Annotated in this window: 57 protein-coding genes (2 of these 57 running past the window's edge); 15 read left to right on the plus strand and 42 right to left on the minus strand. The window is 75.3% G+C overall.

Going from position 1 to position 56,455, the window contains the following annotated elements; translation table 11 throughout:
• From LY71_RS01550 to LY71_RS01595, 10 genes are all read right to left on the minus strand, one after another.
• Positions 1-392: the 5' end (the start) of a DEAD/DEAH box helicase gene (locus LY71_RS01550; protein ID WP_106275210.1), read on the minus strand. Its footprint begins 1,096 nt before the window's first position; 392 of the gene's 1,488 nt are visible here — the first part of the coding sequence; its start codon is at positions 390-392; the stop codon falls past the left edge of the window.
• Between the two features lie 243 nt (positions 393-635).
• The gene (locus tag LY71_RS01555; protein ID WP_106275211.1) at positions 636-1,712 is read right to left on the minus strand and encodes an adenosine deaminase; all 1,077 of its coding nucleotides are present in this window, start codon (positions 1,710-1,712) and stop codon (positions 636-638) included.
• A gap of 9 nt (positions 1,713-1,721) precedes the next feature.
• Positions 1,722-2,528 carry an ABC transporter permease gene (locus LY71_RS01560; RefSeq protein ID WP_245887592.1) on the minus strand — a complete coding sequence of 269 codons (807 nt, stop codon included), beginning with the start codon at positions 2,526-2,528 and terminating at the stop codon, positions 1,722-1,724.
• Entirely contained in the window at positions 2,525-3,433 is a 909-nt protein-coding gene (locus tag LY71_RS01565) for an ABC transporter ATP-binding protein (RefSeq protein WP_106275212.1), read from the minus strand. The genes LY71_RS01560 and LY71_RS01565 overlap by 4 nt, the downstream gene beginning before the upstream one ends.
• A 51-nt stretch (positions 3,434-3,484) precedes the next feature.
• Complete coding sequence (locus tag LY71_RS01570) at positions 3,485-4,765, minus strand: thymidine phosphorylase (RefSeq protein ID WP_106275213.1); 1,281 nt, start codon at positions 4,763-4,765, stop codon at positions 3,485-3,487.
• Complete coding sequence (locus LY71_RS01575) at positions 4,762-5,190, minus strand: cytidine deaminase (RefSeq protein WP_281261575.1); 429 nt, start codon at positions 5,188-5,190, stop codon at positions 4,762-4,764. The genes LY71_RS01570 and LY71_RS01575 overlap by 4 nt, the downstream gene beginning before the upstream one ends.
• Positions 5,190-6,476 carry an ABC transporter permease gene (locus LY71_RS01580; RefSeq protein ID WP_106275214.1) on the minus strand — a complete coding sequence of 429 codons (1,287 nt, stop codon included), beginning with the start codon at positions 6,474-6,476 and terminating at the stop codon, positions 5,190-5,192. Before LY71_RS01580 ends, LY71_RS01575 begins: the two co-directional genes overlap by 1 nt.
• Positions 6,473-7,714, minus strand: a complete 1,242-nt coding sequence (locus tag LY71_RS01585; protein ID WP_106275215.1) for an ABC transporter permease — start codon at positions 7,712-7,714, stop codon at positions 6,473-6,475. The genes LY71_RS01580 and LY71_RS01585 overlap by 4 nt, the downstream gene beginning before the upstream one ends.
• A complete protein-coding gene (locus tag LY71_RS01590) occupies positions 7,711-9,318 on the minus strand; it encodes an ABC transporter ATP-binding protein (protein ID WP_106275216.1) in 1,608 nt (535 codons plus the stop codon). Before LY71_RS01590 ends, LY71_RS01585 begins: the two co-directional genes overlap by 4 nt.
• Positions 9,319-9,579: 261 nt before the next feature.
• Entirely contained in the window at positions 9,580-10,638 is a 1,059-nt protein-coding gene (locus tag LY71_RS01595; RefSeq protein WP_245887593.1) for a BMP family lipoprotein, read from the minus strand.
• 262 nt (positions 10,639-10,900) lie between these two features.
• On the opposite strand from LY71_RS01595, the gene LY71_RS01600 reads away from it, so the two are divergent.
• Positions 10,901-12,196, plus strand: coding sequence for a D-alanyl-D-alanine carboxypeptidase family protein (locus LY71_RS01600; RefSeq protein ID WP_245887594.1), 1,296 nt, complete (start codon positions 10,901-10,903; stop codon positions 12,194-12,196).
• Here the strand turns inward: LY71_RS01600 and LY71_RS01605 are convergent.
• The 4 genes from LY71_RS01605 to hisC form a co-directional block, all read right to left on the minus strand.
• Positions 12,093-12,917, minus strand: a complete 825-nt coding sequence (locus tag LY71_RS01605; protein WP_245887595.1) for a YihY/virulence factor BrkB family protein — start codon at positions 12,915-12,917, stop codon at positions 12,093-12,095. The two genes, LY71_RS01600 and LY71_RS01605, sit on opposite strands and share 104 nt — an antisense overlap.
• A 182-nt stretch (positions 12,918-13,099) precedes the next feature.
• Complete coding sequence (locus LY71_RS01610; RefSeq protein ID WP_106275219.1) at positions 13,100-13,672, minus strand: 2'-5' RNA ligase family protein; 573 nt, start codon at positions 13,670-13,672, stop codon at positions 13,100-13,102.
• Positions 13,669-14,682 (minus strand): tryptophan--tRNA ligase, encoded by a 1,014-nt coding sequence (trpS, locus tag LY71_RS01615; RefSeq protein ID WP_106275220.1) that lies wholly within the window; start codon positions 14,680-14,682, stop codon positions 13,669-13,671. The genes LY71_RS01610 and trpS overlap by 4 nt, the downstream gene beginning before the upstream one ends.
• Positions 14,683-14,720: 38 nt before the next feature.
• Positions 14,721-15,878, minus strand: coding sequence for a histidinol-phosphate transaminase (gene hisC / locus LY71_RS01620; protein ID WP_245887596.1), 1,158 nt, complete (start codon positions 15,876-15,878; stop codon positions 14,721-14,723).
• Positions 15,879-15,920: 42 nt separating this feature from the next.
• Here hisC and galE point away from each other — a divergent pair, with 42 nt between their 5' ends.
• Positions 15,921-16,877, plus strand: a complete 957-nt coding sequence (gene galE, locus LY71_RS01625; protein WP_106275222.1) for a UDP-glucose 4-epimerase GalE — start codon at positions 15,921-15,923, stop codon at positions 16,875-16,877.
• A gap of 63 nt (positions 16,878-16,940) precedes the next feature.
• On the opposite strand, the gene LY71_RS01630 is transcribed toward galE, so the two are convergent.
• Complete coding sequence (locus LY71_RS01630) at positions 16,941-18,257, minus strand: hemolysin family protein (RefSeq protein WP_106275223.1); 1,317 nt, start codon at positions 18,255-18,257, stop codon at positions 16,941-16,943.
• A gap of 201 nt (positions 18,258-18,458) precedes the next feature.
• On the opposite strand from LY71_RS01630, the gene LY71_RS23905 reads away from it, so the two are divergent.
• Positions 18,459-19,580, plus strand: a complete 1,122-nt coding sequence (locus LY71_RS23905) for a CAP domain-containing protein (protein ID WP_106275224.1) — start codon at positions 18,459-18,461, stop codon at positions 19,578-19,580.
• Positions 19,581-19,595: 15 nt separating this feature from the next.
• Here the strand turns inward: LY71_RS23905 and LY71_RS23910 are convergent, their stop codons facing one another.
• The 6 genes from LY71_RS23910 to LY71_RS01660 form a co-directional block, all read right to left on the minus strand.
• On the minus strand, positions 19,596-20,105 hold the full coding sequence (locus LY71_RS23910; RefSeq protein ID WP_245887597.1) for an endonuclease domain-containing protein: 510 nt from the start codon (positions 20,103-20,105) through the stop codon (positions 19,596-19,598).
• On the minus strand, positions 20,106-20,480 hold the full coding sequence (locus LY71_RS23915; protein WP_245887598.1) for a hypothetical protein: 375 nt from the start codon (positions 20,478-20,480) through the stop codon (positions 20,106-20,108).
• A 193-nt stretch (positions 20,481-20,673) separates the two neighbouring features.
• Positions 20,674-21,888, minus strand: a complete 1,215-nt coding sequence (locus LY71_RS01645) for an NADP-dependent isocitrate dehydrogenase (RefSeq protein WP_106275225.1) — start codon at positions 21,886-21,888, stop codon at positions 20,674-20,676.
• A gap of 62 nt (positions 21,889-21,950) precedes the next feature.
• Positions 21,951-22,904: a malate dehydrogenase gene (gene mdh, locus LY71_RS01650; RefSeq protein WP_106275226.1), complete on the minus strand. Its 954-nt coding sequence runs from the start codon at positions 22,902-22,904 to the stop codon at positions 21,951-21,953.
• Between the two features lie 60 nt (positions 22,905-22,964).
• Positions 22,965-23,258: a DUF3017 domain-containing protein gene (locus tag LY71_RS01655; RefSeq protein WP_106275227.1), complete on the minus strand. Its 294-nt coding sequence runs from the start codon at positions 23,256-23,258 to the stop codon at positions 22,965-22,967.
• Entirely contained in the window at positions 23,255-24,124 is an 870-nt protein-coding gene (locus tag LY71_RS01660) for a bifunctional methylenetetrahydrofolate dehydrogenase/methenyltetrahydrofolate cyclohydrolase (RefSeq protein ID WP_106275228.1), read from the minus strand. Before LY71_RS01660 ends, LY71_RS01655 begins: the two co-directional genes overlap by 4 nt.
• 93 nt (positions 24,125-24,217) lie before the next feature.
• On the opposite strand from LY71_RS01660, the gene LY71_RS01665 reads away from it, so the two are divergent.
• Positions 24,218-24,832: a hypothetical protein gene (locus tag LY71_RS01665; RefSeq protein ID WP_106275229.1), complete on the plus strand. Its 615-nt coding sequence runs from the start codon at positions 24,218-24,220 to the stop codon at positions 24,830-24,832.
• A 12-nt stretch (positions 24,833-24,844) separates the two neighbouring features.
• Here LY71_RS01665 and LY71_RS01670 read toward each other — a convergent pair whose 3' ends face one another.
• The 9 genes from LY71_RS01670 to LY71_RS01710 form a co-directional block, all read right to left on the minus strand.
• Positions 24,845-25,480: a pentapeptide repeat-containing protein gene (locus tag LY71_RS01670; protein WP_106275230.1), complete on the minus strand. Its 636-nt coding sequence runs from the start codon at positions 25,478-25,480 to the stop codon at positions 24,845-24,847.
• A 75-nt stretch (positions 25,481-25,555) separates the two neighbouring features.
• Positions 25,556-27,109 (minus strand): bifunctional phosphoribosylaminoimidazolecarboxamide formyltransferase/IMP cyclohydrolase, encoded by a 1,554-nt coding sequence (gene purH, locus LY71_RS01675; protein WP_106275231.1) that lies wholly within the window; start codon positions 27,107-27,109, stop codon positions 25,556-25,558.
• Positions 27,106-27,714 (minus strand): phosphoribosylglycinamide formyltransferase, encoded by a 609-nt coding sequence (gene purN / locus LY71_RS01680; protein ID WP_106275232.1) that lies wholly within the window; start codon positions 27,712-27,714, stop codon positions 27,106-27,108. Before purN ends, purH begins: the two co-directional genes overlap by 4 nt.
• Before the next feature lie 31 nt (positions 27,715-27,745).
• Positions 27,746-28,942 (minus strand): cell division protein PerM, encoded by a 1,197-nt coding sequence (locus LY71_RS01685; RefSeq protein WP_106275233.1) that lies wholly within the window; start codon positions 28,940-28,942, stop codon positions 27,746-27,748.
• A gap of 87 nt (positions 28,943-29,029) precedes the next feature.
• Positions 29,030-30,247, minus strand: a complete 1,218-nt coding sequence (locus LY71_RS01690) for a hypothetical protein (RefSeq protein ID WP_146146039.1) — start codon at positions 30,245-30,247, stop codon at positions 29,030-29,032.
• A 222-nt stretch (positions 30,248-30,469) separates the two neighbouring features.
• Positions 30,470-31,348, minus strand: a complete 879-nt coding sequence (gene sucD / locus LY71_RS01695; RefSeq protein ID WP_106275235.1) for a succinate--CoA ligase subunit alpha — start codon at positions 31,346-31,348, stop codon at positions 30,470-30,472.
• Positions 31,349-31,437: 89 nt separating this feature from the next.
• On the minus strand, positions 31,438-32,598 hold the full coding sequence (gene sucC, locus LY71_RS01700; RefSeq protein ID WP_106275236.1) for an ADP-forming succinate--CoA ligase subunit beta: 1,161 nt from the start codon (positions 32,596-32,598) through the stop codon (positions 31,438-31,440).
• A 63-nt stretch (positions 32,599-32,661) separates the two neighbouring features.
• Complete coding sequence (locus tag LY71_RS01705; protein WP_106275237.1) at positions 32,662-33,054, minus strand: cobalamin B12-binding domain-containing protein; 393 nt, start codon at positions 33,052-33,054, stop codon at positions 32,662-32,664.
• Positions 33,051-34,133: a hypothetical protein gene (locus tag LY71_RS01710; protein WP_106275238.1), complete on the minus strand. Its 1,083-nt coding sequence runs from the start codon at positions 34,131-34,133 to the stop codon at positions 33,051-33,053. The genes LY71_RS01705 and LY71_RS01710 overlap by 4 nt, the downstream gene beginning before the upstream one ends.
• Positions 34,134-34,325: 192 nt before the next feature.
• Between LY71_RS01710 and LY71_RS01715 the strand changes: the two genes are divergently transcribed.
• Both LY71_RS01715 and LY71_RS01720 read left to right on the plus strand, forming a co-directional pair.
• Positions 34,326-35,222 carry an alpha/beta fold hydrolase gene (locus tag LY71_RS01715; RefSeq protein ID WP_106275472.1) on the plus strand — a complete coding sequence of 299 codons (897 nt, stop codon included), beginning with the start codon at positions 34,326-34,328 and terminating at the stop codon, positions 35,220-35,222.
• Between the two features lie 191 nt (positions 35,223-35,413).
• Positions 35,414-36,196: a M23 family metallopeptidase gene (locus tag LY71_RS01720; RefSeq protein ID WP_245887599.1), complete on the plus strand. Its 783-nt coding sequence runs from the start codon at positions 35,414-35,416 to the stop codon at positions 36,194-36,196.
• Positions 36,197-36,308: 112 nt separating this feature from the next.
• Here the strand turns inward: LY71_RS01720 and LY71_RS01725 are convergent, their stop codons facing one another.
• Both LY71_RS01725 and pcrA read right to left on the minus strand, forming a co-directional pair.
• On the minus strand, positions 36,309-36,602 hold the full coding sequence (locus LY71_RS01725) for a DUF1330 domain-containing protein (protein ID WP_106275240.1): 294 nt from the start codon (positions 36,600-36,602) through the stop codon (positions 36,309-36,311).
• Between the two features lie 198 nt (positions 36,603-36,800).
• Positions 36,801-39,095 (minus strand): DNA helicase PcrA, encoded by a 2,295-nt coding sequence (gene pcrA, locus LY71_RS01730; protein WP_106275241.1) that lies wholly within the window; start codon positions 39,093-39,095, stop codon positions 36,801-36,803.
• Between the two features lie 249 nt (positions 39,096-39,344).
• Here pcrA and LY71_RS01735 point away from each other — a divergent pair, with 249 nt between their 5' ends.
• Complete coding sequence (locus tag LY71_RS01735; RefSeq protein ID WP_106275242.1) at positions 39,345-39,620, plus strand: chorismate mutase; 276 nt, start codon at positions 39,345-39,347, stop codon at positions 39,618-39,620.
• A 47-nt stretch (positions 39,621-39,667) separates the two neighbouring features.
• Here the strand turns inward: LY71_RS01735 and LY71_RS01740 are convergent, their stop codons facing one another.
• Complete coding sequence (locus tag LY71_RS01740) at positions 39,668-39,883, minus strand: Cif family virulence factor (RefSeq protein WP_106275243.1); 216 nt, start codon at positions 39,881-39,883, stop codon at positions 39,668-39,670.
• A gap of 155 nt (positions 39,884-40,038) precedes the next feature.
• Here LY71_RS01740 and LY71_RS01745 point away from each other — a divergent pair, with 155 nt between their 5' ends.
• The 3 genes from LY71_RS01745 to LY71_RS01755 are packed head-to-tail and all read left to right on the plus strand — an operon-like array spanning position 40,039 to position 42,245.
• Positions 40,039-40,611 (plus strand): carboxymuconolactone decarboxylase family protein, encoded by a 573-nt coding sequence (locus tag LY71_RS01745; protein WP_106275244.1) that lies wholly within the window; start codon positions 40,039-40,041, stop codon positions 40,609-40,611.
• Positions 40,608-41,480, plus strand: a complete 873-nt coding sequence (locus LY71_RS01750; protein WP_106275245.1) for an RNA polymerase sigma-70 factor — start codon at positions 40,608-40,610, stop codon at positions 41,478-41,480. Before LY71_RS01745 ends, LY71_RS01750 begins: the two co-directional genes overlap by 4 nt.
• Positions 41,481-41,510: 30 nt before the next feature.
• Entirely contained in the window at positions 41,511-42,245 is a 735-nt protein-coding gene (locus tag LY71_RS01755) for a PIG-L deacetylase family protein (protein ID WP_106275246.1), read from the plus strand.
• A 135-nt stretch (positions 42,246-42,380) separates the two neighbouring features.
• Here the strand turns inward: LY71_RS01755 and LY71_RS01760 are convergent, their stop codons facing one another.
• Positions 42,381-43,037: a response regulator gene (locus tag LY71_RS01760; RefSeq protein ID WP_106275247.1), complete on the minus strand. Its 657-nt coding sequence runs from the start codon at positions 43,035-43,037 to the stop codon at positions 42,381-42,383.
• Entirely contained in the window at positions 43,034-44,254 is a 1,221-nt protein-coding gene (locus tag LY71_RS01765; RefSeq protein WP_245887600.1) for an ATP-binding protein, read from the minus strand. The genes LY71_RS01760 and LY71_RS01765 overlap by 4 nt, the downstream gene beginning before the upstream one ends.
• 125 nt (positions 44,255-44,379) lie before the next feature.
• Here LY71_RS01765 and LY71_RS01770 point away from each other — a divergent pair, with 125 nt between their 5' ends.
• A complete protein-coding gene (locus LY71_RS01770; protein ID WP_106275248.1) occupies positions 44,380-45,255 on the plus strand; it encodes a PspC domain-containing protein in 876 nt (291 codons plus the stop codon).
• The gene (locus LY71_RS01775) at positions 45,248-45,550 is read left to right on the plus strand and encodes a hypothetical protein (protein WP_106275249.1); all 303 of its coding nucleotides are present in this window, start codon (positions 45,248-45,250) and stop codon (positions 45,548-45,550) included. The genes LY71_RS01770 and LY71_RS01775 overlap by 8 nt, the downstream gene beginning before the upstream one ends.
• A gap of 72 nt (positions 45,551-45,622) precedes the next feature.
• Here LY71_RS01775 and guaA read toward each other — a convergent pair whose 3' ends face one another.
• Genes guaA through guaB form a run of 3 tightly spaced genes read right to left on the minus strand, consistent with a single transcriptional unit; the run spans position 45,623 to position 49,901 of the window.
• Entirely contained in the window at positions 45,623-47,185 is a 1,563-nt protein-coding gene (gene guaA, locus LY71_RS01780) for a glutamine-hydrolyzing GMP synthase (RefSeq protein ID WP_106275474.1), read from the minus strand.
• A 23-nt stretch (positions 47,186-47,208) separates the two neighbouring features.
• A complete protein-coding gene (locus LY71_RS01785; protein ID WP_106275250.1) occupies positions 47,209-48,366 on the minus strand; it encodes a GuaB3 family IMP dehydrogenase-related protein in 1,158 nt (385 codons plus the stop codon).
• A gap of 2 nt (positions 48,367-48,368) precedes the next feature.
• Positions 48,369-49,901 carry an IMP dehydrogenase gene (guaB, locus tag LY71_RS01790; RefSeq protein WP_106275475.1) on the minus strand — a complete coding sequence of 511 codons (1,533 nt, stop codon included), beginning with the start codon at positions 49,899-49,901 and terminating at the stop codon, positions 48,369-48,371.
• Between the two features lie 207 nt (positions 49,902-50,108).
• Between guaB and LY71_RS01795 the strand changes: the two genes are divergently transcribed.
• The gene (locus LY71_RS01795; RefSeq protein WP_106275476.1) at positions 50,109-50,504 is read left to right on the plus strand and encodes a DUF5319 family protein; all 396 of its coding nucleotides are present in this window, start codon (positions 50,109-50,111) and stop codon (positions 50,502-50,504) included.
• A 208-nt stretch (positions 50,505-50,712) separates the two neighbouring features.
• Here LY71_RS01795 and LY71_RS01800 read toward each other — a convergent pair whose 3' ends face one another.
• A complete protein-coding gene (locus LY71_RS01800) occupies positions 50,713-51,444 on the minus strand; it encodes a response regulator transcription factor (RefSeq protein WP_106275251.1) in 732 nt (243 codons plus the stop codon).
• A 240-nt stretch (positions 51,445-51,684) separates the two neighbouring features.
• Between LY71_RS01800 and LY71_RS01805 the strand changes: the two genes are divergently transcribed.
• Entirely contained in the window at positions 51,685-51,984 is a 300-nt protein-coding gene (locus tag LY71_RS01805; RefSeq protein WP_091108626.1) for a WhiB family transcriptional regulator, read from the plus strand.
• 171 nt (positions 51,985-52,155) lie between these two features.
• Here LY71_RS01805 and groL read toward each other — a convergent pair whose 3' ends face one another.
• Both groL and groES read right to left on the minus strand, forming a co-directional pair.
• On the minus strand, positions 52,156-53,796 hold the full coding sequence (groL, locus tag LY71_RS01810) for a chaperonin GroEL (protein ID WP_106275252.1): 1,641 nt from the start codon (positions 53,794-53,796) through the stop codon (positions 52,156-52,158).
• Between the two features lie 152 nt (positions 53,797-53,948).
• Positions 53,949-54,257, minus strand: coding sequence for a co-chaperone GroES (gene groES / locus LY71_RS01815; RefSeq protein WP_089402145.1), 309 nt, complete (start codon positions 54,255-54,257; stop codon positions 53,949-53,951).
• 181 nt (positions 54,258-54,438) lie between these two features.
• Here groES and LY71_RS01820 point away from each other — a divergent pair, with 181 nt between their 5' ends.
• Positions 54,439-55,656 (plus strand): class I SAM-dependent methyltransferase, encoded by a 1,218-nt coding sequence (locus tag LY71_RS01820; protein WP_106275253.1) that lies wholly within the window; start codon positions 54,439-54,441, stop codon positions 55,654-55,656.
• On the opposite strand, the gene tsaD is transcribed toward LY71_RS01820, so the two are convergent.
• Positions 55,646-56,455: the 3' portion of a tRNA (adenosine(37)-N6)-threonylcarbamoyltransferase complex transferase subunit TsaD gene (tsaD, locus tag LY71_RS01825; protein ID WP_106275254.1), read on the minus strand. Its footprint extends 225 nt past the window's final position; only the last 810 of its 1,035 coding nucleotides appear in the window; its start codon lies beyond the right edge, outside the window; the stop codon is at positions 55,646-55,648. The two genes, LY71_RS01820 and tsaD, sit on opposite strands and share 11 nt — an antisense overlap.

Here is a 56,455-nt window from a genome sequence, read left to right on the forward strand (position 1 = left end):
TGGACGCCGGTGGCCTGCCCGAGCGGCGCCAGGTTGTCGCTGACCTGCTGGGCGAGCTCCCGGGTGGGCACCAGGACGAGCGCCCGCGGGGTGCGGGGGCCGCGGCGGGCGGTGCCGCCCATGCGGGCGAGCATCGGCAGGCCGAAGGCGAGGGTCTTGCCCGACCCCGTCGCCGCCTTGCCCAGCACGTCGCGTCCGGCGAGGGCGTCGGGCAGGACGGTGGCCTGGATGGCGAACGGCGAGTGGATGCCGCGCCGCTCCAGCGCGGTCACCAGCGGCTGGGGCAGTCCCAGCCGGGCGAAGGTGGGGCCGGCGGGTCGGGGGGCGTTCTCGAGGTCGTGCTGAGGGTCGATCCGGGTGTCGACGGCGTCGACGGGGTCGAACGAGGACATGCGGGTGTGGGACTCCGATACAGCTCGGGCGCGTCCCGTGGTGGTGCGCGGGCGCCACCCCGAAGGCAGGGTCGGCGTCCTCACTGGCGATCGCGGGCGTCGTGGACGCGGCGGATCTGCACGGATGCGCTCATGCCCGGACGGACCGTCCGGGAGGATGTCCGGCGAGTGCCGGCACACCCAAGGTAGCAGCGGTGATCAGCCGGGGATTCCGGCGAGCACGGTGGCCGTGGTCACCGCAGGTCAGGCGCGCAGTGCCGCGAACCCCGGCCGGACGACGTCGGTGAGCAGCCGCGCCCGCTCGGCGTCGTCGGTGAAGGCCGCGGCCAGCGCCCGCTCGGTCACCGTCTGCACGTCGTCCCAGCCCCAGCCGTGGGCCGCCGCGACGTCGGCGAGCTCGCTGGTGACCGAGACCCCGCTCATCAGCCGGTTGTCGGTGTTCACGGTGACCGCGAAGCCGAGCCGGTGCAGCCGGCCCACGGGGTGCCGGTCGATCGAGGGGTAGGCGCCGGTCTGCACGTTCGACGACGGCGCGACCTCCAGCGGCACCTGCTCCTCGAGCACCCGCCGCGCCAGCGGCCCGAGCGGGCCCTCCCCCGGGGCCTCGTCGGCGATGCGCACGCCGTGGCCGAGACGCTCGGCGCGGGCGCCGTCCAGGGCGGCGCGGATGCTGTCGACGCCGGCCGCCTCACCGGCGTGGACGGTGCGGTGCGCCCCGGCGCGGTCGAGCAGCGCGACGGCCTCCGGGTGCCGGTCGGGCGGGAAGCCGATCTCCGGGCCGGCCAGGTCGAAGCCGACGACGCCGGCGTCGCGGTACCGGACGACGAGGCCGGCGACCTCCTCCCACCGGTCGGCCTGCCGCATCGCGCACAGCAGCGCGCCCACGGTGATCGGCGTGCCCGCGGCCGCGGCCGCGGAGCTGCCCTGTGCGAAGCCGTCGAGGATGGCCTCGACGGCCTCCTCGATCGGCGTGCCGCCCGCGGTGAGCAGCTCCGGGGCCATCCGGACCTCGGCGTACACCACGCCGTCGGCGGCCAGGTCGAGCGCGCACTCGCGGGCCACCCGGCGGACGGCCTCGGGGCGCTGCATCACGCCGACGGTGTGCGCGAAGGTCTCCAGGTAGCGCACCAGCGACCCCGAGTCGGCGGCCTGCCGGAACCAGCGGCCCAGCTCGCCGGCGTCGCCCGTGGGCAGGTCGCGGTAGCCGGTCTCCTCGGCCAGTTCGAGCACCGTCTGCGGCCGCAGCCCGCCGTCGAGGTGGTCGTGCAGCAGGACCTTGGGGGCGCGGCGGATCGAGTCGGCGTCGAGCGGTGCGGGCACCCCGAGACGCTATCTGGTGTCGCGGTCCTGCCAGCGGAAGGTCAGGACGCAGAGCACCAGCCCGAGGACGCACCAGGCGCCCAGCACCAGGGCCACCCGGCCGAGCTCCCAGGAGCCCGCGGGCTCCTGGGCGGCGAGCGCGTCGGGCAGGAACACCGAGCGCAGCCCCTGGGCCAGCCATTTCACCGGGAAGACGGCGGCGACGTCCTGCAGCCAGCCGGGCACCTGGTCGAAGGGCAGGAAGACGCCGGAGACGAACTCCAGCACCAGCGCGATGGGGGTGACCGTGGCCGAGGCCGACCGGCCGGTGCGGCACAGCGTCGAGACGGCGATCCCCAGCAGCGTGCAGGCCGCGGCGCCGAGCACGGACACCCAGGCGAAGGTGAGCCAGTCGGCGGCGGAGGGCAGGTCGATGCCGTACACGAGCACGCCGACGCCGAGCAGCAGCGCGATCGTGGCCACCGCGACGGCGAGCACCTGCACGACCTTGCCGGCGAAGTAGGCGCTGGCCGGCATCGGTGTCCCGGCCAGGCTCTTGAGGGTGCCGTCGGAGCGCTCCCCGGCGATGTGGATCGCCATGTTCTGCAGGCTGGCGCCCACGATGCCGGCGGTGACCACCCCGGCCATGAAGTACTGCGGGAAGTCGACGCCGGCGCCGAGGTCGTAGTCGAGCACCGCGCCCAGCGCGAGCAGCAGGATCACCGGGAAGGCGAGGGTGAACACCACCGACTCGCGCTGCCGGAAGAACTCCCTGAGCTCGACCCGCGCCCGGGTGCCGTAGACGCGGGCCAGCGAGGGCAGGGCGGGGGCGGTCACTGACCCGATCCCCCGATCATCTTCAGGTAGACGTCCTCCAGCGTGGGCCGGCTGACCGCCAGGTCGGGCACCTCGCCGGGGAAGCGGGCGGCCAGGTCGCGGACGAACGCGGTCGGGGTCGTCGTCTCGGCGGTCCGCCGGACGCCGTCCTCGGTCCAGCTGACCACGGCCGGCGCCGAGCCGCGCCCGCCCAGCGCCGTGGGGACGGCGACCTCGGCCAGCTGCCCGCGGGCGAGGACGCCGACCCGGTCGGCCAGCGTCTCGGCCTCGTCGAGGTAGTGGGTGGTGAGCAGCATCGTGGTGCCCAGGTCGCGCAGCGAGCGGATCAGCGCCCAGAACTGCCGCCGGGCCTCGGGGTCGAAGCCGGTCGTCGGCTCGTCGAGGAACAGCAGCCGGGGCCGGCCGACGATGCCCAGCGCGACGTCGAGCCGGCGACGCTGGCCGCCCGACAGCGTGCGTCCGCGCGCGCCGGCCTTCTCGGTGAGGCCCACCAGCTCGAGCACCTCTCCGGGGTCGCGCGGGTCGGCGTAGTAGGAGGCCCGGGCCTCGAGCAGCTCGCGCACCGACAGCTGGCTGTCCCCCGCGCCGGACTGCAGCACGATGCCGAGCTCGGCCTTCCACCGGCGCCCGCCCCGGGCCGGGTCGACGCCGAGCACCCGCACCTCGCCGCCGTCGCGCCGGCGGTAGCCCTCGAGCACCTCGACGGTGGTGGTCTTGCCGGCGCCGTTGGGCCCGAGCAGGGCGAAGATCTCGCCGCGGCGGATGTCGAGGTCGAGCCCGTCGACGGCGGTCCGGTCGCCGTAGCGCTTGACCAGGCCGCGCACGGAGATCGCGGCGTCCGGGTCGAGCGGGGCACCGGGCCGCGGTCGGCCGTCGGCCGCCACGGCCGCAGACGTTCGGGTCACGAGGACACAGTGTCCCCTCCGCACCCGGCGGTGGGAGGCGGGAGGGTCCCCTCAGGCGTCCGTGACGCGCTCCAGCACCAGGGGCAGCGGCTCGTCCGCGGTGCCGACGCCGACCGCGCCCTCCAGCGCCTCCAGCGCCCGCGGGATGCGGCCGGCGTCGTCGGTCTGCAGCTCCAGCAGAGGCTGGCCCTCGGTGACCCGCTCCCCCACGGTCGCCGTCCAGGTGATGCCGGCCGCGGCCGACACCGGGTCCTCCTTGCGCGCCCGCCCGGCACCGAGCCGCCAGGTGGCCACCCCGAGGGCGTAGGCGTCCAGGCGGGTCAGCGTGCCGGTGGCCGGGGCGGTCACCACGTGCCGCTCGGCCGGCTGCGGCAGCGGCGCGTCCGGGTCGCCGCCCTGCGCGGTGACCATCCGCCGCCACACGTCCATCGCCCGGCCGTCGCGCAGTGCGTCCGCCGGGTCGACGTCGTCGCGCCCGACGCCGGCGAGCATCTCCCGGGCCAGCGCGAGGGTCAGCTCCACCAGGTCGGCCGGGCCGCCCCCGGCCAGCACCTCCACCGACTCGGCCACCTCGACGGCGTTGCCGGCGGCGCGGCCCAGCGGCCGGTCCATCGCCGTCACCAGGGCCACCGTGCGGACCCCGGCCGCCTCACCGAGGCCGACCATCGTGCGGGCCAGCTCGCGGGAGGACGCCGGGTCCTTCATGAAGGCGCCCGACCCCGTCTTGACGTCGAGCACCAGCGCGTCGGCGCCCTCGGCGATCTTCTTGCTCATGATCGAGCTGGCGATCAGCGGGATCGACTCGACGGTGCCGGTGACGTCGCGCAGCGCGTAGAGCTTCTTGTCCGCCGGCGCCAGGTCGTGCCCGGCCGCGCAGATCACCGCGCCCACCTCGCGCAGCTGCGCCAGGTAGGCCTCCTCGTGCACGTCGGCCCGCCAGCCGGGGATCGACTCGAGCTTGTCCAGCGTGCCGCCGGTGTGGCCCAGCCCGCGGCCCGACAGCTGCGGCACCGCCACCCCGCACGCGGCCACCAGCGGTGCCAGCGGCAGCGTCGTCTTGTCGCCCACCCCGCCGGTGGAGTGCTTGTCGGCGGTCGGCCGGCCCAGCGAGGAGAGGTCCTTGCGCTCGCCGGAGTCGATCATCGCCTGGGTCCAGGCAGCGAGCTCCCCGGGCGCCATGCCGCGGAAGAACACCGCCATGAGCAGCGCGCTGACCTGCTCGTCGGGCACCACCCCGCGGGTGTGGGCGTCGATCAGCCAGCGGATCTGCTCGGCGCTGAGCTGCCCGCCGTCGCGCTTGGTGCGGATGACGTCGATCGCGTCGAAGGTCACCGGCCGGCCCTCCCCAGGTCGTCGGGGCCGAACGCGTCGGGCAGCACCTCGCGCATCGGCACGATGCCCAGCGACACGGTCTCGATGAGCGTGTCCGGGCCGCCGTGCTCCCAGAGCAGCTGCCGGCACCGCCCGCAGGGCATCAGCGGCCGGCCCGCGCCGTCGACGCAGGCCACCGCGACCAGCCGGCCGCCGCCGGTGCGGGCGAGGTCGCTGACCATCCCGCACTCGGCGCACAGCCCCAGCCCGTACGAGGCGTTCTCGACGTTGCAGCCGGTGACCACCCGGCCGTCGTCGACCAGGCCGGCCACGCCCACCGCGAAGCCGGAGTACGGCGCGTAGGCGTGCGTCATCGCCTCCCGGGCGGCGCCGCGCAGCGCCGCCCAGTCCACGTCGTCCACCCGCCCCACCACCCCGTCCGCCACTAGTGCTCTCCTCGTCGGTAGACCAGTCCGTCGGCCTTGGGCATGCGCAGGCGCTGGGAGGCCAGCGACAGCACCAGCAGGGTGGTCAGGTGCGGCGTGAACGACACCAGGCCCGGCGGCAGCTCGTCGACGGTCAGGAAGCCGACCAGCGCCGCGACCGCCACCACCGCGGCGATGCCCGCCGGCAGCAGCCTGCCGCGCCGCGCCTGGAGCACCGCGACGGCGGCGAGCAGGAGCGCGACGAGCAGGAACAGCGCGACGACGGCCGAGCGGCTGCGCAGCTGGAGGGCGTCGGTGAACCCGAACAGCGCCGCGCCCGCGGCCAGCCCGCCGGGCCGCCAGTTGCCGAAGATCAGCGCGGCCAGGCCGATGAAGCCGCGGCCGTTGACCTGCCCCTCGCGGTAGATGCCGGCGATGAAGACGAGGAACACCCCGCCCAGCCCGGCGAGGGCACCCGAGGTCACCACCGCGATGTACTTCAGCCGGTACACCGGGACGCCGAGCGAGTCGGCCGCGGCCGGGTTCTCGCCGCAGGAGCGCAGCCGCAGCCCGAACGCCGTCCGCCACAGCAGCAGGTAGGACGCCGGCACGAGCAGCACCGCGATGAGGGTGAGCAGGCCGACGCCGCTGGTCAGCCCGCGCAGCACGCCGGCGAGGTCGCTGACCAGGAACCAGTGCCGGTTCTCCAGCGAGCCGAGCAGGTCGGGGCCGGAGGACAGCACCGGGACGGAGAACGTGGGCGGGTCCCCCTTCACGGGCGGGGACTGGGTGACGCCGCCGCCGGCCGGGTTGTCGCTGTAGAGCAGCTCGGACAGGAAGCGCACGAGGCCGCCGGCGAGGATGTTGATCGCCACGCCGGACACCACGTGGTCGACGCCGAAGGTCACCGTGGCCACCGCGTGCAGCAGCCCGCCGATCGCGCCGAAGAGCAGCCCGCCGACGACGGCGGCGCCCCAGCCCCACTGGTAGCCGGCGAACCCGGCGCCCCAGGTGCCCAGGACCATCATCCCGTCGAGGCCGATGTTGACCACGCCCGCGCGCTCGGCGAACAGGCCGCCGAGGGCGGCCAGGCCGATCGGCACGGCGAGCAGCAGCGCCGCGGCGATGGTCGAGGAGCTGGTGAGCGCGTCCTGGCCGCTGACCACGCGCACGACCGAGACCAGCAGCAGGACGCCCAGCAGCAGCCAGGTCAGCCTCCGGGCGCGGCCGCCGCCGGTGAGCAGGTCGGTCAGCGGGCCGCGGCTCGGTCGGGTCCCGCTGCCTGGGGGTGTGGCGACGGTGCTCATGCCCCGGTCTCCTGCCGCTCGTCGGTGCGCTGTCCGGCACCGGTGGTCCGGCTGACGCCGGCGCCGGTGCCCTCGCCCCCACCCGCTCCGGGTCCGCCGGTGCTCTGCCCGGGCCCGGTGCTGCCGTCGCCGGCGACCGCGGCCGCGGGGCCGGAGCCGCGCTCGGCGGAGCGGCGGGCCACCCGGCGGGCGACCTCGTTGGCGACGACGACGGCGAGCACGATCGTGCCCTGGATGATCGTGACGACCGAGGCCGGGAAGTCCTGGATCTGCAGCGGCACCAGTGACCGGTCGAGGAAGGCGAACAGCAGCGCGCCGAGCGCGATGCCGACCGGCTTGTTGCGGCCGAGCAGGGCCACGGCGATGCCGAGGAAGCCCAGCCCGGAGGTGAAGTCGGTGGTGTAGGCGTGCGTCGAGCCGAGCAGGTCGGGCATGCCGATCAGCCCGGCCACCGCGCCCGAGAGCAGCATCGTCTTGACCACCATGGCGCGGGAGTCGACGCCGCTGGCGCTGGCCGCCGAGGGCGAGAGGCCGGCCGCGCGCAGGTCGAAGCCGAAGCGGGTGCGGTTGAGCAGCACCGCGATCACCACGCCGACCACGACCGCCACGAGCAGGAAGCCGTAGAGCTGCCGCGGCGGGTTAGCCAGCCCCAGCACCCCGAAGACGCCGTTGAGGCTCGGCATCCAGCCCGACTCGGGGATCTCCGCGGTGCTGATGATCGACGCGCCCTCCGGGCTCCCCCGCAGCGGGCCGGTGAGCAGGTAGGACGCGATGCCCAGCGCGATGACGTTGAGCATGATCGAGCTGATGACCTCGCTGACGCCGCGGGTCACCTTCAGGACGGCGACGATGCCCGCCCAGATCGCCGCGACCGCCATCGCCACCACCACGATGAGCAGCACGTGCAGCGGACCCGGTAGCGCGACGGCGGCGCCGACGCCGGCGGCCAGGACGGTCGCCAGCCGGTACTGGCCCTCGACGCCGATGTTGAACAGCCCCATGCGGAAGGCGATCGCCACCGCGAGGCCGGCGAGGAACAGCGGGACCGCCCGGTTGAGCACCACCACGATCGCGGTGACCTGCTGGCTCGGGGTGTCGCCGAAGTCGACCATCACCGCGAACACCCGCAGCGGGTCGACCTGCAGCGCCGCCATCACCGCGGAGGAGATGACGACGGCGACGACGACGGCGAGGACGGGGGCGAACAGGGCCAGGCCGACCCGGCGGAGGACGCTCACGCCGCACCCGCCGCGGTCTGCGCGCCGGTCATATGGCCGCCGAGCTCCTCGGGGGTGACCGCCGAGGGGTCGAGGGTGGCCACCAGCCGGCCGCGCAGCATGACGTGCAGCGTGTCCGACAGGCCGATCAGCTCGTCGAGGTCGGCGGAGATCAGCAGGATGCCCATCCCCTCGGCCCGGGCCTCCTCCAGCAGCCGCCAGATGGCGCCCTGGGCGCCGACGTCGACCCCGCGGGTGGGGTGGGCGGCCAGCAGCAGCCGCGGCCGGGCGCTCATCTCCCGCCCGACGATCAGCTTCTGCTGGTTGCCGCCGGAGAGCGCGACGGCCAGCGTGTCCGGGCCGGGCGCGCGGACGTCGTAGTCGTGCATGATCCGCTCGGTGTCGGCGCGGGCGGCGCGGCGGTCGATGAAGGGGCCCCTCACCGCGGGCGGTCGGGTCTGGTGGCCCAGGATCCGGTTCTCCCAGAGCGGCGCGTCCAGCAGCATGCCCTGCCGGTGCCGGTCCTCGGGGATGAAGCCCAGGCCGGCCTCGCGGCGGGCCCGGGTGCTCCACGCGGTGATGTCGTCGTCGCCGAGCAGCACGGTGCCGGCCGCCAGCGGGCGCAGCCCCATGACGGCGTCGACGAGCTCGGCCTGGCCGTTGCCCTCGACGCCGGCGATGCCGACCACCTCGCCCTCGCGGACGGTCAGGCTCACCGCGTCGACCGGCGGGCGGCCGGTGGGCGCGGCCACGGTGACCTCGCGCAGCTGCAGCACCGGCGTCTCGCGGACCGTGGAGGTGCGGATCTCCGGCGAGGGCAGCTCGGTGCCGACCATCATCTCGGCGAGCTGGCGGGCGGTCGTCGTCCCCGGGTCGGCGGTGCCGACGGTGGTGCCGCGGCGGATGACGGTGATCGCGTCGGCGACCTTCCGCACCTCGTCGAGCTTGTGCGAGATGAAGATGACGGTGAGGCCCTCGCGCTTGAGCTCGGCGAGGTTGCCGAACAGCTCGTCGACCTCCTGGGGCACGAGGACGGCGGTGGGCTCGTCGAGGATCAGCGTGCGCGCGTCGCGGTAGAGCACCTTGGCGATCTCGACCCGCTGCCGGTCGCCGACGCCGAGGTCCTCCACCAGGTCGTCGGGACGCAGGTCCAGGCCGTAGCGCTCGGAGATCTCGGTGATGCGCCGGCGGGCGGTGGCCCGGTCCAGCCGGCCGCCCCGGGTGGGCTCGCTGCCCAGGACGACGTTCTCCAGGACGGTGAAGTTGTCGGCCAGCATGAAGTGCTGGTGCACCATGCCGATCCCGGCGGCGATCGCGTCGGCCGGGCTGCGGAAGGACACCTCCCGGCCGTCGAGCAGGATCTGCCCCTCGTCGGGCCGGTGCTCGCCGTAGAGCGTCTTCATCAGCGTGGACTTGCCGGCGCCGTTCTCGCCCACGATGGCGTGCACCTCACCGCGGCGGACGCGCAGCTCGATGTCGCGGTTGGCGACCACGCCGGGGAACCGCTTGGTGATGCCGCGCAGCTCGACGGCCAGGGGAGCCGGCCCGCCGTCGCCGCTGCCCGCCCCGGTCCCGCCCGTGCTGAGGCCGGCCGGCGTCCCGGCCGGGGTGCCTGCTGTGGCCATGGTGGGCCCTTCCTGCGTCACGTGCGGCCCGCGGGTGTGCGGGCTCGCGTCCACTCTGCTGCACCGGGGGCGTGGGATCGACCACGCCCCGGCGTGCACGGGCGCCGGAGCGTCGCCGACCGGCACCGGCTGGGCATTCTCCCCGGCGCGGGGAGCGCCGGGACCTCCCCCCTCACGACGACGGCGGGCCCGGGGGGCGTGTGCTCCCCGGGCCCGCCGTGTGGTGACCGCGCGATCGGCCGGCCGGGTGGCCGGCGGGCGTCACGGGGTGGTCGGGACCTCGATCTCGCCGTCGACGATCTGCTGGCGGTAGTCGTCGATCTGGTCCTGGATGTCGTCGATCTGCCCGCCCGAGTTGGACAGGCCGACGCCCTCGGCCTCCAGGTCGTAGACGATGTCCGAGCCGCCCTCGACGCTGCCGTCGACGTAGGAGTCGATGAAGGCCGAGACCGCGTTGTCGACCCGCTTGAGCATCGAGGTCATGATCACGGCCTGCAGCGCCGGGTCGTCGACGGTCTGGAACTGGTCGGAGTCGACGCCGATGGCGCGCCCGCCGGCCGCCGCGGCGGCCTGGAAGACGCCGAGCCCCGAGCCGCCCGCCGCGTGGTAGACGATGTCGGCGCCGGCCTCGTACATGCCCTGGGCGACCAGCAGGCCGCGGTCGGGGGCGTTGAAGCCGGAGAAGTCACCGGCCGGCGAGATGTACTGCCGGTCGATGGTGATCTGCGGGTTGACCGCCTGGGCGCCGGCCACGTACCCGGCCTCGAACTTCTGGATCAGCGGGCTCTCCACACCGCCGACGAAGCCGATGTGGGCGGTCTCGGACTTCAGCGCGGCCGCGACGCCGGCGAGGAAGGAGCCCTGCTCCTCGGCGAAGAGCAGACCGGTGAGGTTGTCGGCGCCGACGTCCTCCGCCGAGGAGTCGATGATCGCGAACTGCGTGTCGGGGTACTGCTCGACGACGTCGCCGATGACCTCGCCGTAGGCGAAACCGACCGCGATGATCGGGTTGTAGCCCTCGTCGGCCAGCTGGGTCAGCAGGTCGGCGCGGTTGGAGGCGTCGGCGTTGGGGCTGAGGTCCTGGAACTCCCCGCCGTGCTCCTCGACGGCGGCCTCGAGCCCGGCGACGGCCGCGTCGTTGAACGAGCGGTCGCCGCGGCCGCCGGTGTCGAAGGCCAGGCCGATGCGCGGTTCCTCGCTGCCGCCCTCCGAGCCGCCACCGCCGCTGCCGCTGCCGGCCTCGTCACTGGCACAGGCGGCCAGGGCGGTGCTGGCGGCCAGCACCAGCGCCGCGACCTTCATCTTCCGCGCTCGGCGCAAGACGGTCTCCTCTCTGCGGGGAGCTCCCCCGGTCGGTGGAGGGCTCCCGTCGGGTCCGATGGCGCCGCGTCCGGGAACGGTCCGGCTCGCACCGGACGCGCGAGGCGGCGCCTCGGGCACGCTAACCGCGGGTGGCGCCACCGCCCTCATCCCGGCGGCGGACCGAGACGCGATCGTTGCGAACGCACCCCCGGTCGTGGTCCCCGCCACGGGGCGTCCCCGTGGCGGCCGGCCGGGCGTCGCCGCGACTAGCGTCCGGCGCGTGCGGCGAGGACAGGGGACGCGGCTGGCACTGCTGCTCGCCGTGCTGCTGGTGCTGCTGCTCGGGTCGCCCGCACTGGCCGCGCCGGGGACGGCGGCACCGCGCCCGACCGTGGACCCCGCCGCCCCGACGCCCACCGCGCCGCCGCCGGAGGGCCCGCCCCAGGGCTCGGGGCCCGGCGGCGTCACCGTCGGCGGAGGGCAGCTGGACACACGGGGCACGGTGGTCGTCGACGGCGCTCCCCCGCTGCCCGACGGGCTGGCCGCGGCCGGCTGGCTGGTCGCCGACGCCGGCACCGGGGACGTCCTCGCCACCCGCGACCCGCACGGCCGGTTCTACCCGGCCAGCACGCTCAAGACGCTCACCCTGCTCACCCTCGTGCACCGCCTGGACCCCGACACCGTCGTGGCGGGCACCGCCGAGGACGAGGCGGTGGAGGGCAGCCGGGTCGGCATGGTCGCCGGCGGCCGCTACCCGGTGTCGCTGCTGTTCGAGGCGATGGTGCTGCAGTCGGGCAACGACGCGGCCAACGCGCTGGCCCGGGCCTACGGCGGGGCCGAGGCCACGGTGCAGGCGATGAACGCCACCGCGCTGGAGCTGGGGGCGTTCGACACCGTGGCCGGGACGCCGTCCGGGCTCGACGTCGCCGGCCAGTCCTCCTCGCCCTACGACCTGGCGCTGGTCTTCCGCGAGCTCGTCGCCGACCCGGTCACCGCCGCGGTCCTCACCACGCCGTTCGCGCAGGTGCCCGGTGTGGAGGGCCGCTCGCCGGGCTTCCAGATCCAGAACGAGAACCCGCTGGCCGGCTACCCCGGCGGGCTGGGCGGCAAGACGGGGTTCACCGACGCCGCCCGGCACACCTTCGTCACCGCGGCCGAGCGCGACGGCCGCCGGCTGGTGGTCAGCGTGATGGGCACCGAGAACCGGCCGCTGCGCGCCGCCGACCAGGCCGCGCTGCTGCTCGACTGGGGCTTTGCCGTCCCCCCGTCGCTCGGCGGCGTCGGCACGCTGGTGCGCTCGGCGGCCGACGTCCCGGTACCGGCGGCGGAGGACGGGGCCGTCCCGGCGCCGTCCGCGGCGGCCCCGGCAGGGGTGGCCGCCGGCGCACCGCCGGCGGCGGACGACGACGGCCCGCGCGGGCTCTGGGCTGCCGTCCTGGGGGCGGCGGCGGTCGCGGTCGTCGCCGCGACGCTCACCGGAGTACGGCGGGCGGTGCGGCGACCGGCACCGGCTCGGGCCGGACGGCGGGGACCGCCGGCTCCAGGGCCGGCAGGGTCGCCGTCCAGGCGGCGGTGAAGAACGCGAAGCGGACCACCAGGTTGATCCAGACCAGCGTGCCGACCGCCCCGCCGAAGGCCGACGAGGTGACGTTGCCCGAGATCAGCGACAGGTAGAGGCTGCCGAGCAGCTTCATCACCTCGAAGCCGGCGGCCCCGAACAGCGCGCCGGGCAGCAGCAGCCGCAGCGGGTGCGAGGTCGAGGGCACCACCCGCAGCAGCCACAGGAAGACCACGACGTCGCCGGCGAAGGCCAGCGCGAGCCCCAGCGCGCCGGTGAGGACGGCGAGGCCGGGGGCGCCCTGGACGCCGAGCTGCCCGAGCACCCACGAGGCGGCCCGCGTGGCGAACCCGGTCAGCCCGATGCTGGTCAGGCCGGCGGCGCCCAGGGCGACCAGCGCGACGACGTCGGCGAGGTTGTCCCGCCAGAACTCCGGCTCGTCGGCCTCGCCCTTCCAGATCCGCTCCATGCCGATGCGCAGCTTGTCCATGGCGCGGAGGCCCGCGTAGAGGAAGCCGGCCGCCCCGAGCAGCGTGGTGATCCCGGCCGCGCCCACCGCCGAGCGCAGCTCGCTGACGATCTGCCGGCCGGTGGCCCCGGGGAACGCCTCCCGGACGGCGGTGAACAGCTCCCGCTGCAGCAGCGCGTCGCCGGAGAGCACCAGCGCGATCACCGAGGCGACCAGCAGCAGCACCGGGAACAGCCCGAGGAACACGAAGTAGGTGACGCCGGCGGCCATCAGGTCGCCCTGCGTGCGGGTGTAGCGGCCCCCGGCGCGGGCGAGGTGGTCCAGCCACGGCCACCGGCGGCGCCTGCCCTCGACGACGGCGGTGAACCGGTCCCCCAGGCCGGCGACCCGCTCCCACGGCCGCCGCAGCGCGTTCCCCCGGGGTGCCGGATCGGGCCGCGGCCGGTCGTCGCTCAGCGGAACGGCGGGCCGGTGAGGGGGTACTCGCGGGCGACGGCCCAGGCGCCGGCCGGGGTCTGCTCGAACTCGGTGAACGAGGTGACCGAGAACTCGGCGGACAGGTCCGACAGGCCGGTGTAGGCCAGCTCGAGCATGTCCCGCGGGACGTCGTGGGCGACGGTGACGTGCGGGTGGTACGGGAAGGACAGCGCGCGGGTCAGCGGGCCGGAGCGGACGTCGGAGGCGAGCATCTCGCAGTTGCCGATGCCCTTGGCGACGGCGATGAAGACGACGTCGGAGACGGGGGTGAACGTGCCGGTGCCCGACAGGTGCATCTCGAAGGGCGGGTGGCCGGCGGCGACGCGGGCGAGGTGCTCGGTGATCGCCGGCCGGTCGGCGGAGGGCACCTCGGTGGGCGGCAGCAGGGTGACGTGCGGCGGCACCAGGGTGGCCTGGGGGTCGCCCACCTTCGACCGCCAGTCGACCAGCACCTGCGCCCACGGCTCGGGGACGGGTACCAGCACGCCGACGACGGAGGTCTGCGGGGGCGCCGTCCGGCTGCGCCCGACGAAGGTGTCGTCGTTCACGCGCCCGCTCCCCCCGAGGGCAGGAAGCCGACCCGGTCGTACACCTCGGCCACGGTGCGGCCGGCCACCTCGCGGGCCCGCTCCGCGCCCCGGGCGAGCACCCGCTGCAGCTCGGCGCGGTCGTCGAGCAGCTCCTGGGTGCGCGCACGGACCGGGGTGACGAAGTCGGTGACGACCTCGGCGAGCTCCTTCTTCAGGTCGCCGTAGCCGCGCCCGGCGAAGTGCTCCTCGAGCTCGGGCACCGACCGGCCCGACAGCGCGCTGTGGATGGTCAGCAGGTTGGTGACGCCGGGCTTGCCCACCGGGTCGGCCACCACCTCGCGGCCGGTGTCGGTGACCGCCGAGCGGATCTTCTTCGCCGTCACCTTCGGGTCGTCGAGCAGGAACACGCAGCCGGCCGGCGGCAGGCTCTTGCTCATCTTCTTCTCCGGCGCCTGCAGGTCGAGCACCTTCGCCGCGCCCTCGGGGATGCGCGCGGCGGGCAGGGTGAAGGTGTCGCCGAAGCGGCCGTTGAAGCGGGTGGCGATGTCGCGGGTCAGCTCGAGGTGCTGGCGCTGGTCCTCGCCCACGGGGACCTCGTCGGCCCGGTAGACGAGGATGTCGGCGGCCTGGAGCACCGGGTAGGTGAACAGCCCGACCGAGGACCCCGCCGTGCCCTCCCGCTGGCTCTTGTCCTTGAACTGCGTCATCCGGCTCGCCTCGCCGAAGCGGGCGACGCACTCCAGCACCCAGGACAGCCGCACGTGCTCGGGGACGTGGCTCTGCACGAACAGCGTGCTGCGCTCGGGGTCGACACCGAGGGCGAGCAGCTGGGCGGCCGCGGTCAGGGTGTTGCGCCGCAGTTCCTCGGGGTCCCAGTCCATGGTGATCGCGTGCAGGTCGACCACGCAGTAGAAGGCCTCGGCGGTCTCCTGCAGCGCGACCCACTGCCGCAGCGCACCCAGGTAGTTGCCGAGGTGGAACGAGCCCGCCGTCGGCTGGATCCCGGACAGCACACGGGGCGGTGACATGTGGGACGGTGACACGTCGGCCATCAAACCAGCGCCGCTCAGGCGACCGGCGTGCCGGTGCGCACGTCGTCGGGGGCCGTGTCGCGGGCGGAACCGAGGGCGGCATCGAGGGCGGCATCGAGGGCGGCGAGGAACACGTCGTCCTCCTCCGGGGTGCCGACCGTCACGCGGATCCCCTCGCCGGCGAACGGCCGGGTGATCACCCCGCGCGCCTCCAGGGCCGCGGCGGTGGGCGCGCTCGCCTCGCCCAGCGGGAGCCACACGAAGTTGGCCTGGCTGTCGGGCACCTGCAGGCCGCGCCCGCGCAGCGCGGCGGTGAGCCGGTCGCGCTCGGCGACGACGGCGGCGACCCGGCGGGCGACCTCGTCGGCGCTGCCGAGCGCGGCGACGGCGGCGGCCTGGGCGAGGCTCGAGACGCTGAAGGGCACGTGCGTGCGGCGGACGGCGTCGGCGACGGCGGGGTCCTCGGCCACCAGGTAGCCCACCCGCAGGCCGGCCAGCCCCCAGGCCTTGGAGAAGGTGCGCAGCACCGCGACGTTGGGCCGGCCGCGCATCAGCTCGAGGCCGTCGGGGACGTCGGGGTCGGTGACGAACTCGCGGTAGGCCTCGTCGAGCACGACCAGCGTCGTCCCGGGCACCCGGTCGAGGAAGCGCTCCAGCCCGGCCCGCCGCACCGCCGTCCCCGTGGGGTTGTTCGGGTTGCACACGAAGACCAGCCGGGTGGTCTCGTCGACGGCGGCGGCGAGCGCGTCGAGGTCGTGGGTGTCGGGCGCGCCGCCGGGCACGGAGGGGATCAGCGGCACCTGCGTGCTGCGCGCTCCGGCGACCTGGGCCAGCAGCGGGTACATCTCGAACGACCGCCAGGCGAAGGCCAGCGCGGTGCCGGGGTCGTTGAACGACTGGGTCAGCTGCTGGCACAGCATCACCGCGCCGCACCCGGGCACCACCTGCTCCTGCGCGACGCCGTAGCGCTCGGCCAGCGCGGCGGTGAGCACCGCGGCGCCGTTGTCGGGGTAGCGGTGGGTCTCCCCCGCCGTCGCCGACAGCGCCTGCACGACGGCCGGCAGCGGCGGGAAGGGCACCTCGTTGCTGGCGAGCTTCACGGCGTGGTCGACGCCGAGCTCGCGGGCCAGGTCGGCGGGGTTGCGCCCCGGCTTGTAGGCCGGCAGTGCCTGCACCGCCGGACGTGCGCTCACCACGGACGGGTCCTCCCGCGCGACGACTCTTAAGGTGGCCCCGTGCGCGTACTCGTCGCCGGTGGGGCCGGCTACATCGGCAGCGTAGTCACCGCCGTCCTCCTCGAGGGCGGCCACGAGGTCACGGTGCTCGACGACCTCTCGACCGGACACGCCGACGCGGTGCCCGAGGGCGCCCGTCTGGTGCGGTCGACGCTGCAGGAGTCGGGGCCGGTGCTGGCCGACGTCCGGCCCGAGGCGGTGCTGCACTTCGCCGCGAAGAGCCTGGTCGGCGAGTCGCAGGTGAAGCCGGAGCTGTACTGGGAGCACAACGTCGGCGGCTCGCTGGCGCTGCTGGAGGCGATGCGGGCGGTCGACTGCCGGCGGATCGTCTTCTCCTCCACCGCCGCCACCTACGGCGAGCCCGAGCAGGTGCCCATCCGCGAGGACGCGCCGACCCGGCCCACCAACACCTACGGCGCCACCAAGCTCGCCGTCGACGCGATGCTGACCTCGTACGCGGCCGCGCACGACTTCGCCGCGGTGAGCCTGCGCTACTTCAACGTGGCCGGCGCCGCCCACGGCCTGGGCGAGCGGCACACCACCGAGACCCACCTCATCCCCATCGCGCTGCAGGTCGCGGCCGGCCGGCGCGAGTCGATCACCGTCTACGGCGAGGACTACCCGACCCCCGACGGCACCTGCATCCGCGACTACATCCACGTCTCCGACCTCGCCGACGCGCACCTGCTGGCGCTGACCGCGCCGGAGCCGGGCGAGCACCGGGTCTACAACCTGGGCAACGGCACCGGCTTCTCCGTGCAGCAGGTGGTCGACGCCGTCCGCGAGGTGACCGGGCACCCGGTGCCGGTCGAGGTCGGCCCCCGGCGCGCCGGCGACCCGGCGCAGCTGGTGGCCTCCAGCGACCGGATCCGCGCCGACCTGGGCTGGGCGCCGCGGCACACCGACCTCACCGGCATCGTGCGGGACGCCTGGGAGGTCGCCCAGCAGCGCGCCTGAGCGGCCCCTCTGCAGGGGCCCGCCGCGAGCGTGCGAGCGGTGGGGGGCAGAGGGGTCCTTCCGCTATGCCTCGGGGTCGGCGACGGCGGGCTCGGGGTCGGCGGCGCGGGTGACGGCGAGGCGGGCGATCCGCCGTCCGTCGAGCTCGACGACGGTGAGCGTGCGCCCCTCGGCCTCCACGGCGTCGCCCACCTCGGGCAGCCGGCCGAGCTCGGCGAGCACGTACCCGGCGACGGTCTCGTAGGGCCCCTCGGGCAGCCGCAGGCCGGTGGCCTCGGCGAAGTCGTCGAGGTTGAGCAGCCCGTCGAGCTCCTGCGGCCCGCCGGGCACCTCGCCGTCCTCCGCGGCGACCTCCTCGTCGTACTCGTCGTAGATCTCCCCGATGACCTCCTCGATGAGGTCCTCGAGGGTGACGATGCCGTCGGTGCCGCCGTACTCGTCGACGACGATCGCCAGGTGCTGGTTCTCCCGGCGCATCTCCGACAGGGCGGTCAGCACGCCGGCGGTGCCGGGCAGCCGCTTCACCTCGCGGGCGAGGTCGCCGACGGTCGCCGCGCGGCCGGCCGGGTGGGTCGGCAGCAGCAGGTCGCGCACGTGCACGAAGCCGACGACGTCGTCCTGGTCGCGGCCGGCCACCGGGTAGCGCGACCAGTTGGAGTCGGCGACCTGGCGGGCGGCCCGGCTGACCGTGGTGGAGGCCTCGAGGAACTCCACCTCGGTGCGCGGGGTCATCACCTCGCGCACCTCGCGGTCGCCGGCGCGGAACACCTCGTCGATGAGCCGGCGCTCGTCGCTGCTCAGCGACTCGTGCGCGGCGACCAGGTCGCGCAGCTCCTCCTGGCTGATCGCCTCGCCGCTGGCCTTCGGGTCGCCGCCGAGCAGGCGTACCAGCACGTTCGTCGACGCCGACAGCAGCCAGATGACCGGGCGGGAGAGCCGGGCGATGGCGTTCAGCGGCCGGGCGACGAGCAGCGAGAAGCCCTCGGCGCGCTGCAGCGCCAGCCGCTTGGGCGTCAGCTCGCCGACCACCAGCGAGAGGTAGCTGATGGCGATGGTGACCAGGACGAAGGCCAGCGTGCCGGCGAGGCCCTCCCGCAGTCCCCGCTGCACCAGCCAGTCGGCGAACGGCTGCGACAGGGTGCTGGCCCCGAACGCCGCGGAGAAGAAGCCGGCCAGCGTCACCCCGACCTGCACCGCGGACAGAAAGCGGTTGGGGTCGCTGAGCAGGCGCTGCACGGCCCGCCCGCGGCGGCCGCGCTCGGCCAGCGTCCGGACCTGCGACTCCCGCAGGGAGACCAGTGCGATCTCCGCGCCGGCGAAGAAGCCGCCGACCAGGACGAAGACGACGACCATGACGGCGTCGAGCCAGACGTCGCTCACCGGCGGCGCGCTCCTCGGTGTTCGGGGACGGCGCCTCGGGTCGACGCCGGGGTCCATGCTGCCGGGGTCCGTCGGGCCTGCCCACACCGGCGTCCGCGACGGGAGCCGCGGGTAGTGACCCTGGCGATCACGGTTCGGTCACGGCTAGTCTTCACGAAGTCACAGAAGGTGACTTGTCGACTTACGTGAGGTCTTCCCCTCGTGCGCCACCGCCTGCCCTCCCCGCCGCCCGCCCGCCGTGCCGCCCGTCCGGTCCCGCTGCCGCGCGCCCGCCGCCTCGGCCTCTGGCGGGTCCTCCTCGTCGTCCTGGTCGTCGCCGGGGTCGTCCTGCTCGTCCCGCTGCTGGCCGCCGGCCGCGGCGGGCTGACCGCGGCCGAGTCCGCGGCGACCTCGGCCGGGGTCCCCACCGCGGACGAGCCGCTCACCGGCGTGGTGGAGCTCGGCGTCGACGGGGAGACGACCGCACCGGAGACGACGCCCGGGTCGGGGCCCGCCGGGTCCTCGGCGGCCGCCTCCTCCGCGGGGTCGCCGTCCGCCCGCTCGTCATCGGCGGGGTCGTCCGCCGGCTCGTCCGCTGCCGGTGCGCCGTCGGCGCCGGGCGCGACGGCGGATGCAGAGGCGACGTCCGGCGGGGCGACGTCCGGCGGGGCGGCGTCCGGCGGGGCGGCGTCCGGTGGGACCTCGTCCGGTCCGGCCACGACCGGCTCGTCGCCGGCCCCGGGCTCCGCGACCGGTGCCGCGGGGCCGGCCTCGTCGGCCGGCGGCTCGTCGTCCGGCAGCCCGTCGGGCAGCAGCTCCTCGTCGGCCGGGTCGTCGTCGGCCGGGTCGTCGTCGGCCGGGTCGTCGTCGGCCGGGTCGTCGTCGGCGGGGACCTCCTCCGCGGTGCCGGGCACCTCGGGCTCGCCGTCGCCGTCGGGCGGGCCGGTGGCGCAGGCCGCCGTCCCGGCGGGGTCCTCCACGGAGGGGGCGGTACTGGCGCTGGTCAACCAGGAGCGCGCCGCCGCCGGGTGCGCCCCCGTGGCCGCGGACGCGGCGCTGGCCGCCGTCGCCCGGGCGCACAGCGCGGACATGCGCGACCGCGGCTACTTCTCGCACGACACCCCGGAGGGGCTCGACCCCTTCGACCGGGCGCGGGCCGCCGGGGTGACCTACGCGCGGGCGGAGAACATCGCCCAGGGGCAGCGCGACCCGGCCGCGGTCATGGCGGCGTGGATGAACAGCGCCGGGCACCGGGCCAACATCCTCAACTGCTCGCTGACGAAGCTCGGTGTGGGTGTGGTCGAGGGCTCCGGCGGCCCCTGGTGGACCCAGCTCTTCGGCTGACCCACGACCGGCCGGTCACCCCGGGGAGAGGATCCGGGCCAGGTCGGCGAGCAGGACGTCGGGACGACGGAGGTCGCTCTTGGTCACGAAGTGGACCCGCCAGCCGGCGGCCAGGAGCCCGTTGATCCGGCGTCGGTCGCGCGGCAGCTCGTCGGGAGCGCCGTGCCAGGCCCCGTCGTACTCCAGGGCCAGCCGATGCTCCGGCCAGGCGAAGTCGACCCGCGCGACGAAGCGGCCGCCGCTCCGGACCTCGTACTGGGCGACCGGACGGGGCAGGCCCGACCGGTGCAGCAGGAGCCGCAACCGCGTCTCGGGTGGTGACTGCGCGAGCCCGTCGGCGAGTGCGACGGCCCGCCGGGCGTAGGCGCTCCCGCGGCAGCGGGGCAGGACCGCGACGGCGGACCGCACGTCCGCGAGGTCGACCACCCGGGCGTGCACCAGGCGGTCGAGCAGGACCACGGCCTCGTCGGTCCCGTCCCGGCGGGCGAGGTCCACCGCGGTGCGGACGCGGCCGGTCCAGCGCAATCACGGGCCGTCCCGGACGACCTCGCCGTCCAACGGGGCGCTCCGGACGGCGACGCCCGGACCGGGACTCCAGCGCGTCCCGGGCGGCAGCACGACGTCCACCGGGTCCTCGGCCGTCGCCACGTCGGGTGCACCCCAGAGCACCGCCGCGGTCAGCCCACCCAGCGCGGCCGACCGCGGCATGACCAGGCTGACGCCACGGGCCAGGAGCCGGTGGTCGACGGGGAGCGCGGCGTCGGCGTGGACGTCCTGGCGGAGTCTGCGCCAGGCGCTGCTCCGCAGCTCGTCCGCCGTCAGCACGCCGGCAGCCACGGCCCAGGTGCCCCGGAACACCCGCCCGCGGAGCAGCGGCGGACGGCGGGGCGCGACGGGCACCGGTGGAGCCTGCCGGTCCTCCGCCACCGACCGCTCCCGCCGTCCACAGGCGTGATCACCTCGGATCGGGAGGGTCCTCGGCGGCGATGAGGCCCCGCTGCACCCGAGGTGATCACCGCCAGGACGCGCGGTGGCCCCCTCACCCGGAGGTGAGGGGGCCACCGGCGTCAGGCGACCAGGTCAGGCCACCACGTCAGGCCATGGCCTTCTGCAGGTTGGTGTCGATGGCCGCCAGGAAGTCCTGGGTGGTGAGCCACGGCTGGTCCTTGCTGATCAGCAGCGCGAGGTCCTTGGTCATCTGGCCGCCCTCGACGGTGTCGATGCAGACCTTCTCCAGGGTCTCGGCGAACCGGGTGACCTCGGGGGTGTCGTCCAGCTTGCCGCGGTGGGCCAGGCCCCGGGTCCAGGCGAAGATCGACGCGATCGGGTTGGTCGAGGTCTCCTTGCCCTGCTGGTGCTGCCGGTAGTGGCGGGTCACCGTGCCGTGGGCAGCCTCGGCCTCGACGGTGCGGCCGTCGGGGCTCATCAGCACCGAGGTCATCAGGCCGAGCGAGCCGAAGCCCTGCGCCACGGTGTCGGACTGGACGTCGCCGTCGTAGTTCTTGCACGCCCAGACGTAGCCGCCCTCCCACTTGAGGGACGCCGCGACCATGTCGTCGATGAGGCGGTGCTCGTAGGTGATGCCGGCCTCGTCGAACTTCGCCTTGAACTCGGCCTCGAAGACCTCCTGGAACAGGTCCTTGAACCGGCCGTCGTAGGCCTTGAGGATCGTGTTCTTCGTCGACAGGTACACCGGGTACTGCCGGTTGAGGCCGTAGTTCATCGAGGCGCGGGCGAAGTCGCGGATGGAGTCGTCGAGGTTGTACATCGCCATCGCGACGCCGCCGCCGGGCGACTGGAAGACCTCGTGCTCGATCGGCGCCGAGCCGTCGGCGGGCTGGAAGCTGATCGTCAGCGTGCCCTCGCCGGGGAACTTGAAGTCGGTGGCGCGGTACTGGTCGCCGAACGCGTGACGGCCGACGACGATCGGCTTGGTCCAGCCGGGCACCAGCCGCGGCACATTCTGCATGATGATCGGCTCGCGGAAGATGACGCCGCCGAGGATGTTGCGGATCGTCCCGTTCGGGGAGCGCCACATCTTCTTCAGGCCGAACTCCTCGACCCGCGCCTCGTCCGGCGTGATGGTGGCGCACTTGACGCCCACGCCGTGCTGCTTGATGGCGTTGGCGGAGTCGACGGTGACCTGGTCGTCGGTGGCGTCGCGGTGCTCGATGCCCAGGTCGTAGTACTCCAGGTTGACGTCGAGGTACGGCAGGATCAGCTGGTCCTTGATGAACTGCCAGATGATCCGGGTCATCTCGTCGCCGTCGAGCTCGACGACGGTGCCCTCGACCTTGATCTTGCTCACGTCAGGCATTCCCTCTCTACAGCTCCGGCCCGTCGGGCCGGAAGTCGGTCACAGGCCGGCCCTCACAGGTCGGCCACGTCGGCCTGCTTGGCGCGCACCGCCTCGGCCGCCTCGCGCAGCCCGGCCAGCTCGCTCTCGGACAGGTCCCCCTCGACCACCCGGCGCACACCCTCGCGCCCGATCTCGGCCTCGACGCCCAGGTAGACGCCGGAGATCCCGTACTCCCCGTCGACCCACGCGCACACGGGCATGACCGCACCGGAGTCCTCGATGACGGCGCGGGCCATGCGGGCAGCGGCCGCGGACGGCGCGTAGTACGCCGACCCGGTCTTGAGCAGCGCGACGACCTCCGCGCCGCCGTTGCGGGTGCGGTCGACGAGGTGCTCGATGCGGTCGGCGGGGAGCACGTCGGCCAGCGGCTTGCCGTCGACGGTGCAGCGCGAGGGCACCGGCACCATCGTGTCGCCGTGCGAGCCGAGCGTCAGCGTCCGCACCGAGGACACCGGGACGCCGAGCTCCTCGGCGACGTTGTTGCTGAACCGGGCGGTATCGAGCATCCCGGCCTGGCCCATGACCCGGTTCCTCGGGAACCCGGTGGCCAGCTGGGCCAGGGCGGTCATCTCGTCGAGCGGGTTGGACACCACGATGACGACGGCGTCGGGCGAGGTCTGCGCGATGTTCTCGGCGACCTGGCGGACGATCCCGGCGTTGGTCTCGATGAGGTCCATGCGGCTCATGCCGGGCTTGCGGGGCAGGCCCGCGGTGACCACGACGACGTCGGAGCCCTCGGTGCCCTCGTACGAGCCGCCGCCGACGCCGACGACCCTCGTCTCGAAGCCCTCGATGGGGCGGGACTGGTTGATGTCGAGGGCCAGGCCCTCGGGCTTGCCCTCGACGATGTCGGTGAGCACGACGGTCTCGAAGACGTCGTACTCGGCGAGTCGCAGGGCGGTGGTGGAGCCGTAGAAACCGGCACCGACGACGGTGACCTTGCCGTTCCGGGGCTGCTCTGCCATGCGCGTCAACCTAGCCCCGCGGTCCAGGGCGCGCGCTCCGCGGTCGGCCGCACGGCGCCGTCACGGGACCGCCAGGGTCAGCGCCGTCAGCAGGACGCCGGTCGCCGCCATGAGGACGACGTCGACCGGCCGGCTGCGGACGGCGAGGAAGCCGACCCGGCGCAGCGGCAGGACCAGCCGCAGTCCCGCGGCCGCGACGAGCGCCAGCCCGACGACGAGCAGCCCGCGCCGCCAGTGCTCCAGCGCGACCATCGCCAGCCCCACGCCGACCGCCACCAGCACCGCGAGCAGCGGCAGCTGGCGCAGCACGCCGGCCAGGAAGGGCCGGCGCGTGTAGAGCGGCGGGCGGCTCACGCCGACAGCGCCTCGACGCCCGCGGCCCGCTCGGCGGCCAGGACGACGTTCTGCAGCAGCATCGCCCGGGTCATCGGCCCGACGCCGCCCGGATTGGGCGCCACGAACCCGGCCACGTCGGCGACGTCCGCGGCGACGTCCCCGGCGATCCTGCCGTCGACCCGGCTGACGCCGACGTCGAGCACCGCGGCACCGGGCTTGACGACGTCGGCCGTGACCAGCCCCGGCACGCCGGCCGCGGCGACGACGACGTCGGCGGTGCGCAGGTGCGCGGCCAGGTCGCGGGTGCCGGTGTGGCAGAGGGTGACCGTCGCGTTCTCGGTGCGGCGGGTGAGCAGCAGACCGAGCGGACGTCCCACGGTGATCCCGCGGCCGACGACGACGACCTCCGCGCCGGCGACCGGGACCCCGAAGCGGCGCAGCAGCTCCACGATGCCGACCGGGGTGCACGGCAGCGGCCCGTCGACGCCGAGCACGAGCCGGCCGAGGTTGACCGGGTGCAGGCCGTCGGCGTCCTTGGCCGGGTCCATGGCCTCGAGGACGGCGTACTCGTCGACCTGCCGCGGCAGCGGGAGCTGGACGATGTAGCCGGTGCACGCCGGGTCGGCGTTGAGCTCCGCGACGACCTCGAGGACGTCGGCCGGCGTGGCCGTCGCGGGGAGCTCGCGCTGGATGCTGGCGATGCCGACCTGCGCGCAGTCGGAGTGCTTGGCGTCGACGTACCAGCGGCTGCCCGGGTCGTCGCCGACGAGCAGCGTGCCCAGCCCCGGACGGTGGCCGGCGGCGATCAGCGCGGCGACCCGCGCGGTGAGCTCCTGACGGATGGTCGCAGCGGTCGCCTTGCCGTCGAGGATCGTCGCGGGCACCCCGACAGTGTGCCGGAGGCGGCCCCGGGGCAGCCCTCCCGGCCCTACCCTCGCAGCCGAGTCCTCCCGCACCGCGGCCCGCCAGGAGAGCAAATGACCGAGCGCGACCCGTCCTCCGGCCAGGTCGGCGCCGGCGAGCAGCGCGACTGGCGGGAGCAGACGACGCCCGGCCTGTCCCCGGCGGCGACCGGCGGGTACGGCTCCCCCGGTACGGGCGAGAACCCCTACCTGACGCCGGACCGCTCCACCGAGCCGGTCGCCGTCCGCGGGCCGGACTCCCTGGGCGGCCTGCTGTGCCTGCTGGCCGGGATCGCGGCCGCGGTGAGCCTGGCGCTGAGCTGGCTGCGCGAGCCGGGCGACATCGGGTGGGACCTCGTCGTCCGCGGCTTCGACGAGTTCGGGAGCGGGTTCGGGACCCTGGTCGACTCCGGGTTCTGGCAGCCGCTGGCCGTCGTCCTCGGTGGCGGCGTGCTGCTGCTCCTGGGCCTGCTGATGTGGCTGCCGGCGCGCACGCACCGCTTCCTGGGCGTGGTGGCGCTGTTCGTCAGCCTGCTCGCGCTGGCCGCGGTGCTGGTGCCGCTGGCCTCCGAGGAGTGGGACCCCGCCGCGTTCCGGCTGGGCTTCTGGTTCGCCTGCGCCGTCAGCGTCCTGGGCCTGCTCGGCGCGCTCAAGGCCATGCTCACCGGCCGGCGGTACGCCCGGCGCTGAGCGGCCGGGCGCTCAGCCGTCGACGACGGCGCCGTGCGCGAGGGCGACCTGCACCGCCTGGCCGACGTCCAGGCGGACGCCGGTGAGCTCGATCGCCCGCCACGCCAGCGCCTCGGTGCGCGCGCCGCGCAGGTCGCTGCCCCGCAGCCGGGTGCCGCGCTGCACGCGGGCGCGGTCGAGGTCGGCGCCGGTGAGGTCGCACTCGCGCAGGTCGGCGTCGGTGAGGTCGGCCTCGCGGAACCGCTGGCCGGACAGGTCGCTGCCGGAGAGGTCCACGCCGCGCAGCGAGGTCCAGCTCCAGTCGGAGTCGGTGGTGGTCAGCGGCCGCAGCACCGCGCCGGGGAACTGCGAGCCGGTGAGCTTGCAGCCCTCCCACACCGCGTCGAAGAGCCGGGCCCGGTCGAAGCGGCAGGACAGGAACGCGCTCCCCCGGTGCCGCGAGCCGCTCAGCCGCACGCCGGTGAGCACACAGGAGTCGAACACGCAGCGCCGGGTGACCAGCTCGGTGAGGTCGGCGTCGTCGAAGCGGCAGCGGGTGAAGGTGACGTCCTCCAGCTCGGCGCCCCACCAGTCGACCCGCGCGAGGTCGGCGCCGACCAGCTCGGCGCCGACCTCGGGCGGCTGGACGTGTGGTCGGGCGTTGCGCACCTGCGCAGGCTACGGCGGCCCCGCTGCAGGGTCCCGCCGCGAGCGTGCGAGCGGTGGGGGCAGCGGGGTCCTTCCTCAGTGGGCGAAGTGGCGGGTGCCGGTGAGGTAGAGCGGGACGCCGGCCGCGCGCGCCGCGGCGACGACCTCCTCGTCACGCACCGACCCGCCCGGCTGCACCACCGCCCGCACCCCGGCGTCGAGCAGCACCTGCAGTCCGTCGGCGAACGGGAAGAACGCGTCGGACGCGGCCACCGACCCCGCGGCCCGCTCCCCCGCCCGGGCTACCGCCAGCCGGGCCGAGTCGACCCGGTTCACCTGGCCCATGCCGACGCCGACGGTGGCCTTGTCGTGGGCCAGCAGGATGGCGTTGCTCTTCACCGCGCGCACCGAGCGCCAGGCGAACACCAGGTCGTCGAGGCCGGCGGCGTCCACCGGCTCCCCGCAGGCCAGCGTCCAGGTGGTGGGGTCGTCGCCGTCGGCGTCGATGCGGTCGGCGCTCTGCAGCAGCAGCCCGCCGCTCACGGGGCGCAGCTCGACCGGGGGCCGGCCGGCATCGGGCAGCCGCAGCAGCCGGATGTTCTTCTTCGCCGTCAGCACCTCGACGGCGTCCCGGGTGAACGAGGGGGCCACGACCACCTCGGTGAACACGCCGGCCACCTGCTCGGCCATCGCCAGGTCGACCTCGCGGTTGGCCGCGATCACCCCGCCGAAGGCCGACACCGGGTCGCAGGCGTGCGCCTTGCGGTGGGCGGCGGCGATGTCGGTGCCGACGGCGATGCCGCAGGGGTTGGCGTGCTTGATGATCGCCACGCAGGGGTCGTCGTGGTCGTGCGCGGCCCGCCAGGCGGCGTCGGTGTCGACGTAGTTGTTGTAGGACATCTGCTTGCCGTGCAGCTGCTCGGCGTGTGCCAGCCCCGGCTCGCCGCCGCGGTAGAGCGCCGCCCGCTGGTGCGGGTTCTCCCCGTAGCGCAGCACGTCGGCGCGCTCCCAGCTCGCGGCCACCCACGTGGGGAAGCCCGAGTCGTCGTCGGGCGCGAGGACGTTGCCCATCCACGAGGCGACGGCGATGTCGTAGGAGGCGGTATGCCGGAAGGCCGCGGCCGCCAGCGACCGCCGCTGCTCGAGGGTGAAGCCGCCCGCGGCGACCGCGGCCAGCACCTCGCCGTAGCGGGCCGGGTCGACGACGACGGCGACCGACGGGTGGTTCTTCGCGGCGGCGCGCACCATCGCCGGGCCGCCGATGTCGATCTGCTCGACGCACTCGTCGGGCGACGCGCCCGAGGCCACGGTCTCGGGGAACGGGTAGAGGTTGACCACCACGAGGTCGAAGGCGGCGATGCCGAGCTCGTCGAGCTGCCGCACGTGCTCCCCGCGGCGCCGGTCGGCGAGGATGCCGGCGTGCACCGCGGGGTGCAGCGTCTTGACCCGCCCGTCGAGGCACTCGGGGAAGCCGGTGACCTGCTCGACCGGCGTCACCGGCACGCCGGCGTCGGCGATCCGGCGGGCGGTGGCGCCGGTGCTGACCAGCTCGACGCCGGCGTCGGCCAGGCCGCGGGCGAGCTCCTCGATGCCGGCCTTGTCGTAGACACCCAGCAGGGCACGGCGCACCGGGGTCCGGGTCTCGGTCATCGGGGGCTCTCCTCCGTCGTCCCGGTGACGAGTCGCGCCACCGTCTCCACCAGGAGCGTGCGCTCCACGGCCTTGATGCGTTCGTGCAGGTGCTCCTCGTCGTCGCCGGGGAGCACCGCGACCTCGCGCTGCGCCAGCACCGGCCCGGTGTCCACACCGGCGTCGACCAGGTGCACGGTGCTGCCGGTGACCTCGACCCCGGCGGCGAGCGCGTCGCGGACGGCGTGCGCGCCGGGGAAGGCCGGCAGCAGCGCCGGGTGGGTGTTGACCAGGCGGCCCTCGTAGCGGGCCAGGACGGCGGGACCGACGATCCTCATGAACCCGGCCGAGACCACCCAGTCGGGCGCGTGCGCGGCGATCGCCCCGGCCAGCGCGGCGTCCCAGGCGGCCCGGTCGGGGAAGTCGCGCAGGGCGACGGTGAACGTCGGCACGCCGCGGCGGCGGGCGTGCGCGAGGCCCGGTGCATCGCGGTCGGCGCCGACGGCGACCACCTCGACCGGGTAGCCGGGGTCCTCGGCGGCCTCGAGCAGCGCGGCGCACAGCGAGCCGGCGCCCGAGAGCAGGACGACGACCCGCGCCCGCGGGGTCGGGGCGGCGGCGGGCACGACCGCGACCCTAGACGGGGCCGCCGCCGGCTCAGCCGAGGGACCGCCAGCGGGCGACGGCGGCGGCCACCGCGGCGGCGATACCGGCCTGGGCGCCGACCGACAGCGCCGTGGCCACCGGCGGCGCGCCGACGTCGGCGAGGGCGCCGTTCCCCAGCGCGCCGCCGGCCACGGCGACGACCACACCCGAGGCGAGCCCCAGCAGCACCCCGGTGAGCACACCCCAGAGGCCGGCGACCACCGAGCCGCCGTCGTCGGCGGCGAGGCGGCGGCCCAGCGTGGTGCCGGCGACCAGGCCCGCCAGCGCCGGCACCACCTGCGAGACGAACGCCAGCAGGGGCACGGCCTGGGTGTCGGGCAGCGCGGCGAGCAGCGGCAGCGCGGGCACCGGGCCGAGGGTCACGCCGTGCACCGAGACGACGGTCGCGGTGCCGATCGAGAAGCCGGGGCCGGCCGCCACCCCGAGCGCGGCGGCGGCGGCGTTGGGCAGCAGCAGCGCGCCGAGCGCGAGCAACCCGACCGCGCCGGCGCCCGAGCCGCCCAGCGTGCGGGAGACGGCGGCGTACCCGGCGGCGTCGGCGGCCACCGCGACCGCGACGACCACCAGCCCGAGGCCGAGGGCGGTGAGCAGGCCGGTGAGCACCGCGGGCGGCACGGCGCGGGCCGGGCCGGGCAGCCGGCCGGCCGCGGTGCCGGGCAGGTCGCTCTCGCGCAGCACGCCCCAGCAGGCGGCGACGGCGGCCAGCGCCGCCGGCCCGACGGCGCAGCGGAGCACGTCGGTGCCCGCGCCCGGGCCGTCGACCGCCAGCGCGAGCAGCACGCAGAGCAGCACGTGGACGGCGACGACGGCCGCCACGACGCCGGCGGCCCCACGCGCGTCCTCGGGCCCGGCCACGCGCGTCACCCCGCGCGCGGCGCGGGAGAGCCCCCACGCGACGGCGAGGGTGAGCAGCAGCGGCGCGAGCACCAGCGGCCCCGACGGCAGCTCCAGCCCGCCGAACTGGGCGAGCAGCCACAGCTGCCCGGCCACCCGCGCCGACCCGCCGACCGGCAGGCCGCCGGAGGGGTCGAGGGTCTGCACCACGACGACGGCCAGGCCCAGGCCGACGAGGCCCAGCACGCCGACCGCGAGGGTGGCGGCGGCCGCGAGCGCGACGGGGTACCAGGGCCGGCGGGCGTCGGGGTCGGCCTGCCCGGGCAGGGGCAGGCGCGCCAGCAGGGAGACCACGTCCCCACTCTCGCAAGCCCGGCCACCGGATGGGCGGCGCACGCGCCGGGGCGGCTCCCCGGCCCGCGTCGGGCCGTCGTCGTCAGGTCAGGACGGACCCTGGCCCGAGGCGCTGGAGCCGCCGTGCCGGCCGGGGTGCTCGGCACCCGGGTCGGTGACCGGCGGCGGATCCGGCTGCCCGTACGGCGGTTGCTCGTACTGGGCCTGCTCGTACTGGGGCTGCTCGTACTGGGGCTGCTCGTACTGGGGCTGCTCGTACTGGGGCTGCTCGTACTGGGGCTGCTCGTACTGGGGCTGCTCGTACTGCTGGCCGTAGCCGGGCTGCCCGTAGGGGATCTGCCCGTACGGCGGCTGCCCGTGGTGCTGGCCGTAGCCGGGCTGCTCGTAGCCGGGCTGGCTGTAGCCGGGCTGGCCGTAGCCGGGCTGGCCGTACTGCTGGCCGTACTGCTGGCCGTACTGCTGGCCGTACTGCTGGCCGTGGCCGGGTGGGCCGTAGGGCTGCTGGCCCCAGGGCTGACCGGGAACGCCGCCGGACCCGGTCGACTGCCCGACCCCGGGGTGCCCCGACCGGCCGGGGTCCGGCGCCTGTCGGCCGGCCCACTGCGCGGCACCGGCGAGGCCGCCGGGCAGGGTGGGGCGGTCGCGCAGCTCGGGCAGCAGCCGCAGCACGGCGAACACCGTGACGGCTGCGGCGACCAGCAGCGCGAGCAGCCCGATGACGGAGAACTCGAGCGTGAGGGCCTGGAGCCAGGCGACGAGCGTGAGCAGCGCGGCCAGGCCGGCGAGACCGACGGTGACCCAGCTGCGCGGGAAGCCCAGCCGCAGCTCGACGACGGCCGGGAGCAGCGCCCACCCCGCGGCGAACAGCAGCAGCACGACGCTGAACGGCACCAGGCCGCTGACGTCGAACCCGCTGAAGGTGTAGCTCACCGTCGGCACGTCGAAGCCGGGGATGCCGAAGTCGTCGCTGGAGAAGGTGACCCACGGCAGCAGCGCCAGCACCAGGTAGAGCAGGGCACCCGCGGCGACGACGAGGTCGGCGACCTGGAGTCGCTTGACGTCGACGCCGGCGCCGGGCGGGCGTCCGGGGCCGATCGGGGGCTGCTGGCCGAGGGGGGCGCCGTACGGCTGCTGACCCCAGCCCGGTCCCGGTGCCTGCTGCTGGGCCTGAGGTTCCTGGGCGTACGGATGCCGGTCCGGAGCGGGCTGACCCGGCTGCGGCCGGCCGTACGGGGAGGCGGGAGGCTGCCCGTGTCCCGGCTGCCCGGGCACCCCGGGCTGCTGGGGCGGCTGACTGGACCCCATGCGTGGACTCCCTCTCGTCACATCGGCCAGGCGCGGGTGCTCCTGCCCTCGGGGACCGGCAGCAACCACGCCACACCCTCCTCCCCGGCCCGGGCGGGAATCGCGGTGGCCTGGTCGGACACCGGCCGCCTGCCGGGCGCGACCACCGCCGCGTACGCGCAGGGGGCGCCCGCCAGGTCCGTCGTGCGGACCAGGCGGGCACCCCCCGGAGCGGTCGCGGACTCAGGCGCCGACGAGCTCCCGCATGAGGCGGGCGGTCTCCGACGGGGTCTTGCCCACGCGGACGCCGGCGGCCTCGAGGGCCTCCTTCTTGGCCTGCGCGGTGCCGGCCGAGCCGGACACGATGGCGCCGGCGTGGCCCATCGTCTTGCCCTCGGGCGCGGTGAACCCGGCGACGTAGCCGACGACCGGCTTGGTCACGTTGGCCCTGATGAAGTCGGCGGCCCGCTCCTCGGCGTCGCCGCCGATCTCGCCGATCATCACGATGGCCTCGGTCTCCGGGTCCTCCTGGAAGGCCTGGAGCGCGTCGATGTGCGTGGTGCCGATGACCGGGTCGCCGCCGATGCCGATGGCGGTGGAGAAGCCGATGTCCCGGAGCTCGTACATCATCTGGTAGGTCAGCGTCCCGGACTTGCTGACCAGGCCGATCCTGCCCTGCTGGGTGATGTTGGCCGGGATGATGCCGGCGTTGGAGCGCCCGGGGCTGATCAGGCCCGGGCAGTTCGGGCCGATGATCCGGGTGGCGCCGCCCTGGGCGTGCGCCCAGAAGTAGGTCGAGTCGTGCACCGGGATGCCCTCGGTGATGACGACGGCCAGCCCGATCTGGGCGTCGACGGCCTCGATGACCGCGCCCTTGGCGCCGGCCGGCGGCACGAAGATGACGCTGACGTCGGCGCCGGTCTCCTTCATCGCCTCGGACACGCTGCCGAAGACCGGGACGCTGGCGCCCTCGAAGTCGACGTCCGTGCCGGCCTTCTTCGGGTTGACACCGCCGACGATGGCCGTGCCGGAGGCGAGCATGCGCTGGGTGTGCTTGCGCCCCTCCGAGCCGGTCATGCCCTGGACGATGACCTTGCTGTTCTCGTTGAGGAAGATCGACATCTCTTCGGGTCCTGTCTGGAGAGGCGGGCGGCCCCCTTCCAGGGGCCCGCCGCGAGCCTGCGAGTGGTGGGGAGGAAGGGGGTCCTTGCTCAGGCGGCGAGCTCGGCGGCGCGGCGCGCGGCGCCGTCCATGGTGTCCACCACGGTGACCAGCGGGTGGTTCGCCTCGGCGAGGATGCGCCGGCCCTCCTCGACGTTGTTGCCGTCGAGCCGGACCACCAGCGGCTTGGTGGCCTCGTCGCCGAGGATGCCGAGGGCGGAGACGATGCCGTTGGCGACGGCGTCGCAGGCGGTGATGCCGCCGAAGACGTTGACGAAGACGCTCTTCACGGCCGGGTCGCCGAGGATGATGTGCAGCCCGTTGGCCATCACCTCGGCCGAGGCACCGCCACCGATGTCGAGGAAGTTGGCCGGCTTGACGCCGCCGAACTCCTCGCCGGCGTAGGCGACGACGTCCAGGGTGCTCATGACCAGGCCGGCGCCGTTGCCGATGATGCCGACCTCGCCGTCGAGCTTGACGTAGTTGAGGTCCTTCTCCTTGGCCGCGGCCTCGAGCGGGTCGGCCGAGGCGGAGTCCTCGAGCGCCGCGTGGCTCTCGTGGCGGAAGGCGGCGTTCTCGTCGAGGGTCACCTTCGCGTCGAGCGCGAGCACGGTGCCGTCGGGTGCCTTGGCCAGCGGGTTGACCTCGACGAGGGTCGCGTCCTCCTTGGCGAACGCGTCCCACAGCTGCACGGCGATGGCGATCACCTGGTCGCGCACCTCGGGGGCGAACCCGGCGGCGTCGACGATCTCGGCTGCCTTGGCGGTGTCGACGCCGACCGTGGCGTCGACCGGGATGCGCGCGAGCGCCTCGGGGCGCTCGACGGCGAGCTGCTCGATCTCCATGCCGCCCTCGACGCTGGCCATGGCCAGGAAGGTGCGGTTGGCGCGGTCGAGGAGGTAGGAGAAGTAGTACTCCTCGGCGATGTCGCTGGCCTGGGCCACCATCACGCGGTGGGTGATGTGGCCCTTGATGTCCAGGCCGAGGATGTCCTGGGCCCGGGCGCGCGCCTCGTCGGCGTCGTCGGCCAGCTTCACGCCGCCGGCCTTGCCGCGCCCACCGGTCTTCACCTGCGCCTTGACGACGACGCGCGAGCCGATCTCCCGCGCGATCGCCTCGGCCTGGTCGGGTGTCTCGGCCACGCCGCCGGGCAGCACGGGCACGCCGTGCGAGGCCAGCAGGTCACGCGCCTGGTACTCGAAGAGATCCACGAACGAGCACCGTAGCTCCCGCGTTCCGGGCCCGCGTCACCGGCGTGGGGTCTATGGGCGGGGTCACAGCGGGCGGTGCGGAGTGCGGTCGGGACCGCCCTGGTCACGGTCCAGCGCGGCCACGACGTCCTCGGGAGGAGTGCCGTCGGGGAAGGTCCGGACGCCGTCCGGGACGCGGTCGCCGTTCCCCAGGACGAAGGGGGCGACGTCGTCCACGCCGGCCGCGGCCAGCCCCTCCAGCACCCCGGCCAGCAGCCCCGGCGGCGCGCCGGCCAGGCCGACGGCGTCGGCGTCCTCCTGGACCACGGTGGCCACCAGCTGGGCCGCCGAGGCCGGGACGCCGGTCAGCACCACCTCGGCGCCGGCGTCGCGCAGCGCGCGGGCCAGCGCGACGGCGCGCGGGTCGCCGGCTCCCCCGGGCCCGGCGACGACGACGCGCAGCCGCTCCCTGCTCACCCGCGGGCCGTCCGCCCCACCCGCCAGGCGAGCACCGTGAGCAGCGCGTAAGCCAGGCCCGCGACCAGCAGGCCGGCACCGGGGACGGTCCACTCGAGGTCCGGGGAGGCCACCGCGTCGCGCAGGCCGGTCAGCCCGGCGGCGAGCACGGTCACGGTGAGGGCCAGCAGCCCGCCGACGGCGGCCAGCCGGGGCCGCAGCGACGGGGCGACGACGGCGGCCAGCAGCACCGCCCCGGCCAGCAGCAGCCCGCCCAGCAGCGCCAGCCCCGGCCGCTCGAGCAGCGCCTGCGGGCCCTCCTGCTCCACGACCACCTCCAGGCCGGTGGCCGGGTCGGCGACGAGCCGGTCGGGGACGTCGGCGGCCGGCAGCGCCAGGCACAGCACGGTCAGCACGCCGAGCAGCACCGCGGCGCCGGCCAGGCCGGGCCGGGCCGGGTCGAGGGCGCCGCGGTCCTCCATGCGCGTGCGCCCCCACACCAGGACGGCGCACCCGCCGGCGAGGACGGCCATACCGAGCGCGGCGACCTGCAGCAGCCAGCCGGGACCGGTCTCGACCACGCTGGTGAGCACCCGTTCGCCGGCCAGCACCTCGATGCCGGGACGCACCGTCGAGGAGCTGCCCCGGTAGAGCTCGATGAGCAGCCCGCCGAGCGCGAGCGCCCCGCCCACCGCGGCGGCGGCCAGCCCGAAGCGCGGGACGCGGCCGACCGCCAGCCCCGCACCGACCGCGACGGAGACCAGCGGGACGAGCAGCCCTGTGAGCACGGCGCCGACGCCCCCGCCGAGGGTCAGCTCCTCGCCGCCGACGACCAGGTACCGGGGGAAGAGCGCGGCCGCGCCGGCCAGCCCGGCCAGGACGAGGAGGACGCCGGCGACCCGGGCCCCGGCGGGGACGTCGCCGACGAGGAGGCCGTCGGCGTCACCGCGGGGACGGTCGGCCGGCGCCGTCCCCTCCCCGGCCGCCGTCGGGCGCCGGTCGGGCGCCGGGCGCCGGGCCCGGGCGGCGGCCGCGCCGGTGCGCCGGTCGGTGCCGCCGCGGGTGCGGTCGTCGCGGACTGAGCGGTCCCGGCCGGCCACGGGTCCCCCTTCGTCGAGAAGTGTTCCGAACCGGACTCGATGTCGTCGACATCCGGCGCCGTCTCGTGTGACCGTCGCCACACGTGGGCATTACCGTCCTGTGAACGGAGCACGTCAGCGGTGCTCCGGTCTCCGACGGGTTCTCGGCTCCCGGGACCACGACGGCGGCCCGTGAACGGGGAGGACCAGCTCATGCGAGCGACCGAAGAAGCCGGGCGCCGTCCAGAGTCGCACACCGAGGAGCTCCTCCCGGGAGCGCCACGGGACCTCCTGCGGGCGCTGGCCTCCCCCGCCGGGGTGGCCGGCGGGCTGGCCGAGCTGGCCTGGGTGAGCGCCCACGCGCTGCTCTACCCGCTGGGCGCGCGCACCGAGGTGCTGCGGCTGGACCCCCGCGTGCGACCCGGCGAGCAGCCCCCCGCCGTCCGCGCGCTGTTCGCCGCCGACCCGCTCGCCGCCCGCATCCCCGTGCTGCTGGTGCACGGGCTGGTCGACAACCGCTCGATCTTCACCCTCATGCGCCGCGGCCTGCGCCGGCGCGGCTTCGCCCAGGTGTGCACCTGGAACTACAGCCCCTTCCTGGGCGACGTCGCCGCGGGCGCCCGCGATCTGGGAGCGCACGTCGAGCGGATCTGCGCGCAGACCGGGCACGACCAGGTGCACGTCGTCGGGCACAGCCTGGGCGGGCTGATCGCCCGCTACCACGTGCAGCGCCAGGGCGGCGCCGAGCGCGTGCGGTCCCTGGTGACCCTGGGGACGCCGCACGGCGGGTCGGTGCTGGCCCACCTGCTGCCCACCCCGATGATCCGCCAGCTGCGGCCGGGGTCCGCGGTGCTGCAGGAGCTCGCCGAGCCCGCGCCCGGCTGGTCGACGCCGGTGACCGCGGTCTACAGCGACCTCGACCAGGTCGTCGTCCCCTCCCGGGCGGGCCGCTGCGACCACCCCGACATCCGGGCGCGCAACGTGCTCGTCCGCGGCGTCGGGCACATGACCCTGCCGTTCCACCGCGGTGTCGTCGACGAGGTCGCCGCGACCCTCGCCGGGCTCCGCACCGCCGCGCCCGCCCCGCTGGCGCCGGCCGCCGTCGCCTGAGGTCTTCGTCACCGGGAGCAGACTCGGCGACACGCAGCGTCGCCTGCCGGGTCCGGACCTGACAGAACGTTACGGTCCGATCACGGCGCCGGTACCCACCGGCGGGCGCCACCCCGGCGCCTCCACCGCCGTCGCTCCCCCGACGGGCCGCCCCGCGCGGCCGCCCCGGGAGCGTGGACGAAGGGTGTCCCGTGACCCGGCAGAGTGGTCCCGCGCTCCTCGAGCGCCCGGCGGGTGGCCCCCCGCCCGTCACCGCCGTGCCGGCGCCGCCCGCCGACCGGGGCGAGGACGCCGGACCGCCGGCCGGGGCCGCCGCGCGCCGTGCCGTCCGCCGCCCGCCGGGACGACGGGGGCCGCTGTGGCTGGCCGCCCTGGTGGCCGGCGCCGTCCTCGCGGGCGTCCCCGCCTTCACCGGCGGCACCCCGGCCCCGACCACCGTCAGCGCGGCCGACTACGGCCTGGGCGCGGCCGACATCGGCCTGACCGGCGCCCTGGAGGACGCCGAGGCCCGCCGCGGCATCTCCGAGGCCGAGGCGCAGCGGCGCCTCTCCGAGCTCGCCGCCTCCCGCGCCGCCCGCGAGCCGAAGGTCGTGCTGCCGGCACAGGGCCGCATGACCACCTGCTTCTGCATGCGCTGGGGCCAGATGCACTACGGCATCGACCTCGCCGGCCCGCTGGGTACGCCGATCTACTCGGCCGCCGACGGCGTCGTGCTGCGCGCGGGCCCCGCCTCGGGCTACGGCAACGCCGTCTGGATCCAGGACGCCGACGGCAACGTGCACGTCTACGGCCACATGCGCTACTACGACGTCGAGGCCGGCGACATCGTGCACGCCGGCGACCAGATCGCCAAGATCGGCAACGAGGGCCAGTCCACCGGCCCCCACCTCCACTACCAGATCAACCGCGGCAGCATGACCGGCCGGCCGCTGGACCCCGAGGAGTGGCTCGCCGAGCACGGCGTCGCCATCTGAGCCACTCCGCCTGGGGTGTTCCTCGTGCTGTGCGGGTCCTGCAGCACCCGCACGGCACGAGGAACACCCCGCGAGACGAGGGCCCGGACGACGAGCCGTGCCGGCCTCGGCGTCAGCGGAGGTCGACCATCCCCTCCAGCACCCGCTGCCCGACGGACACGCCGTCGAGGACGCCGCGATGGCCGAGCCGCTCGGGATCGGCCAGGTACCCCCGGTAGGCCGCCTCCGAGGCGAAGGTCAGGACGTGCACCCTCGTGCCGTCCGCGGTCCGGAGCCTGCGCTCGAGGACGCCGTCGTGGCGGGCCAGCAGCGGCAGGACCAGGTCCTCGTAGCGCTGCAGAGCAGCCACACCACCCACCGGGACGTCGATCAGGACCACGACCGTGGTCGGCCGGTCGTCGGACACGGCCGCACGGTAGCCACTGCGGGTGCCGGTGTCGTGGCACGAGGCTCCCGAGCGAGCTCAGCACGGGTGGGCCACCCCGCGCTGCGGGTGTTCCTCCTGCCCCGGGGGTGCTGCAGGACCCAGGGCGTGCGGGGAACACCCCGCAGAGCAGCGGGCCGCGGCGGACACCGGACGGCCGTCCCCGCCGGGACGACGGTGTCAGAGCTTGACGAGCGGGGCGTAGCGCAGCACGAGGCGCTTGGTGCCGCCCGAGCCGAAGTCGACGGTGGCCTGCGCCTTGTCGCCGGCGCCGTTGACCTCGACCACCGTGCCGAGGCCGAACGCGTCGTGGCTGACCCGGTCGCCGACCTCGACGGAGACGACCGCGCGGTTGCCGCGGCCGCCGCGCAGCCCGCCGGTGGACAGCCCGGTGGCGGCCACCCGCTGCTGCGCCGAGGACCCGGTGCTCGGCGCCGGAGTGGGGTCCAGCCGGGCCCAGTGGACGGCGTCGGTGGGCATCTCGTCGAGGAACCGCGAGGGCGGGTTGTAGGCCGGCTGCCCCCAGCTGGTGCGCACCGTGGCGCGGGACAGGAACAGCCGCTGCTGCGCGCGGGTGATGCCCACGTAGGCCAGCCGCCGCTCCTCCTCGAGCTCCTTGGGGTCGCCCAACGCGCGCAGGTGCGGGAAGACGCCGTCCTCGAGCCCGGTGAGGAAGACGACCGGGAACTCCAGGCCCTTGGCGGTGTGCAGCGTCATCAGCGTGACGACGCCGGCCTCGTCGCCGGAGACCGGGATCTGGTCGGCGTCGGCCACCAGCGAGACCTGCTCCAGGAAGTCGGTGACCGTGCCGCCGGGGTTGGCCGCCTCGAACTCCGCGGCGACCGAGATCAGCTCGTTGAGGTTGTCGACGCGCCCCTCGTCCTGCGGGTCGGTGCTCGCCTCCAGCTCGGCGAGGTAGCCGGTGCGGTCGAGGATGCTCTCCAGCAGCGCGGCCGGCCCCGATCCGGACTCCACCAGCTGCTCGAACTCCTCCAGCAGCGCCACGAACTCCTGCACCGCCTTGAGCGAGCGCGGCGCCAGCGTGGTGATCTCCGGGCAGCGGCGCAGCGCCGAGGCGAAGGCGATCCGCTCCCGGTCGGCGAACTGCTCGATGCAGGACTCCGCCTTGTCGCCGATGCCGCGCTTGGGTGTGTTGATCACCCGGCGCAGGCTGACGACGTCGGCCGGGTTGGCCACCACCTTGAGGTAGGCCAGCGCGTCGCGGACCTCCTTGCGCTCGTAGAAGCGCACCCCGCCGACGACCTTGTAGGGCATGCCGACGCGGATGAACACCTCCTCGAAGACACGGGAGGCGTTGTTGGTGCGGTAGAAGACCGCGATGTCCTTCGGCTGCACCGTGCCGATGTCGACCAGCGCGTCGATCTGCTCGGCGACCCAGGCGGCCTCGTCGTGCTCGTTCTCGGCGACGTAGCCCTCGATCAGCTCGCCGTCACCCGCGTCGGTCCACAGGTTCTTGGGACGGCGGCCGGTGTTCTTGGCGATGACGGTGTTGGCGGCCTTGAGGATCCGCTGGGTGGAGCGGTAGTTCTGCTCGAGCAGGATCGTGGTGGCCTGCGGGTAGTCGCGCTCGAACTCGTCGATGTTGCGGATCGTCGCGCCGCGGAAGGCGTAGATCGACTGGTCGGCGTCGCCGACGACGCACAGCTCGGCCGGCGGCACCGGCCCCTCGCCCGTGCCCACCAGCTCGCGGACCAGCACGTACTGGGCGTGGTTGGTGTCCTGGTACTCGTCGACCAGCACGTGCCGGAAGCGACGGCGGTAGTGCTCGGCGACGTCGGGGAAGGCCTGCAGCAGGTTGACCGTCGTCATGATCAGGTCGTCGAAGTCCAGCGCGTGCGCCTCGCGCAGCCGCCGCTGGTAGAGCGTGTAGGCCTCCTTGAGCACCTTCTCGGGTGCCGTCTGGGGGTCGTAGGACTCCTCGTCGACCAGCTCGTTCTTCAGGTTCGACACCTGGGCGGCGAGGCTGCGGCCCGGGTAGCGCTTGGCGTCGAGGTCGAGGTCGCGGGCGACCATCGTCATCAGGCGCACGGAGTCGCCCTGGTCGTAGATCGTGAACGACGACTTCAGGCCCAGCTTGGCGGCCTCGGCGCGCAGGATGCGCACGCACATCGAGTGGAACGTCGACACCCACATGGCGCGGGCGCGGGGGCCCACCAGGGAGGCGACGCGCTCCTTCATCTCCCCGGCGGCCTTGTTGGTGAAGGTGATCGCCAGGACCTCGCCGGGCTGCACGCCGCGGGCGCCGAGCAGGTAGGCGACGCGGTGGGTGAGCACGCGGGTCTTGCCCGAGCCGGCGCCGGCGACGATGAGCAGCGGGCCGCCCTCGTGGACGACGGCCTGACGCTGGGGGCCGTTGAGGCCGGCCAGCATGCGGTCCAGTTCCCGGCCGGCCGAGCCGGGAGCGGAACGCTGGAGCGCGGCGGTACCGGGGAGGGCCTGCTGCACGCTGCTCATAGCCACACCACTGTAGTTCGGACCGACGACGGCCCCGCCCCGCGCCGGACCGGTCGTGGCGCCCGCCCGGAGTGGTGTGGCACACTGCCCGCGTGCTGCTCGCCGCCACCAGCTTTTCCTACGGACACCGGGTCCCGGTGTCCGTCGCCGCTGGCTGAGCAGCCGCTGCAACGAACGCCCCGGGCCCGAGGAGCCCGGGGCGTTTCTGGTTCCTGGGCCCGGAGGCTCCCACCCCGCCAGGAGACCGAGATGACCACCACCCGGACCACCACCCAGACCGCCGCCGACCAGCGCATCGCCGAGCTGCGCGGCGAGATCGACGCCTGCGACGCGGAGCTGATCGCGCTGGTGCAGCGCCGGCTCGCCGTCTCGCACGAGATCGGCGAGCTGCGCCGCGAGTCCGGCGGCACCCGCCTGTCGCTGGCGCGCGAGCAGCAGGTGATCGCCCGCTTCCAGGACGCGCTCGGTGCCGACGGCGCCGCGCTCGGCATGATGCTGCTCCGCCAGGGCCGCGGCCGGCTCTAGGAGGCCTCCCGCTCGGGACGACCCGTGCTCGGGCCCGGTGCAGCAGCTCAGCTGCGGCGCTGGTCTGCGGGCGGGAGGTCGGCGTGCCGGTGGACCAGCCACCGGTCGCCCTCGACGCGCCAGAACACGTGCGTCACCCGGCTCGTCGTGTCCCGCGGCTCCCCGCCGTCGACGCGGACGGTCCCCCGCTCGAGGTCGACGGTGTGGGCGAGGTCCCCCGCTGACGGCGACGACGTCGTAGCGCGGAACGGTGCAGGGCCCACTCGGCTCCTCCCCCGACGGGCCCGCCCGGCCCGTCGTCCACCCGTGGACGGCCGGGGTCCGCGCGCCCGGCGCCCCGCGGGACCCCGGACCGCGTGTCACACCGGGGCCGGCTGCGTCGTCTCCATGGACACACCCCGACGGAGAGGACGCCGCCATGACCGCCACCGGCACGACCGCCCGCATCCCGCTCGACCCGCCGCGGACCCTGCTCACCCGCGCCGTCGACTGGTACTCCCGTCGCACGTTCGGCGCGACGCTCACCCCCGCCGCCGCGATGGGCCACCACCCCCGGCTGCTGGTCACGCAGCTGCGTCACGAGCGCGCCCTCGCCCGGTGGGACCGGCTCGACCCGACGCTGAAGTCGCTGGCGGTCATGTCCGCGGCGGTCACCGTCGGCTGCTCCTGGTGCGTCGACTTCGGGTGGTGGGTCACCAGCCAGGAGGGCGTGGACCCGGCCAAGCTGCGCGCCGTCCCCGCCTGGCGGGAGAGCGACGCGCTCACCGACCTCGAGCGGCGGGTCGTGGAGTACGCCGAGGCGATGAGCACCACGCCGATGGGCGTGACCGACGGGATGGTCGCGGCGCTGCGGCGCGACCTCGACGACGCCGCCCTGGTCGAGCTGACCACGATGGTGGCCGTGGAGAACGCCCGGGCCCGCACGAACAGCGCGCTGGGCCTGCACAGCCAGGGCTTCCGCGACCGCTGCGAGCTCCCGGCCCGCGCATGACCGACCTGCTGGCGGACTTCGACGCCTCCCGGCGGCTGCTGTTCACCGTGGCCTACCAGATGCTGGGCAGCGTCGCCGACGCCGAGGACACCGTGCAGGACGCCTGGCTGCGCTGGTCGGCAGCCGACCGGGACGACGTCGCCGACCCGCGCGCCTGGCTGGTGCGGACGACCACCCGGCTGGCGCTGGACCGGCTGACCTCCGCCCGCGCGCGCCGGGAGAGCTACGTCGGCCCGTGGCTGCCCGAGCCGCTGCTCACCGACCGGGCGGGGGACCCCGCCGACGACGCGGTGCTCGGCGACGAGGTCTCCCTGGCGCTGCTCGTCGTCCTCGAGACCCTCTCCCCCGCCGAGCGGGCCGTCTTCGTGCTGCGCGAGGTGTTCGGGGTGCCCGCCGCGGAGGTCGCCGCGGCCCTGGGCCGGTCGGAGGCCGCGGTCCGGCAGCTGGGGCACCGGGCGCGCGAGCACGTCGCCGCCCGCCGTCCCCGCTTCGACGCCGACCGCCGGGCGCACCGCGAGGTCACCGAGCGGTTCCTGGCCGCCTGCCTGGGCGGCGACGTCGACGCGCTGGTCGCCGCGCTGGCTCCCGGCGCGGTCCTGGTGACCGACGGCGGGGGGCGGGCGAAGGCGGCGCTGCGGCCGATCACCGGTGCGGACAAGGTGGCCCGGTTCCTGGCCGCCGTCGTCTCCGGCGGGGCGTCGCTGCCCGGGCTGCGGGTCGGCCTCGCGGAGGTCAACGGCCTGCCCGGGGTGGCCGCGTGGACCGACGAGGGCCCCTACGTCGCGGTCTCGCTCGTCGTCACCGGCGGGCTCGTGCAGCAGGTCCTCGTCGTGCTCAACCCCGACAAGCTGGCCGGGCTGCGGAGGTGACTCCGCGACCCCGCGCCTAGGCTCCGCCGGGTGACCGCTCCCCCGCCCCGGAAGCCCGCCGAGCACGTGGAGCGCGCGCTGTGCGTGCTCGCCCACCCCGACGACGTCGACTTCGGCAGCGCGGGCACCGTGGCGACCTGGACGGCGGCCGGCACCGAGGTCACCTACTGCATCGTCACCGACGGCGACGCCGGCGGCTTCGACGAGACCCCGCGGGAGCAGATGGGCCCGCTGCGGCGGGAGGAGCAGCGGGCGGCGGCCGCGGCGGTCGGCGTCACCGACGTCCGGTTCCTCGGCCACCCCGACGGCCGGCTTGAGCTCACCCTCGACCTGCGCCGCGACATCTCCCGGGTCATCCGGCAGGTGCGCCCGCAGCGGGTGCTCACCAGCTCACCGGAGCGCTGGTACGAGCGGATCGGCGCCAGCCACCCCGACCACATGACGGTGGGCGAGTCGACGCTGCGCGCGGTCTACCCCGACGCCCGCAACCCCTTCGCCTTCCCGGAGCTGCTCGCCGACGAGGGGCTCGACGCGTGGACGGTGACCGAGGTGTGGCTCGGTGCCAGCCCGCGTGCCGACCACGCCGTCGACGTCACCGACGTCGTCGAGCTGAAGTTCGCGGCGCTGAAGAGCCACGTGACGCAGGTCAGCCACGTCGACGACCTCGAGGAGTTCGTCACCGGCTGGATGGCGCAGACCGCCCGCCGCTTCGGCCTGCCCGACGGCCACCTCGCCGAGGCCTTCCACGTGGTGTTCACGCAGTGACACTGCGGTCCTACCGGACCGCACCGCGGCCAGGAGCCGTCCCCGACCTGCGCTGAGCCCCACCCGCGCACTCGTCGGGGAGCCTCCGGCCCCCGCTCCTCGTATGCGCCTCGCGGGGCGGCTGTCGTCGCGCGTCTACAACAACCGGTTGGTGGCGGCCCAGCGGGTGAGCTCGTTGCGGTTGGACAGCTGCAGCTTGCGCAGCACGTTGGAGGCGTGCGACTCCACCGTCTTCACCGAGATGAACAGGCGCGAGCCGATCTCCCGGTAGGTGTAGCCGCGGGCCAGCAGCTGCATGACCTCCCGCTCGCGGGCGCTGAGCAGGTCGAGGCCGGGGTCGGTCGCCGGGTCCTCGGGCTGCGGGGCGGACGGCGAGGTGGCGGCGAAGGCGTCGAGCACGAAGCCGGCCAGCCGGGGGCTGAAGACGACGTCGCCCTCGGCCACCCGCTGCACCGCGGCGCGCAGGTCCGGCCCGGAGATGGTCTTGGTGACGTAGCCGCGGGCGCCGGCGCGGATGACCGCGATGACGTCCTCGGCGGCGTCGGACACCGACAGCGCCAGCCAGCGGGTCTCCGGCAGCTCGGCGCGCAGCGCCTCGAGCACCGCGCGCCCGTCGCCGCCGGGCAGGTGGACGTCGAGCAGCACCACGTCCGGGGCGGCGGCCCGGATGCCGGCGATCGCGGAGTCGACGTCGGCCGCCTCGCCCACGACGGTGACCGCGTCGCCCAGCTCGGAGCGCACCCCGGCGCGGACCATCGCGTGGTCGTCGACCAGGAAGACGCGGGTGCTCACGCGGCGGCCTCGCGGGGCAGCACCAGCTCCACCTCGGTGCCCTCGCCCGGCGCCGAGCGGACGGTCGCCGTCCCGCCGATGCGGGCCACCCGCCCGGTCACCGAGTCGCGCAGCCCGCGCCGGTCGCCGGGCACCGCGGCCGGCTCGAAGCCGGCGCCGCGGTCGCGGACGAACACCGACACCGACTGGGCGGTCACCTCGGTGTAGAGGTCGGCCGAGGTCACGCCGGCGTGCTTGGCCGCGTTGACCAGCGCCTCGCGGGTGGCCGCGCCGAGGGCGGCCAGCGCGTCGTCGACCGGCGCGTCGCCGACGACCACCGGGTCGACGGTCAGCGCGTGGTCGGCCTCGACCTCGGCGACCATGTGCGACACCAGCCCCGCCCACGTGCCGCCGGCCGCCGTCGCCGGCTCGTAGAGCCAGCTGCGCAGCTCACGCTCCTGGCTGCGGGCCAGCCGGGCGACGGCCTGCTGGTCGCCGGCGTGCCGCTGGATCAGCGCGAGCGTCTGGAGCACCGAGTCGTGCAGGTGCGCGGCCACGGCGGCCCGCTCCTCCGACCGGATGCGGGCGGTGCGCTCGGCGGCGCGGGAGTCGAGCAGCCGGCGCCACAGCGGCGCGGTCGCCAGCACCAGCCCGGCGAGGATCACCAGCGTGGCGGTGAACCCGTTGCGGGCGTTGGCCAGCTGTCCGGTGGTGGCCAGCAGGAGCACCACGCCGGCCGCGGCGAGCACCGCGCCGCCGGCCAGCACCCACGGGACGCCGGGCCGGGCCAGCGTGCGGTCGGTGTCGAACTGGCGCCAGATGACGGCCAGACCGCCGCCGAGCAGCAGCAGGGGCGCGACGAGGTCGCCGCCGCCCCAGGTGGCCAGGTTGCCCAGCAGCACGAGCGCGCCGAGCCCGGTGAGCACCAGGCCGACGGTCTGCCGGCGGCTGGGCTCCGCGGCCGCGGGCGCCGCGACGGCCTCGCCCTGCGGGACGAAGAACCACAGCAGCGCGTAGACGACCACGCCGATGCCGGTGGTGGCCAGGGCGACCAGGACCACCCGCACGACCAGCGGCTCGGTGCGCAGGTGCGCCGCCGTCCCCGCCGCGACCCCGGCCAGCAGCCGGCCGGAACGCGGCCGGACGAGCGGCGGCCGGTCCAGGGTGGCGACCGCTGTCGGGGTGGGTGCGGCCGCGGGCGCGGGTGCGCCCACGGGGGTCGTCGCCGTCGTCGTCACGGCGACGATCGTCGCACCGCGCGCCCCCGTCCCGGTACCGGGAAGCCCCCGGAGGAGGCGGACCAGGGTCGGATGGGGGCCTTCCCCGATACCGGGCGGGCGGGTCGCTCGGCACGCTCCCTGCCATGACCGCCGCACCCCCTCCCGCTCCCCCGGCCGAACCCCCTCCGGTCACCCGTCCCGCGCTCCGGCGCAGCCGTACCGACAAGGTCGCCGGCGGTGTCGCCGGCGGGCTGGCCGAGTACAGCGGCATCGACCCGCTGCTGTGGCGGGTCGGCTTCGTCGCCCTCACCCTCGCCGGTGGCTCCGGCGTCCTCGTCTACGCCCTGCTGTGGCTGCTGATGCCGTCCGGGCCGCGCACCCGCGCCGACGGCGCCCCGGCCGAGCCGGCCGGTCCCCGCTCCCCGGTCGCCGCGTTCACCGTCGCGGGCCTGCTGATCATCGTCGGGCTGCTGGTCCTGGTCACCCGCTACACCGACCTCGACCTCGGTCCCCGCGGCTTCCTCGCCTCCGCCCTGCTGGTCGTGGGCCTGGGGCTGGTCGCGTCGAGCTTCAGCAGCGGCCGCTCACCGCGCGGCGGGCTGATCGCCGTCGGCGCCGTTCTGTCGCTGGCGGTGCTGTTCACCTCCGCCGTCCCCGAGATGGACGACGAGCTCGGCGGCGTCGGTGACCGCAGCTACCGGCCGGAGACCGCCGACCAGGTGCTCGATCGGTACTCGCTCGGCGCCGGCGACCTCGAGCTCGACCTGTCCCGGCTCGACGCCGGCGACCTCGACGAGCCGCTCGACGTGCGCGTCGACCACGGCGTGGGCGACCTCGAGGTGACGGTGCCCGACGACTTCGACGTCCGCGTCGACGTCGAGCACGGCATCGGCGACGTCGACCTGTTCGACCAGGGCGCCGCCGGCGGCCTGTTCCGCGGGGACGACGGCGACGGCGACGTCGACCTCGTCCTGACCATCCACTCCGGCGCAGGGAGCGTGGAGGTGTCCCGTGCCTGACTACAGCGAGTTCCCGACCACCCCGACCGGCTGGCAGGAGCGCGCGCTGGCCGACCAGTGGCAGTACCCCACCGCGCTGGAGACCCGGGACGTCCCGCCGCCGCGGCGCCGGCCCGACCCGGTGACCCTCGTCCCGGGCGTCGTCTACGTCGTCCTCGCGCTGGTGGTCCTCGCCGGGGTCGCCCTGCCGCTGGACCTCCTGGCCGACGGCGGCCTGCTCTGGCTGCTGCTGGTGGGCGCCGGTGTCGCGCTCCTGGTCACCGAGCTGCGCCGGACCCGCCGCAGGCGCGGCTGACACCACGGGGGCGGACAGCAGGAGGGCCCGGGGAGCGACCGCTCCCCGGGCCCTCTCACGTGCTCAGCCGGGTCACTCCCACTCGATGGTGCCCGGCGGCTTGCTCGTCACGTCGAGGACGACGCGGTTGACCTCGGCCACCTCGTTGGTGATGCGCGTGGAGATCCGCGCGAGCACGTCGTAGGGCAGCCGCGTCCAGTCGGCGGTCATGGCGTCCTCGCTGGACACCGGGCGCAGCACGACCGGGTGGCCGTAGGTGCGCCCGTCGCCCTGGACGCCGACCGACCGCACGTCGGCCAGCAGCACCACGGGGCACTGCCAGATCTCGGAGTCGAGCTTCGCGGCGCTGAGCTCCTCGCGGGCGATCGCGTCGGCCCGCCGCAGGACGTCGAGCCGGTCGCGCGTCACCTCACCGACGATGCGGATCCCCAGCCCCGGGCCGGGGAAGGGCTGGCGCTGCACCAGCCGGTCGGGCAGCCCGAGCTGCCGGCCCACCTCACGCACCTCGTCCTTGAACAGCGTCCGCAGCGGCTCGACGAGGGTGAACTGCAGGTCCTCGGGCAGCCCGCCGACGTTGTGGTGGCTCTTGATGTTGGCCGTGCCGGTGCCGCCGCCGGACTCGACGACGTCGGGGTAGAGCGTCCCCTGCACGAGGAAGTCCACGGTCTCGCCGTGCGCCTGGGCGTCGGCGACGACGTCGGTGGCGGCCTGCTCGAACACCCGGATGAACTCGCGGCCGATGATCTTCCGCTTCTGCTCCGGGTCGCTGACGCCGGCCAGCGCGGTGAGGAACTGCTCGCTCGCGTCGACCACCCGCAGGTCGGCGCCGGTGACCGCGGCGAAGTCGCGCTCGATCTGCTCGGTCTCGCCCTGGCGCATGAGGCCGTGGTCGACGTAGACGCAGGTCAGCCGGTCGCCGATGGCCCGCTGCACGAGCGCGGCCGCCACGGCGGAGTCGACGCCGCCCGACAGCGCGCACAGCGCCCGCCGGTCGCCGATCCGCTCGCGGATCGCGGTCACCTGCTCGTCGACGACGTTGCTCATCGTCCACGAGCGCTCGAGCCCGGCGATCTCGAACAGGAAGTGCTCGAGCACCGTCTGCCCGTGGGCGGTGTGCCGCACCTCGGGGTGGAACTGCACGCCGGCCAGCCGCCGGTCGACGTCCTCGAAGGCGGCGACCGGCGCCCCGGTGGAGGTGGCGGTGACGGTGAACCCGGGCGGGGCGGCGCTGACGGCGTCACCGTGGCTCATCCACACCGACTGCTCGACCGGCAGGGTCCCGAACAGCCGCCCGCCGGTGGTGACCGTCAGCGGCGTGCCGCCGTACTCGCGGTCGCCGGTGCGGGCCACGGTGCCGCCGAGCGAGGCGGCCATGGCCTGGAAGCCGTAGCAGATGCCGAACGCCGGCACCCCGCCCTCGAACAGCGCGGGGTCGATCTGCGGCGCCCCCTCCGCGTAGACGCTCGACGGCCCGCCGGAGAGCACGATCGCCGCGGGTTTGCGGGCGAGGACCTCCTCCGCGGGGACCGACGACGGGACGATCTCGGAGTAGACGCCGGCCTCGCGGATGCGCCGGGCGATGAGCTGGGCGTACTGCGCGCCGAAGTCGACGACGAGGACGGTCGGGAAGTCCATCAGTCCGGTCGCCCGCCGCTGCGTCACTGCTCGGGGGCCCCCTCCCGGGGGGCCCCTCCCCCGACGACCAGGTCAACCCGCTGGAACTCCTTGAGGTCGCGGTAGCCGGTCTTGGCCATCGTGCGGCGCAGCGCCCCGAAGAGGTTGGTGCGCCCGTCGGCGGTCTCGGCCGGGCCGAGCAGCACCTGCTCGAGCGTCCCGGCGGCCGGCACCGGTGCCGACGTCCCGCCGCGCGGCAGCCGCGGGTGGGCGGCCACCGAGTCCCACCAGACGCCGCCGGCCGGGGCCTCCCGCGCGGCCCGCAGCGGCTCGCCGACCTGGACGGCGTCGGCGCCGCAGGCCAGCGCCCGGGCGATCGCACCGCTGGTCTCGATCCGGCCGTTGGCGATGACGTGCACGTACCGGCCGCCGGTCTCGTCGAGGTAGTCGCGGCGGGCGGCCGCGGCGTCGGCGATCGCGCTGGCCAGCGGCACCCGGACGCCCATGACGGCGTCGCCGGTGGAGAAGCTGTCGGCGCCCACGCCGACGATCACCCCGGCCGCGCCGGTGCGCATGAGGTGCAGCGCCGTCTGGTAGTTCGCCGCGCCGCCGACGACCACCGGCACGTCGAGGTCGGCGATGAACTCCTTGAGGTTGAGCGCCCCGCCCTGGGTGGTCACGTGCTCGGCGGAGACGATCGTGCCCTGGATGACCAGCAGGTCGACCCCGGCGGCGAGCACCGCGGGCGCCAGCTGCAGCGTGTGCTGCGGCGACACGCGCACCGCCGTCGTCACCCCGGCGTCGCGCACCTCCTTGATCCGCGCGCTGATCAGGTCGGGCTTGACCGGCTCGGCGTAGACCTGCTGCAGCAGCGTCACCGGCGGCGGCGCCTCGGCCGCGGCGTCGCGCAGCTGCCGGTACACCGGCAGCGGGTCGTCGTAGCGGGTCCACAGCCCCTCGGCGTTGAGCACGCCGAGACCGCCGGCCTGGCCGACGGCGATCGCCGTCGCCGGGCTGACGACGGCGTCGCTGGGGCTGGTGACCAGCGGGATGTCGAACCGGAAGGCGTCGATCTGCCAGGCCGTGGAGACGTCGTCGACGTCGCGGGTCCGGCGGGAGGGGACGATCGAGACCTCGTCGAGGTCGTAGCCCCGGCGGGCGAAGCGGTTGAGGCCGATCTCGACGGTGTCGCGTGCGGGCATCGTCAGCGTCCTCGGTAGTTGGGGGCCTCGACGGTCATCTGGATGTCGTGCGGGTGGCTCTCGGTCAGGCCGGCCGAGGTGATGCGGGTCAGCTGGCCGCGCTCCTGCAGGTCGGCCACGGTGGCCGCGCCGGCGTAGCCCATCGACGCGCGCAGCCCGCCGACGAGCTGGTGGGCGACGGTGGCCAGCAGCCCGCGGTAGGGCACCTGGCCCTCGATGCCCTCGGGGACCAGCTTGTCGTCGGAGAGGACGTCGTCGGCGAAGTAACGGTCGCGGCTGAAGGACTGGTTGCCGCGCTTCTGCATCGCGCCCAGCGAGCCCATGCCTCGGTAGGTCTTGAACTGCTTGCCGTTCATGAAGACCAGCTCGCCCGGGGCCTCCTCGACCCCGGCGAACAACCCGCCGATCATCACCGTGTCGGCGCCGGCGACCAGGGCCTTGGCGATGTCGCCTGAGTACTGCAGGCCGCCGTCGGCGATGACCGGGACGCCGGCCGGCTTGGCGGCGAGGCTCGCCTCGTAGATGGCGGTGATCTGCGGGACGCCGACGCCGGCGACCACGCGGGTGGTGCAGATCGAGCCCGGGCCGACGCCGACCTTCACCGCGTCGGCACCGGCGTCGACCAGCGCCTGCGCGCCGGCGCGGGTGGCGATGTTGCCGCCCACCACCTGCACGCCGCCGTCGCCGCCGAAGTCCTTGCGCACCCGGGCGACCATGTCGAGGACGGCGCGCTGGTGGCCGTGCGCGGTGTCGACGACGAGCACGTCGACCCCGGCGTCGACCAGCAGGCCGGCCCGGTCGTACGCGTCGTCCCCGACGCCGAGCGCGGCGCCCACGACGAGGCGGCCGTCGGCGTCCTTCGTGGAGTTCGGGTACTGGTCGCGCTTGACGAAGTCCTTGACGGTGATGAGGCCGCGCAGCCGCCCCGCCTCGTCGACGATCGGCAGCTTCTCGATCTTGTGCTGGGACAGCAGCCGCAGCGCGGTGTCGGCGTCGACGCCCACCGGGGCGGTGACCAGCGGCATCGGCGTCATGACGTCGCGCACGAGCCGGTGGTGGTCGGTCTCGAAGCGCATGTCGCGGTTGGTGACGATGCCCACGAGGACGCCGCCCTCGTCGACGACCGGCGCACCGGAGATCCGGTACCGGGCGGAGAGGGCGTCGACCTCGGCGAGGGTGTTGTCCGGCGAGCAGGTGACCGGGTTGGTGACCATGCCGGCCTCGGAGCGCTTCACCAGGTCGACCTGGCCGGCCTGCTCCTCCGCGGCGAGGTTGCGGTGCAGGACGCCGACGCCGCCGACGCGGGCCATGGCGATCGCCATGCGGGCCTCGGTCACGGTGTCCATGGCGCTGGAGAGCAGCGGCACGGCCAGCCGGATGCCGCGGGTGAGCCGGCTGCTGGTGTCCACCTCCGCCGGGACGACGTCGGACTCCCCGGGGATGAGCAGGACGTCGTCGTAGGTCAGGCCGAGCGGGGCGAACTTCGCCGGCAGCTCGGGGCGGTGCCCATCCAGGACGTGGTCATCGGGCTGCATGGCGGCCGCCACCCTCCATCGGCTCAGCCCCGGCCGGGCGCGCGGGAACCGTCCCCGATCGTAGGCCGGGGCCCTCCGCGGCCGGGACGCCGTCTCCGCTGCGCGTGGGATCGGTCGGCGGAGGCGACTACCGTGGTCCCCCGGACGCGCGGGCCCGTGCGTCCGGACGGCAGCGACAGCGCCACCGGCGCGTGGGAGGAGGGTCCCGTGAGTTCCTTCGACGAGTCCCCGGGGTCCGACTTCGGGCCCTCGGACCCGCCACCGCCGCTGTCGATGGAGGAGCGGGCCGGCGTCCTGGACGACCTGGCCGAGCTCGAGGTGTTCCGCACGCTCCTCGAGCCCACCGGGATCAAGGGCATCGTCGTCGACTGCCCCGACTGCGACGAGGAGCACCACGTCGACTGGGCGCTGATGCAGGCCAACCTGCGCCAGTTGCTCGAGGAGGGGCAGACCGGCCGGCACGAGCCGCCGTTCGACCCCGACCCGGCCGACTACGTGAGCTGGGACTACGCCAGCGGCTACGCCGACGGGATCGCCGCGATGGCCGAGCGCGAGGAGCCCGGCGGCGCCTCCCGCGGCGGCCGGCACGCCCGCGACGACTGAGGAAGGACCTCCCTGCCCCCCACCGTTCGCAGGCTCACGGCGGGCCCCTGCAGGGAGGCCGCACCGCCGCTCGCTCGCGCGAGCCTCCGGCCCCCGGTCGGTCCGCCGTCCTCCGCAGGGCGGCTCGCCGCACCGGACCGAGCGGTCCAGCACGCACCGAGGGCCCCCTCCGGTCGACGGAGAGGGCCCTCGGCGGGTGTTCGTCCGGTCAGCTCATCATGCCGCGGCGGAAGCCGGTGGCCACCGCCTCGGCGCGGTCCTTGGCGCCGAGCTTGCGGAACAGCCGGCGCGCGTGGGTCTTGATGGTGTCCTCGGACAGGTAGAGCTCGCGGCCGATCTGGGCGTTGCTCTTGCCCTGGCTCATGCCGGTGAGCACCTGCATCTCGCGCATCGACAGCGTGACCGGCGGTGCGCTCTCGCGGACCGTCGTGCTCACGACCCGCGGCCCGGCGCCGTTGAGCGGCGCGGCCCACGAGGGCGCGGGAGCGCCCACGGAGGCCAGCGGCACGGGAGCGGCCGGCTGCGGCGGTCGGCCGTCGGCGCGCAGTCCCACCCGGGACAGGCCCAGGCCCATCTCCAGGGCGCTGGCGTCCCAGCGGAGGTACCCGCGGGCACCGAACGCGACGGCGGCACGGACCGTCTCGGCGTCGTCCGGCGCGCCGAGGACGAGCACCGGGACGGTCGGGTGGCTGCGCAGCACCTGGGTGGCCACGGTCAGGCCGGTGTCCACCGCGCGCTGGGTGCCGACCAGCAGCACGTCGGGCTGGCGGGTGGCCAGCCGCTGGATCAGCATGGCGGCGTCACCGACGACCTCGACCCGGCCGACGAACGGCAGGGCCACCAGGCGGGAGGCGACGTCGTCGCGGACACGGCGGCGCTCGTCGTACACCCACACGGTCGTGGCCCCGTGGCCGGGACCGCGCATCCTGTCGTCGATCACTGCAGCTCCTGTCTTCCCCCGGCCGTGCGGGGCGTGGGGTCACTCGACCCGGGTAACGGCACGGCCTGGAGCCACCATGAGCGACCGGCAGGGACGGCAACAGCCGTGCTCACCCTGCGGGGGGAGACGGTGGGCGGGAAAATGTCGGACCCCACTGTGTTTGACCCCGGGGACCCTCGGGCACCGGCTCCCGTGCAGCCGGGTCGCCCCCTCCGGCTCGCCGAGCCGAGGAGGACACAGATGGCTGACATCCGCCGACTGCCGACACCCGTGGCCGAGGTGTGGGACTGGCAGCTCCACGGCTCGTGCCGTGGTGAGAGCACCGCGCTGTTCTTCCACCCGGACGGCGAGCGCGGTCCGGCCCGGGCGCGGCGTCAGGCGGCCGCCAAGGCCGTGTGCGCGAAGTGCCCGGTCGTCGACGCCTGCCTCAAGCACGCACTCAGCGTCCGCGAGCCCTACGGCGTGTGGGGCGGGATGAGCGAGGAGGAGCGGGCCCGGCTGATCGCCGCGGAGCCCGCCGCCGTCGCCGCGGGGGTCTGAGCACCCACAGACGCCGAGAGGGCCGGTCCAGCAGTTGCTGGACCGGCCCTCTCGTCTGTCCGGGCAGCCCCGCACACGGCGTCCTACCGCACCGCAGCGCGTCCCACCCGACCGCGCACCGTCGGGTGGGACGCGCCACGATCAGGTCACCTGATCACCGCGCGGCGTACGTCAGTGGCTGTGGCCGTGACCGTGCGAGTGGCCGTGGGTGTGGTGCCCGGCCCCCGCGGGGTCCTCCTCCTCCGGCGCCTCGACGACGGCGGAGTCGGTGGTGAGCACCATCGCGGCGATCGACGCGGCGTTGCCGAGCGCGGCCTTGGTGACCTTGACCGGGTCGATGACGCCCTGGGCGGCCAGGTCGCCGTACTCGCCGGTGGCGGCGTTGAAGCCCTGGCCGGCGCCGAGGTCGCGGACCCTGGCGACGACGACGCGGCCCTCGAAGCCCGCGTTGTCGGCGATGCGGGCCAGCGGGGCCTCCAGGGCGCGCCGCACGGCGCGGGCGCCGGTCAGCTCGTCGCCGGAGAGGTCCAGCGCGTCGATGGCCGCGGCCGCGTGCACGAGCGCGGAGCCGCCACCGGGGACGACGCCCTCCTCCACCGCGGCGCGGGTGGCGGCGATGGCGTCCTCGATGCGGTGCTTGCGCTCCTTGAGCTCGACCTCGGTGGCCGCGCCGACCCGGATCACGCCGATGCCGCCGGCCAGCTTGGCCAGCCGCTCCTGCAGCTTCTCGCGGTCCCAGTCGGAGTCGGTGGCGTCGATCTCGCGGCGGATCTGGGCGACCCGGTCGCCGATGGCCTGCTGCGTGCCGCCGCCGTCGACGATCGTGGTGGTGTCCTTGTCGACCGTCACGCGGCGGGCGGTGCCGAGCACCTCGAGGCCGACCTGGTCGAGCTTGAGGCCGACGTCCTCGCTGACCACCTGGCCGCCGGTGACGACGGCGAGGTCGGTCATGAACGCCTTGCGGCGGTCGCCGAAGTAGGGCGACTTGACCGCGACGACCTTGATCGTCTTGCGGATCGAGTTGACGACGAGGGTGGACAGCGCCTCGCCCTCGACGTCCTCGGCGACGATCAGCAGCGGGCGGGCGCCGGTGCCGAGCACCTTCTCCAGCAGCGGCAGCAGGTCGGCGAGCGCGCCGACCTTGCCCTGCACCAGCAGGACGAGGGCGTCGTCGAGGACGGCCTCCATCGCCTCCTGGTCGGTGACGAAGTAGGGCGAGAGGTAACCCTTGTCGAACTGCACGCCCTCGGTGACGTCGAGGTCGGTGGAGAGGGTGTTGCTCTCCTCGACGGTGATGACGCCGTCCTTGCCGACCTTCTCCATCGCCTCGCTGATCAGGGCGCCGACCTCGGCGTCCTGCGCGGAGATGGTGGCGACGCCGGCGATGGCCTGCTGGTCGTCGACCGGGATGGCGACCTCGTCGAGGGCCTGGGACACCGCGTCGACGGCGGCGCGCATGCCGCGGCCGAGCCCCATCGGGTTGGCGCCGGCGGCGACGTTGCGCATGCCCTCCTTGACCAGCGCCTGGGCCAGCACCGTGGCGGTGGTGGTGCCGTCACCGGCGACGTCGTTGGTCTTGGTGGCGACGTTCTTGGCCAGCTGGGCGCCGAGGTTCTCGTACGGGTCGTCGAGCTCGACCTCGCGGGCGATGGTGACGCCGTCGTTGGTGATGGTCGGGGCGCCGAACTTCTTGTCGAGGACGACGTTGCGGCCGCGCGGGCCGAGGGTCACCTTGACCGCGTCGGCGAGCTTGTCGACGCCGCGCTCGAGCGCCCGGCGGGCGTCCTCGTTGAACTTGATGATCTTGGCCATGGGGCCCTTCCGATCAGGGGGAGAACAGGGTCGGACGACGACCGCCCCGGGACCCGGTCAGTTCGGGTCGCCGGGGCGGTCGGGGAACGTGCTGGGACGGCCTCGTGTCGAGGCTCGTCCCGGGCTCGCGAGGGACGAGGAGGACGAGGTCCTTACTTCTCCACGACGGCGAGCAGGTCGCGGGCGGAGAGCACCAGGTACTCCTCGCCGGCGTACTTGACCTCGGTGCCGCCGTACTTCGAGTAGATGACGACGTCGCCGACGTTGACGTCGAGCGGGACGCGGTTGCCGTTGTCGTCGATGCGGCCGGGGCCCACGGCGATGACCGTGCCCTCCTGCGGCTTCTCCTTGGCGGTGTCCGGGATGACCAGGCCGGAGGCGGTGGTGGTCTCGGCCTCGTTGGCCTGGACCACGACACGGTCCTCGAGCGGCTTGATGGTGACCTTGGTAGCGGTCGTCACGAGGTGACGCCCCCTTCGGGATCGGACGGCGGGTGGACTGCACGATGTGGCACGAGGTCTGGGCCTGCCGTCGCGGGGGTCAGGCGCCGACCCGTGTCGATTGGCACTCTACCCAGGAGAGTGCCAGCCACTCAACCGGGTCACCGAGGAGGTGGAACCGGCCCTGCGGGAGGCTGGTGCGGTGCCCGACGACGCCGTCCTGACCCAGCTGCGGCTGCTGCGGACACCCGAGGGGACGGCGGCCACCGCCCGCGCCGCCGCGCTGCTCGCCGAGGGGGCCGACGTGCTGGCCGGCGTGGCCCGCCTGCGCGCGGAGGTCGGCCCGGAGCTGGCCGGCCCCGCCTGGGAGCTGGCCCGGCTGCGCGCCCGCGCCCGCCCGGTCCTCGGCGCCGACGCCGACGTCCTGCTCCTCACCGCCGACACCCTCGAGCAGGCCGGCCGTCCCGCACTCGCCGCCCGCCGCGCCGCCCGGCTGCTGGCCGACGGCACCGACTCGGCCGCCGACCTGGGCTGCGCGTCGGGCACCGACACGATCGCGCTCGCGCGGGCCGGCGCCCGGGTGCTGGCCGTCGACCGCGACCCGGTGGCCCGGGAGCTGACCGCCGCGAACGCCGCCGCGCTCGGCGTGGACGACGACGTGTGGGTGCTCGCCGGCGACGTCGTCGAGCTGGTGGACGGGGCAGGCGGCGGCGAGGTGGCCGGGTGCGGGGCCGCCGTCCTCGACCCGGCGCGGCGGTCGGACGGGCGCCGCCGGCTGCACCCCGACTCCTGGTCGCCGCCCTGGTCGACGGTGGCCACGCTGCTCGACCGGGTGCCGCGCGCGGTGGTCAAGGTGGCGCCGGGCCTGGACCACGACCGGGTGCCCGCGGGCGTCGAGGCCGAGTGGGTGTCGGTGCGCGGCTCGATCGTGGAGGCGCTGCTGTGGGGCACCGGCGTCTCGGCGGCCTGGCGGCGGGCGACCGTCGTCCGCGGCGAGGTGGCGCACGAGCTGGCCGCCGACGCCGACCCCGGACCGGCCGACGCCGGGCCGGTGCGCGGGTGGCTGCACGAGCCCGACCCCGCCGTCATCCGGTCGGGCCTGGTGTCGCTGGTCGCCGCCGGGCTGGGCGCCACGCTGGTCGACCCGACGATCGCCTACCTGACCTCCGACGCCGCCGCGGACTCCCCCTGGGTCTCCTCGTACCGCGTCGACGAGGTGCTGCCGTTCAACCTGAAGCGGCTGCGGGCGCTGCTGCGGGCGCGCGGTGTCGGGCGGGTGGTGGTGAAGAAGCGCGGGTCGGCGGTCGAGCCCGAGACGCTCGCCCGGCAGCTGCGCGGCCCCGGTGCCGGGACGGCGACCGTCGTCGTCACCCGGGTGGCCGGCGCCCCCACCGCCGTCGTGTGCGACCTCAGCGGCTGACGACGTCGATGGGCAGCGAGCTGTCGGCGCCCAGCTCGGGCGCCGACGGCTCCACGCCGGCCTCGACCAGCCGCGAGCCGAGCGCGGCGACCATCGCGCCGTTGTCCGTGCACAGCCCCGGACGGGGCACCCGCAGCACGATCCCGGCCGCCGCGCAGCGCTCCTCGGCCAGGGCCCGCAGCCGCGAGTTGGCCGCCACTCCCCCGCCGAGCACCAGGTGGTCGACGCCGTGGTCGCGGCAGGCGCGGACGGCCTTGGCGGTCAACACGTCGGCCACCGCCTCCTGGAACGAGGCGGCGACGTCGGCCACCGGCACCGGCTCGCCCGCCCGCTGCCGGGCCTCGACCCAGCGCGCGACGGCGGTCTTGAGGCCGGAGAACGAGAAGTCGTAGGGCGCGTCGCGGGGACCGGTGAGCCCGCGCGGGAAGCCGATGGCCGTCGGGTCGCCCTCCCGGGCGGCGCGGTCGATCGGCGGGCCGCCGGGGAAGGGCAGGCCGAGCACCCGGGCCACCTTGTCGAAGGCCTCGCCGGCCGCGTCGTCGACCGTGCGGCCCAGCGAGGTCACCTCGCGGGACAGGTCGGGCACCAGCAGCAGCGAGCTGTGCCCGCCCGACACCAGCAGCGCCAGCGACGGCTCGGCCAGCCGCCCGTGCTGCAGCTCGTCGACGGCGACGTGCGCGGCGAGGTGGTTGACCCCGTACAGCGGCACGTCCAGCGCCAGCGCGTACGCCTTGGCCGCGGCCAGCCCCACCAGCAGCGCACCGGTCAGCCCCGGCCCGGCGGTCACCGCGACGGCGTC

Source organism: Geodermatophilus tzadiensis (genome assembly GCF_003002915.1).
GTDB lineage: Bacteria > Actinomycetota > Actinomycetes > Mycobacteriales > Geodermatophilaceae > Geodermatophilus > Geodermatophilus tzadiensis.

Excerpts from the sequence above, each read along its gene's own strand:
- LY71_RS01580 (WP_106275214.1), bottom strand. The coding sequence starts at position 6,476 with ATGAGCACCGTCGCCACACCCCCAGGCAGCGGGACCCGACCGAGCCGC.
- LY71_RS01590 (WP_106275216.1), bottom strand. The coding sequence starts at position 9,318 with ATGGCCACAGCAGGCACCCCGGCCGGGACGCCGGCCGGCCTCAGCACG.
- LY71_RS01605 (WP_245887595.1), bottom strand. The coding sequence starts at position 12,917 with ATGGCCGCCGGCGTCACCTACTTCGTGTTCCTCGGGCTGTTCCCGGTG.
- trpS (WP_106275220.1), bottom strand. The coding sequence starts at position 14,682 with ATGTCACCGCCCCGTGTGCTGTCCGGGATCCAGCCGACGGCGGGCTCG.
- mdh (WP_106275226.1), bottom strand. The coding sequence starts at position 22,904 with ATGGCAGAGCAGCCCCGGAACGGCAAGGTCACCGTCGTCGGTGCCGGT.
- LY71_RS01665 (WP_106275229.1), top strand. The coding sequence starts at position 24,218 with ATGACCGAGCGCGACCCGTCCTCCGGCCAGGTCGGCGCCGGCGAGCAG.
- purH (WP_106275231.1), bottom strand. The coding sequence starts at position 27,109 with ATGACCGAGACCCGGACCCCGGTGCGCCGTGCCCTGCTGGGTGTCTAC.
- LY71_RS01690 (WP_146146039.1), bottom strand. The coding sequence starts at position 30,247 with ATGGGGTCCAGTCAGCCGCCCCAGCAGCCCGGGGTGCCCGGGCAGCCG.
- sucD (WP_106275235.1), bottom strand. The coding sequence starts at position 31,348 with ATGTCGATCTTCCTCAACGAGAACAGCAAGGTCATCGTCCAGGGCATG.
- LY71_RS01715 (WP_106275472.1), top strand. The coding sequence starts at position 34,326 with ATGCGAGCGACCGAAGAAGCCGGGCGCCGTCCAGAGTCGCACACCGAG.
- pcrA (WP_106275241.1), bottom strand. The coding sequence starts at position 39,095 with ATGAGCAGCGTGCAGCAGGCCCTCCCCGGTACCGCCGCGCTCCAGCGT.
- LY71_RS01735 (WP_106275242.1), top strand. The coding sequence starts at position 39,345 with ATGACCACCACCCGGACCACCACCCAGACCGCCGCCGACCAGCGCATC.
- LY71_RS01745 (WP_106275244.1), top strand. The coding sequence starts at position 40,039 with ATGACCGCCACCGGCACGACCGCCCGCATCCCGCTCGACCCGCCGCGG.
- LY71_RS01750 (WP_106275245.1), top strand. The coding sequence starts at position 40,608 with ATGACCGACCTGCTGGCGGACTTCGACGCCTCCCGGCGGCTGCTGTTC.
- LY71_RS01770 (WP_106275248.1), top strand. The coding sequence starts at position 44,380 with ATGACCGCCGCACCCCCTCCCGCTCCCCCGGCCGAACCCCCTCCGGTC.
- guaA (WP_106275474.1), bottom strand. The coding sequence starts at position 47,185 with ATGGACTTCCCGACCGTCCTCGTCGTCGACTTCGGCGCGCAGTACGCC.
- LY71_RS01785 (WP_106275250.1), bottom strand. The coding sequence starts at position 48,366 with ATGCCCGCACGCGACACCGTCGAGATCGGCCTCAACCGCTTCGCCCGC.
- guaB (WP_106275475.1), bottom strand. The coding sequence starts at position 49,901 with ATGCAGCCCGATGACCACGTCCTGGATGGGCACCGCCCCGAGCTGCCG.
- LY71_RS01805 (WP_091108626.1), top strand. The coding sequence starts at position 51,685 with ATGGCTGACATCCGCCGACTGCCGACACCCGTGGCCGAGGTGTGGGAC.
- groL (WP_106275252.1), bottom strand. The coding sequence starts at position 53,796 with ATGGCCAAGATCATCAAGTTCAACGAGGACGCCCGCCGGGCGCTCGAG.